Source organism: Pseudoalteromonas sp. S1650, assembly GCF_005887195.1.
GTDB classification, from domain to species: domain Bacteria; phylum Pseudomonadota; class Gammaproteobacteria; order Enterobacterales; family Alteromonadaceae; genus Pseudoalteromonas; species Pseudoalteromonas simplex.
Genome location: NZ_PNDF01000016.1, coordinates 57672 through 115342 on the forward strand (window position 1 = coordinate 57672; position 57671 = coordinate 115342).

48 protein-coding genes and 2 riboswitches (2 of these 50 cut by a window edge) are annotated in these 57671 nt (G+C 39.8%); of the genes, 21 read left to right on the top strand and 27 right to left on the bottom strand.

The window, feature by feature from the left end:
- The 4 genes from carB to CWB80_RS04480 form a co-directional block, all read left to right on the top strand.
- Positions 1-1042 carry the final stretch of a carbamoyl-phosphate synthase large subunit gene (carB, locus tag CWB80_RS04465; protein WP_138600477.1) on the top strand. Its footprint begins 2177 nt before the window's first position, so 1042 of the gene's 3219 nt are visible here — the last part of the coding sequence; its start codon lies beyond the left edge, outside the window; its stop codon occupies positions 1040-1042.
- Positions 1043-1093: 51 nt separating this feature from the next.
- Entirely contained in the window at positions 1094-1570 is a 477-nt protein-coding gene (greA, locus tag CWB80_RS04470; RefSeq protein WP_054551507.1) for a transcription elongation factor GreA, read from the top strand.
- Positions 1571-1687: 117 nt separating this feature from the next.
- Positions 1688-2731 carry a S66 family peptidase gene (locus tag CWB80_RS04475; protein WP_138600478.1) on the top strand — a complete coding sequence of 348 codons (1044 nt, stop codon included), beginning with the start codon at positions 1688-1690 and terminating at the stop codon, positions 2729-2731.
- 57 nt (positions 2732-2788) lie between these two features.
- Positions 2789-3190, top strand: a complete 402-nt coding sequence (locus CWB80_RS04480; protein WP_138600480.1) for a hypothetical protein — start codon at positions 2789-2791, stop codon at positions 3188-3190.
- 72 nt (positions 3191-3262) lie between these two features.
- Here CWB80_RS04480 and CWB80_RS04485 read toward each other — a convergent pair whose 3' ends face one another.
- On the bottom strand, positions 3263-3919 hold the full coding sequence (locus CWB80_RS04485) for a nitroreductase family protein (protein WP_138600482.1): 657 nt from the start codon (positions 3917-3919) through the stop codon (positions 3263-3265).
- A gap of 102 nt (positions 3920-4021) precedes the next feature.
- Here CWB80_RS04485 and CWB80_RS04490 point away from each other — a divergent pair, with 102 nt between their 5' ends.
- The gene (locus tag CWB80_RS04490) at positions 4022-4960 is read left to right on the top strand and encodes a LysR family transcriptional regulator (RefSeq protein WP_138600484.1); all 939 of its coding nucleotides are present in this window, start codon (positions 4022-4024) and stop codon (positions 4958-4960) included.
- Positions 4961-5007: 47 nt separating this feature from the next.
- Positions 5008-5155, top strand: a riboswitch (FMN riboswitch).
- Between the two features lie 106 nt (positions 5156-5261).
- The gene (gene ribB, locus CWB80_RS04495; protein WP_138600706.1) at positions 5262-5915 is read left to right on the top strand and encodes a 3,4-dihydroxy-2-butanone-4-phosphate synthase; all 654 of its coding nucleotides are present in this window, start codon (positions 5262-5264) and stop codon (positions 5913-5915) included.
- 49 nt (positions 5916-5964) lie between these two features.
- Here ribB and CWB80_RS04500 read toward each other — a convergent pair whose 3' ends face one another.
- The 6 genes from CWB80_RS04500 to CWB80_RS04525 form a co-directional block, all read right to left on the bottom strand.
- Positions 5965-7407, bottom strand: a complete 1443-nt coding sequence (locus CWB80_RS04500) for a serine hydrolase domain-containing protein (protein WP_138600487.1) — start codon at positions 7405-7407, stop codon at positions 5965-5967.
- Positions 7408-7429: 22 nt separating this feature from the next.
- Complete coding sequence (locus tag CWB80_RS04505; protein WP_138600489.1) at positions 7430-8431, bottom strand: alpha/beta hydrolase family protein; 1002 nt, start codon at positions 8429-8431, stop codon at positions 7430-7432.
- A 70-nt stretch (positions 8432-8501) separates the two neighbouring features.
- Positions 8502-9365, bottom strand: a complete 864-nt coding sequence (locus CWB80_RS04510; RefSeq protein WP_138600491.1) for a D-Ala-D-Ala carboxypeptidase family metallohydrolase — start codon at positions 9363-9365, stop codon at positions 8502-8504.
- Positions 9366-9373: 8 nt separating this feature from the next.
- Positions 9374-10990, bottom strand: coding sequence for a L,D-transpeptidase family protein (locus CWB80_RS04515; RefSeq protein ID WP_138600493.1), 1617 nt, complete (start codon positions 10988-10990; stop codon positions 9374-9376).
- A gap of 158 nt (positions 10991-11148) precedes the next feature.
- A complete protein-coding gene (locus tag CWB80_RS04520) occupies positions 11149-14301 on the bottom strand; it encodes an efflux RND transporter permease subunit (protein ID WP_138600495.1) in 3153 nt (1050 codons plus the stop codon).
- 3 nt (positions 14302-14304) lie between these two features.
- Positions 14305-15477: an efflux RND transporter periplasmic adaptor subunit gene (locus tag CWB80_RS04525; RefSeq protein ID WP_138600497.1), complete on the bottom strand. Its 1173-nt coding sequence runs from the start codon at positions 15475-15477 to the stop codon at positions 14305-14307.
- A 158-nt stretch (positions 15478-15635) separates the two neighbouring features.
- Here CWB80_RS04525 and CWB80_RS04530 point away from each other — a divergent pair, with 158 nt between their 5' ends.
- Entirely contained in the window at positions 15636-15884 is a 249-nt protein-coding gene (locus CWB80_RS04530; RefSeq protein ID WP_054562006.1) for a YkgJ family cysteine cluster protein, read from the top strand.
- A gap of 170 nt (positions 15885-16054) precedes the next feature.
- Here the strand turns inward: CWB80_RS04530 and CWB80_RS04535 are convergent, their stop codons facing one another.
- The 6 genes from CWB80_RS04535 to CWB80_RS04560 all read right to left on the bottom strand — a co-directional run bounded on the left by CWB80_RS04535 (position 16055) and on the right by CWB80_RS04560 (position 23815).
- On the bottom strand, positions 16055-17893 hold the full coding sequence (locus CWB80_RS04535; protein WP_138600499.1) for a TonB-dependent receptor: 1839 nt from the start codon (positions 17891-17893) through the stop codon (positions 16055-16057).
- Positions 17894-18085: 192 nt separating this feature from the next.
- On the bottom strand, positions 18086-18397 hold the full coding sequence (locus CWB80_RS04540; RefSeq protein ID WP_138600501.1) for a hypothetical protein: 312 nt from the start codon (positions 18395-18397) through the stop codon (positions 18086-18088).
- Positions 18398-18535: 138 nt separating this feature from the next.
- Complete coding sequence (locus CWB80_RS04545) at positions 18536-19084, bottom strand: DUF4136 domain-containing protein (protein ID WP_138600503.1); 549 nt, start codon at positions 19082-19084, stop codon at positions 18536-18538.
- A 122-nt stretch (positions 19085-19206) separates the two neighbouring features.
- Positions 19207-21993, bottom strand: a complete 2787-nt coding sequence (locus CWB80_RS04550; RefSeq protein WP_138600505.1) for an Mks condensin complex protein MksF — start codon at positions 21991-21993, stop codon at positions 19207-19209.
- Positions 21993-22538 (bottom strand): condensin complex protein MksE, encoded by a 546-nt coding sequence (locus tag CWB80_RS04555; protein ID WP_062564547.1) that lies wholly within the window; start codon positions 22536-22538, stop codon positions 21993-21995. The genes CWB80_RS04550 and CWB80_RS04555 overlap by 1 nt, the downstream gene beginning before the upstream one ends.
- A 2-nt stretch (positions 22539-22540) precedes the next feature.
- Entirely contained in the window at positions 22541-23815 is a 1275-nt protein-coding gene (locus CWB80_RS04560; RefSeq protein WP_138600507.1) for an MksB family condensin complex protein, read from the bottom strand.
- A 148-nt stretch (positions 23816-23963) separates the two neighbouring features.
- Between CWB80_RS04560 and nhaD the strand changes: the two genes are divergently transcribed.
- Both nhaD and lysC read left to right on the top strand, forming a co-directional pair.
- Positions 23964-25214, top strand: a complete 1251-nt coding sequence (nhaD, locus tag CWB80_RS04565) for a sodium:proton antiporter NhaD (protein WP_054551492.1) — start codon at positions 23964-23966, stop codon at positions 25212-25214.
- Between the two features lie 88 nt (positions 25215-25302).
- A riboswitch (Lysine riboswitch) is annotated at positions 25303-25475 on the top strand.
- An 81-nt stretch (positions 25476-25556) separates the two neighbouring features.
- The gene (lysC, locus tag CWB80_RS04570; RefSeq protein ID WP_138600509.1) at positions 25557-26936 is read left to right on the top strand and encodes a lysine-sensitive aspartokinase 3; all 1380 of its coding nucleotides are present in this window, start codon (positions 25557-25559) and stop codon (positions 26934-26936) included.
- Here lysC and CWB80_RS04575 read toward each other — a convergent pair.
- The gene (locus tag CWB80_RS04575; RefSeq protein ID WP_138600511.1) at positions 26913-27650 is read right to left on the bottom strand and encodes a 4'-phosphopantetheinyl transferase family protein; all 738 of its coding nucleotides are present in this window, start codon (positions 27648-27650) and stop codon (positions 26913-26915) included. The genes lysC and CWB80_RS04575 overlap by 24 nt on opposite strands.
- A 147-nt stretch (positions 27651-27797) precedes the next feature.
- Between CWB80_RS04575 and CWB80_RS04580 the strand changes: the two genes are divergently transcribed.
- The 3 genes from CWB80_RS04580 to CWB80_RS04590 all read left to right on the top strand — a co-directional run bounded on the left by CWB80_RS04580 (position 27798) and on the right by CWB80_RS04590 (position 30311).
- Positions 27798-29123 carry a sodium-dependent transporter gene (locus CWB80_RS04580; protein WP_138600513.1) on the top strand — a complete coding sequence of 442 codons (1326 nt, stop codon included), beginning with the start codon at positions 27798-27800 and terminating at the stop codon, positions 29121-29123.
- Between the two features lie 67 nt (positions 29124-29190).
- Complete coding sequence (locus tag CWB80_RS04585; protein ID WP_138600515.1) at positions 29191-29790, top strand: SMI1/KNR4 family protein; 600 nt, start codon at positions 29191-29193, stop codon at positions 29788-29790.
- Between the two features lie 59 nt (positions 29791-29849).
- A complete protein-coding gene (locus tag CWB80_RS04590) occupies positions 29850-30311 on the top strand; it encodes a hypothetical protein (protein ID WP_054551487.1) in 462 nt (153 codons plus the stop codon).
- A gap of 38 nt (positions 30312-30349) precedes the next feature.
- Here CWB80_RS04590 and CWB80_RS04595 read toward each other — a convergent pair whose 3' ends face one another.
- A complete protein-coding gene (locus tag CWB80_RS04595; protein ID WP_138600708.1) occupies positions 30350-31333 on the bottom strand; it encodes a 2-hydroxyacid dehydrogenase in 984 nt (327 codons plus the stop codon).
- Complete coding sequence (locus CWB80_RS04600; protein WP_054551485.1) at positions 31299-31814, bottom strand: glutathione peroxidase; 516 nt, start codon at positions 31812-31814, stop codon at positions 31299-31301. Before CWB80_RS04600 ends, CWB80_RS04595 begins: the two co-directional genes overlap by 35 nt.
- 114 nt (positions 31815-31928) lie before the next feature.
- Here CWB80_RS04600 and CWB80_RS04605 point away from each other — a divergent pair, with 114 nt between their 5' ends.
- Entirely contained in the window at positions 31929-32810 is an 882-nt protein-coding gene (locus CWB80_RS04605; protein ID WP_054551484.1) for an NAD(P)-dependent oxidoreductase, read from the top strand.
- Between the two features lie 39 nt (positions 32811-32849).
- On the opposite strand, the gene sbcB is transcribed toward CWB80_RS04605, so the two are convergent.
- Entirely contained in the window at positions 32850-34295 is a 1446-nt protein-coding gene (gene sbcB, locus CWB80_RS04610) for an exodeoxyribonuclease I (protein ID WP_054551483.1), read from the bottom strand.
- Positions 34296-34559: 264 nt separating this feature from the next.
- Between sbcB and CWB80_RS04615 the strand changes: the two genes are divergently transcribed.
- The 3 genes from CWB80_RS04615 (at position 34560) to CWB80_RS04625 (ending at position 35903) form a co-directional block, all read left to right on the top strand.
- On the top strand, positions 34560-34742 hold the full coding sequence (locus CWB80_RS04615) for a hypothetical protein (protein ID WP_062564539.1): 183 nt from the start codon (positions 34560-34562) through the stop codon (positions 34740-34742).
- 83 nt (positions 34743-34825) lie between these two features.
- Complete coding sequence (locus CWB80_RS04620) at positions 34826-35410, top strand: hypothetical protein (RefSeq protein ID WP_138600517.1); 585 nt, start codon at positions 34826-34828, stop codon at positions 35408-35410.
- A gap of 112 nt (positions 35411-35522) precedes the next feature.
- Positions 35523-35903, top strand: a complete 381-nt coding sequence (locus CWB80_RS04625) for a hypothetical protein (RefSeq protein ID WP_138600519.1) — start codon at positions 35523-35525, stop codon at positions 35901-35903.
- 12 nt (positions 35904-35915) lie between these two features.
- Here CWB80_RS04625 and CWB80_RS04630 read toward each other — a convergent pair whose 3' ends face one another.
- Both CWB80_RS04630 and CWB80_RS04635 read right to left on the bottom strand, forming a co-directional pair.
- Entirely contained in the window at positions 35916-36335 is a 420-nt protein-coding gene (locus tag CWB80_RS04630) for a hypothetical protein (protein WP_138600521.1), read from the bottom strand.
- 83 nt (positions 36336-36418) lie between these two features.
- On the bottom strand, positions 36419-37360 hold the full coding sequence (locus tag CWB80_RS04635) for a sodium-dependent bicarbonate transport family permease (RefSeq protein WP_054551478.1): 942 nt from the start codon (positions 37358-37360) through the stop codon (positions 36419-36421).
- Positions 37361-37470: 110 nt separating this feature from the next.
- Between CWB80_RS04635 and CWB80_RS04640 the strand changes: the two genes are divergently transcribed.
- Positions 37471-38421: a LysR family transcriptional regulator gene (locus CWB80_RS04640; protein ID WP_054551477.1), complete on the top strand. Its 951-nt coding sequence runs from the start codon at positions 37471-37473 to the stop codon at positions 38419-38421.
- Positions 38422-38439: 18 nt separating this feature from the next.
- Here the strand turns inward: CWB80_RS04640 and CWB80_RS04645 are convergent, their stop codons facing one another.
- The 3 genes from CWB80_RS04645 to CWB80_RS04655 all read right to left on the bottom strand — a co-directional run bounded on the left by CWB80_RS04645 (position 38440) and on the right by CWB80_RS04655 (position 41944).
- Positions 38440-39582, bottom strand: a complete 1143-nt coding sequence (locus CWB80_RS04645) for a GGDEF domain-containing protein (RefSeq protein WP_138600523.1) — start codon at positions 39580-39582, stop codon at positions 38440-38442.
- Positions 39583-39663: 81 nt separating this feature from the next.
- On the bottom strand, positions 39664-40557 hold the full coding sequence (locus CWB80_RS04650) for a TIGR01777 family oxidoreductase (protein WP_138600525.1): 894 nt from the start codon (positions 40555-40557) through the stop codon (positions 39664-39666).
- A gap of 97 nt (positions 40558-40654) precedes the next feature.
- Positions 40655-41944, bottom strand: coding sequence for a diguanylate cyclase domain-containing protein (locus tag CWB80_RS04655; protein ID WP_138600527.1), 1290 nt, complete (start codon positions 41942-41944; stop codon positions 40655-40657).
- A gap of 203 nt (positions 41945-42147) precedes the next feature.
- Here CWB80_RS04655 and CWB80_RS04660 point away from each other — a divergent pair, with 203 nt between their 5' ends.
- On the top strand, positions 42148-48462 hold the full coding sequence (locus tag CWB80_RS04660; protein ID WP_138600529.1) for a M4 family metallopeptidase: 6315 nt from the start codon (positions 42148-42150) through the stop codon (positions 48460-48462).
- 159 nt (positions 48463-48621) lie between these two features.
- Complete coding sequence (locus tag CWB80_RS04665; protein ID WP_138600531.1) at positions 48622-50640, top strand: ATP-binding protein; 2019 nt, start codon at positions 48622-48624, stop codon at positions 50638-50640.
- 98 nt (positions 50641-50738) lie between these two features.
- Here the strand turns inward: CWB80_RS04665 and CWB80_RS04670 are convergent, their stop codons facing one another.
- Positions 50739-52961, bottom strand: coding sequence for an NADP-dependent isocitrate dehydrogenase (locus CWB80_RS04670; protein WP_138600533.1), 2223 nt, complete (start codon positions 52959-52961; stop codon positions 50739-50741).
- Positions 52962-53394: 433 nt separating this feature from the next.
- Positions 53395-53610, bottom strand: coding sequence for a cold shock domain-containing protein CspD (gene cspD / locus CWB80_RS04675; RefSeq protein WP_036968098.1), 216 nt, complete (start codon positions 53608-53610; stop codon positions 53395-53397).
- Between the two features lie 209 nt (positions 53611-53819).
- On the opposite strand from cspD, the gene clpS reads away from it, so the two are divergent.
- A complete protein-coding gene (gene clpS, locus CWB80_RS04680; protein ID WP_161804337.1) occupies positions 53820-54128 on the top strand; it encodes an ATP-dependent Clp protease adapter ClpS in 309 nt (102 codons plus the stop codon).
- Between the two features lie 71 nt (positions 54129-54199).
- Entirely contained in the window at positions 54200-56464 is a 2265-nt protein-coding gene (gene clpA / locus CWB80_RS04685) for an ATP-dependent Clp protease ATP-binding subunit ClpA (RefSeq protein WP_054551469.1), read from the top strand.
- Positions 56465-56635: 171 nt separating this feature from the next.
- Here clpA and infA read toward each other — a convergent pair whose 3' ends face one another.
- The 3 genes from infA to aat all read right to left on the bottom strand — a co-directional run.
- Positions 56636-56854, bottom strand: coding sequence for a translation initiation factor IF-1 (gene infA, locus CWB80_RS04690; RefSeq protein ID WP_002962494.1), 219 nt, complete (start codon positions 56852-56854; stop codon positions 56636-56638).
- Between the two features lie 90 nt (positions 56855-56944).
- A complete protein-coding gene (locus CWB80_RS04695; protein ID WP_054551468.1) occupies positions 56945-57649 on the bottom strand; it encodes an arginyltransferase in 705 nt (234 codons plus the stop codon).
- A protein-coding gene (gene aat / locus CWB80_RS04700) for a leucyl/phenylalanyl-tRNA--protein transferase (RefSeq protein ID WP_138600535.1) crosses the window boundary here: on the bottom strand, positions 57642-57671 show its end. Its footprint extends 687 nt past the window's final position; only the last 30 of its 717 coding nucleotides appear in the window; its start codon lies beyond the right edge, outside the window; its stop codon occupies positions 57642-57644. The genes CWB80_RS04695 and aat overlap by 8 nt, the downstream gene beginning before the upstream one ends.

The following is a 57671-nucleotide window of genomic DNA, read 5'->3' on the forward strand; positions in this document are numbered from 1 at the left end:
GGTTTATGATGAAGACGATTTACGTCGTTACATGACTGAAGCAGTATCAGCGTCAAATGAAGCGCCAGTACTACTTGACCACTTCTTAGATAACGCAATCGAAGTTGACGTTGACGCTATCTGTGACGGTGAGCAAGTAATCATCGGTGGTATCATGGAGCACATTGAGCAAGCAGGTGTTCACTCAGGTGACTCAGCGTGTTCATTACCGGCTCACTCACTAACTGCTGAAGTACAAGACGTAATGCGTAAGCAAGTGACAGATATGGCACTAGAGCTTGGCGTAGTAGGTCTAATGAATACACAGTTTGCTGTGAAAGACGGTAAAGTTTACTTAATCGAAGTAAACCCACGTGCTGCGCGTACAGTACCGTTCGTTTCAAAAGCGACAGGTATCGCACTTGCTAAAGTAGCGGCACGTTGTATGGCAGGTCAGTCGCTAGCAAGCCAAGGTATTACAAAAGAAGTAATCCCTCCTTACTACAGCGTAAAAGAAGTGGTACTGCCATTTGCTAAGTTCCAAGGTGTTGACCCAATTCGTGGCCCAGAAATGCGCTCAACGGGTGAAGTTATGGGTGTTGGTGAAACTTTCGCCGAAGCATTCGCAAAAGCACAATTAGGTGCAAGCAACACTTTACCACGCGGTGGTCGCGCGTTACTATCGGTACGCAACAGTGACAAACCACGTATCGTTGAACTAGCTAAAACCATGACTGATCTTGGTTTTGAGCTAGATGCAACAGGTGGCACTGCAAAAGCACTTGAAGAAGCTGGTATTGCAGTTCGTCGCGTGAACAAAGTATACGAAGGTCGTCCTCATATTCTTGATAGAATTAAAAATGGTGAATACAGCTACATTGTAAACACTACTGAAGGCCGCCAAGCGATTGAAGATTCGAAGGTGTTACGTCGTGGTGCGTTACAGCATAAGACTAACTACACAACGACTCTGAACGCGGCATTTGCTAACTGTACTGCAAACCAAGCAGATGACCGTAGCAAGGTGACGTCAGTTCAGGAACTACACCAGCGAATGAACTAAGGAAATGTGCCAAGGGCGAGGCAATCGCTCTTGGGATTAAGTGAGAATAATATGCAATCAATTCCGATGACAGTTCGTGGTGCAGCATTACTGCGCGAAGAACTTAACGAATTAAAAACAGTTACCCGTCCAAAAATCGTTGCTGATATCGCTGAAGCACGTGAGCACGGTGATTTGAAAGAAAACGCTGAATACCACGCTGCTCGTGAGCAACAAGGTTTCTGCGAAGGCCGTATTCAAGAAATTGAAGCGAAGCTTTCAAATGTGCAAATCATTGATGTAACTAAAATGCCTAACACAGGTAAAGTTATTTTTGGCACAACGGTCACTATCGTTAATGTTGAAACCGATGCTGAAGTAAAATACCAAATCGTAGGCGATGACGAAGCAGATATCAAAAACAACCTGATCTCTGTTAACTCACCAATCGCGCGTGGTTTAATTGGTAAAGAGGTAGATGATGCCGTTATCATTAAAACGCCAAACGGTGAAGTAGAGTACGAAATCATTGAAGTTGAGTATATTTAGTAGCTTAACCAAGCATTGAGAAAAACCGCAGTTCACACTGCGGTTTTTTTATGCCTGTTTACAGGCGTGGATTTATTCGGTACGTTGGCTACAAACTGTTGCAATGAAGGAGTAATAATGGCGAAAATTCAGTATCCTAAACCACTTGTTCAAGGTGATAAAATAGCCATATGTGCTTTTTCATCAGGTGTTGATAAAGCCTTTCATGAGCGCTTAGACATAGTACTTAATGGCTTAACAGCCAAAGGTTTTATTGTTATTGAAGGTGCCTGCTTACGTCAGTCACACAATAGTGCAAAGCAACGTGCTGATGAGCTCATGCAGTATTTAACTGATGATTCAATCGCAGCCATCATGCCGCCATGGGGGGGCGATCTCACCATGGAAATTTTACCGCTTCTCGATTTTAATGCGATAAGTAAAGCAAAACCTAAATGGTTGGTTGGCTTTTCAGATATCAGCACGTTTGCATGTGCATTAACCACTCGTTGTGGCTGGGCAACCTTGCACGCTGCGAATTTAATGCAAATTCACCCTGACGATCCCGATGTTTATTTAGCAAATATATTCAGTGCCATGTCACTTGAAGAAAAACAGCAATTGCATCAAGTTGCTTCGCCTTTTTATCAGCAAAAGCAAATTGATTATAAAGCTAAGCCTGAGGCTCAATTTGACTATACTGCTCCTAGCCAATGGCGCTGTATTAACTATAAAGATAAACGCCAAATTGAAGTGTCTGGTCGCTTAATTGGCGGCTGTTTAGATACCTTAGGTCTGTTGTTACCCTCTAATTACTATGCATTGCATGAGTTTAAAAAACAGTATGCACCAGAGGGGTTAATTTTATACCTAGAAAATGCAGAGCTCAGTCCAATGGCCCTTGCACGTTGTTTGTTATCGTTAAAGTTGAATGATGTTTTTACTGATGTAAATGCGGTGGTATTCGGCCGCAGCCCTGCAATTAATAACGACTGCTACTTTGATGAATACCAAGCAATAGAGCTCGCATTTAAAGGCAATTTGTTCCCAGTTATTGTTGATGCCGACATTGGCCACGTAGCCCCTAATTTAGCATTAATTAATGGTGCTGTTGCCACAATAACTGCAGATTTGTGTGAAGGTATGGCGAGTAATGTGGTTGTGAAGACAATATGTAATTAAAGGAAGCTCTGATTGGCTAGAACTAGGTGACCAAGTTTGGTTTTGGGAGATATTAGTGTGAAAGTAAAATTATTATTGCTTGGCATGATATTACTTTTGTCCTGTTCAGCTGCGAAAAGTGCTCTTTATGTAAATTCTGAAAGTTGTTCAGTGAAGTTAAATAATACAGAAAAGAAACTGGGGTTAATTACTCCATGCAGTTTAGTGAAAGTTCATGATAATTTATTGAATTTTAAGAAATATTGTGAAACAGTGGTTTATATTATTTCTGGGGCACCATCACCGTTAGATAAACTGTCGAGATGGTCCGTAACAAAAGAAGATAATTGTTCACTAGAATATCAAGCAGTTATTGTTAACAATGAAAAGCTATCGTTGTCAAAGGTGAAGGATAAAACCTTGGTTTGTCCTAATTTAGGCTTGGATGAAAAAGTGTATAGGCAGTTTCTATCTGATTAAAAGCTTATAAGCTCATTTATAATAGCCATTCTAAGTTACGCCTACATTAATAGGCGTAACTATTAAGGTTTGTTAAACAATCTCAATCACCGCATCTTTATCTAAACGCGATTTTGGTAATGCAGCATTATAATCTTGCTCAGGCTCGTGATAACCAATAGCGAGTGCCACTTCACATACATAACCGCCTAATTCATCAGCAAAAAGCTCTCCGAGTAAGTCTTTATCGACACCTTCCATTGGTGTTGAATCTAAGCCTAAACGAGCCACTGTGTGCATAGTATTGCCTAAGGCAATGTAGGTCTGAGCTTTAGTCCAAGCGGCGTTAACACCTTGCTCGTCAGTATTTAAATCAACGAAGGCGAAGGCACCAAAAGCCTGCTCTTTGTTTTCAGCTTTTGTACGGCCATTAGCAATATCGGCATCAATTACTTTTTCATAATCAGCACGTTTATAGCTTGGGTTATAAGCAAATAAAATGGTGTGTGATGCCGCTTTTGCATGAACTTGGTTAAACTGAAACTTATTTGCAAAACTATCATGTAAACGTTGCTTCGCTTGCTCTGATTCAATTACCACAAACTTCCATGGTTGAGAATTAATAGACGATGGCGACAGGCGTAATGCTTCTAAAATTACAGCTAAGTCTGCTTGGCTAATGTGCTTTGAAGCGTCGTAACGCTTACTTGTGTAACGGCGTTGTAAGTCAGAAATGATTGGGTGTGTCATGATTTGCTCCCGCATGTATAACAATTAGGTGCAGTTTACGCCTTGCATACTTTGCGATAAAGCGCATAATCGAATAAACATTATCAAAAATTTTTAGTTAATATGCTGGTTGAAGATCTTAAATTAATCCTCAAGGTGGCTGAATTTCGCAGTATTACAACCGCGGCAGCCAAATTAGACATGCGAGCTGCTACCGCCAGTGCGGCAATTAAACGTGTTGAAGCAGCGCTGGGGGCTGAGTTATTTGTTAGAACTACTCGTCATTTGCGTTTATCTGCGGCAGGGGAGCGCTTTTTACCTCAGTGTCAGCAAGCAGTGCTCATGCTAGACCAAGCCACACTCGCGTTAAAAGGTGAGCATGATGAAATTGAAGGAGAACTAAGAGTCGCATTATCTTCAGATTTAGGCCGCAACATCATTATCCCATGGTTAGATGAGCTACTTGATGAGTATCCAAAGCTGAGTATGCGCCCGCATATTAGCGATAGTAATGTCGACTTTTACCGAGACTCCGTTGATTTTGCCCTTAGGTATGGCTCGCCATCCGACTCAAATTTGTATGGCTTTAAAATTTGTAATGTTCCGCGGCTGTTATGTGCAACCTCGGAGTACATTGCCGAACATGGCGCGCCGACACATCCCGATGAATTAAATCAGCATCAAGGCCTGTTTTATCAACTACAAGATATCATCAATAATGTCTGGGAATTTACCGATGGAACCGAGCGTTTTAAGGTGAAAATGCAAGGCCGCCGAGCATCTAATGATGGTGATTTGGTAAGGCGTTGGTGCGTGGCTGGTAAAGGCCTAGCGGTTAAATCATGTATTGATATCAGTGATGATTTACTAAGTGGGCGGGTAGTGCCCGTGATGCAAAATTATCCTCACTTATGTGCTGAGCTTTGGCTAATATGCCCAAGTCGACAGTCCATTACACCCGCGGTTCGTCTAGTGCGTGATATATGCCGAGAAAAAACCAAGGCGATCCTCAATCAACTGATTGAAAAAGGCATATTAGATAAGCGGGTACTCGATAACTAATTACTTTAGGTATAGAATAGCTTGGCTTATTCATCTTATTGATTAAGCAACATTCTCAGGGCGGGGTGAAATTCCCCACCGGCGGTATACTTTGAAATTATGTGAGCCCGCGAGCGCTTTAACTTCGGTTAAAGGTCAGCAGATCTGGTGAGAGGCCAGAGCCGACGGTGATAGTCCGGATGAAAGAGAATATAGTTTATCTATAAAACAGTAATTGGCTGCCTGCGGGTGGTCTTTTTTGCTGTGCCTTTCAATGTCCTGAATCTTTTCATATTTAATTTAATAGGTATTAAAAATGATGATTCAGTCTTCTTTACTTAGCCAATTTGGCGAACCACTTGAACGCGTTGAACGTGCTATTGCTGCCTTGCAGCAAGGTGAAGGCGTACTTGTAGTAGATGACGAAAACCGTGAAAATGAAGGTGATTTTGTGTATTCAGCACAGCACCTGACCACAGAGCAAATGGCCATGATGATCCGTGAAGGCAGCGGTATTGTGTGTCTTTGCATGGGCGATGAGCGTGTTAAACAGCTTGATTTACCACAAATGGTTGAGCATAACACCAGCCAGAACAAAACAGCGTATACAGTGACCATTGAAGCTAAAACGGGCGTGACAACCGGCGTTTCAGCAGCTGATCGTGTAACCACCATTAAAGCGGCAACAGCTGACAATGCAAAGCCTGAAGATTTGTCTCGTCCAGGACATGTGTTTGGGCTGCGAGCACAAACGGGTGGTGTATTAGTCCGCCGTGGCCATACCGAGGCATCCGTTGATTTAATGCAGTTAGCGGGTTTAACACCGTTTGGTGTTATTTGTGAATTAACGAATCCAGATGGTTCAATGGCTCGCTTGCCTGAAGTAAGCAAGTTTGCCAATGAGCACAACATGCCTGTTGTATCGATTGAAGATTTAGTTGCCTATATCCAAGCAACGCAAAAACAGGCTTGCTAAAAGCCTTAAGCCGTAAGTAAAAAAATAAGGCCACTCTTGTGGCCTTTATTTATTGTAATTTCTCAATAGCGTGTTTAGCACTTTCACTGTCAGGATTAAGTTTTAGCGCACTTTTGTAACTTGCTAATGCTTTTTGTTTATCACCAGCTGCTAAATATGCTTCACCTAAACTGTCAAACGTATTTGCTGAATCTGGATAAGATTGATTGTTGAGTTCAAACACCGTGATTGCGGCGTCTAGCTGATCCATCTGCATTAATTCATAGCCAAAGTAGTTTAGCGACCTTTCTCTAGGCGTATTACCCTCACTCACCATTTGCTGATAGCTATTCTTTAGTCCTGCAATACCTTCACGTTTAAATGCGTTATAAAGTTTACTATCTGCATGCTCTGTCGCTTTTTCGTAGGGTTTGCCATAGTAGATTGCAAGTAAGCCATTAGCCATGGGTGTGAGTGGCGCACCACCGGTGTTATTTAAAATAATAACCAGTAATTTGTCTTCGATTATTCTACTTATAAATGCATTAAAACCATTAATACCACCGCCATGTTGGATACGTGTTAGGGGTTTTCCGTAGGTGCTTTTATCAAGGTTTGTAACTTCCCAACCAAGCGCATAATTTCTTTGCTCAGAAACTTGATACATCTGTTTTTTATATTCGTTGTTCAATAACTTATCTGTGTAGAGAGCTTGATCCCATTTTAGTAAATCTCGTGCTGTTGAATACATTGACCCAGCAGCATACGGGATAGACATATCTAAATAATCAGTATTGCTATAACCTGCTAGGCCATTGTCGTAACCCGATACGCGAAATTTAATGATTTTATTGTGAGAATCATAGCCTGTATTCTTCATATCGAGTGGATCTAAAATATTCTTCTGCAATACGTCTTGATATTTTTGACCTGTTACCTTTTCGATTACCGCACCCAAAATAAAATAGCCAGAATTGCTATAACGAAACTCAGTGCCAGGCTCGAACACTAGATCATCACTACATAATAAGCGAATAAATTCATCAACACTGTAAGGGTTTCGGCTGTACTCATCACGAAACGATTTTGCTTGAGTATAATTACCAAGACCAGAGGTGTGATTAAGTATTTGCCGAATGGTAATTTTAGTGGCTATATCTTGTCTGTAATTAGGGAGGTATGTTGCAAGGTGATCATCGAGTTTGAGTTTACCATCTTGTGCCAATTGCAGAATTAACATGGCGGTAAACTGTTTGGTAATTGAACCAATTCTAAATTTACTTTTATTACTATGTTTTATATCCCATTCAAAGTTGGCATAGCCAACGCTTTGTTCAAACAGTACTTTTCCATCCTTTGCAACTAACACATTGCCATTAAACTGCTTAAAGTTATGAAAGCCATTAATAAAGTCAGCCATTTCTGCTTGCATGTTTTGGCTGTGTGCGAGGCTTGAAATTGCGACTAAATAAAAAACTACAAGTAGTCTTAATTTCTTAAAGAATATGTTCATTGCTTTCCTTGTTATTTGTTGGTTACATTAATCGATGTAAAACTTCATTGCGCATGGCTTGATTGATAAGGCTTACCATTCTGGTGTGGTCTAAATTACTGTAATGCACTATGGATACACTCTTATTTTGAAGTGCTTGCCAATAACTAGCGGGGCTTATTGGGTCAGCGTTACTGACATAGAGTGTGGTTCTATTAGCTGATTGTTTGCCGTTCAGTAGGGCGATTAAATCAAGCTGTGTTTCATCAATAGCACTGTTTTGAATTACATTTTTTGCTGCGTTTTTAAAATCATTATCTTTTATAAAGTAACTTAAGGTTGGGTGATAACTTTTAGCTACGGACATTAATGCGGTATCAAAATGCACCATTGGTGCAACCATTATCTGTTGCTTTACATTAGGCATTTGCTTTGCAAGTTGCATAGCAGCAATACTGCCCATTGAATAACTTAAAATATCAATTTGTTGGTATTGATTGGTATTTAAATAATGCTTTAATACATCAAGACTGTTTAGGCCAAATTTGAATTTACTATACTGATTGCTCGCAGGCATTAGGATGACATCTTTGCCGGTAAAATGGCTAAGCCAGCGGGCTTGAAAGCTATAAATCAAACTACTCACACCATATCCTGGGAATAGTATAATTGCTGAATCGTTTTTCTGTTTGGCACCATTTATAGAGGTCAAAGTTGTTTCAAATGTTTCCATTTCCTCTTTAGATTTAAGTTGAAAAGTTATGCCAAATTGTTCACCTTGCTCAAAATATTCGATTAAATCATTATGGGAAAATATTCTAACTGCTATACAGTTATGCATAGTGTTACATGTTTTGTGAGGTATACCTTCGTAAACGGTATTCAACATTGGGTCGTCAGGGCCACCGTAAGATATCTCTTCTACAGGTTGAGTGATTTGATAAGCAATAAAACTCTGACAACCACTGAGGACTGAAATATAAAAAATGCAGAGGATAAAGCGCATAATTCCCTTTGTTGTTATTGTAGTATTTCCATTAATCACAACAACTTACCAATCAAGCGGCAATAATGCAATCGGATAATATTTGAACAAGGGTTGTAAGAGGATTGTATTACCACCTAGCGGTAAATCCTCGGTTATCTATGTGAACAAAACCACCGTGATGGGAGGCAGGTTTATAGCGGCCAATACCGCCATTATAGCGACTGTGTTTTTGGAACTTTTCAAACACTTTATAAAGCACGTCAACATCAGCAATCGTTAGTTTGCCATCGCCATTTAAATCATCCATTCGGCCATCACCATCTTCATCTATATATAGGTCAAAGGCATCGCCGTATTGGTGTCGGCTGTGTTTGCCATTACCAATTGAGCGATTGTAGTGGGGTGTTCTATAGCCGCTGATAAAGGCAAATTTGCTGACTTTAATCCCTTCATTTTGTATAAACGAGAGCAGATCTTCGAGCATCATCAAGCCATCGTTGTTGACATAAAGGTATTTTGGAAAGCCACTCACTTGCTTACAAATTACATTTTTAACTTGCACATGAGGAGTCAGCTGGCGTGATAAGTCTTTCTCAAAAACTTCTATAAACCCGTTTGGCGCACTGTATTGTGTATAGCCTTTATAAGGCGCAGGGTAGAGGCCGATTTGGTAATTATTCAATTGCTTATTGTTAGCATTGAATGGTTTTTTCACTATAACGAGTAAGCGTTTGCTCGTTTTGTTGTTACTCAGTACTAGGCTATAAAACCCTGCATTTTCTGGGGCATAAACGGCAAGGCTATTTGGCCCTAATCGCTCTGTCTCAACATCTGAAACTGCAGTTGGAGTAAAATCAGCCGTGTTATCAAGTGTTAGCACTTGTTTTGCATCAAGTACAAGGCTGTGCAGCGAATCAATTAATTCAATGGCAGCAACAGAGCATGTAGTTAACGCTAAGCACACACTAAAAATAATACGGCTGAAATACATAGTGACCTCTAAATTGTATTGTTTGCTAATGGTGTGGTGAGTGCTTTTAATAACGCGCCATCACGATTATAAACGTCGGTATAAAATTGTAGGCCCTCGTCGTTACCCGCAACGGTCCAATACATTAAAAGTACATCCAGCGGTTTTGATAAGCTGACTTTTTTAGTTTCTTTTGCAGTAATGGCGTCATCAATTTCACTACGGCTCCAATTATCCGAGGTTTCTAATATTTTCTCAGCTAAGGTGAATGGGTCATCAACTCTTACACAGCCGTGGCTAAATGCACGTTGGTCTTGCTGGAATAAACTTTTTGCAGGGGTATCGTGCAAATAGATTGAGTATTTATTTGGGAACATAAACTTGATTTGCCCTAATGAATTATTCTCTGAAGGCTGTTGTACAAACCAATATGGGAAGTTTTTGCGGCTGGCATTCGGCCAATCTATACTCTCGCTATCAACTGGGTTACGGCGACTATCAACCACAACAAAGTCTTTCTCGTTTAAGTAGTTTGGGTTTTCTTTCATTTTTTTGATGATGCCACCTGAAATACTCCGCGGTACTGTCCACGTTGGATTCATCACGATATAACTCATTTGCCCTTTAAATATTGGGGTTTTGGTGTAGTTTCTGCCTACAACTACGTTGGTTTGCCATTTCAATTTGTTGTCTTCAAACAAATACAGCAAGTAGCCTGCGATATTTACCACTAAGAAGCGCTCTGTGAGCGTGTTATCAACCCAACGAATGCGCTCTAGGTTTACTAAAATATCATTAACGTACTCACTGTAATCTTTGTTGAGTAGTTTTAACGTCGCATTGCCAATCACACCATCATCAGCAACTTGATGGGCATTTTGAAAGCGTTTAACTGCTGTGACTAGCTCATCGTTATAATCAGTGGCATTACTGTTACTGCCGTCAAAATACTTTAGTCGTTTTAACTTTTGTCTTAAAAGCGGTACTGCTGGGTCTGATTGTCCGGGTTTTAATACCTTATTTTGCAGTGCGAAGTCAGGTAACTCGCCAGTGGCATCAAGCTCTCGATAAAACACAAGGGCGTCTTTTAAACGCTTATAATGAGGCAAAACAGGTTTTAGGTTTTCAAGTCCTTTATCAAGGCTTTTTGATTTTACATGTTTGAGTAATGAGGCCGCTGCGGCATCTGGGCTAACATCAAACTGTTCATAGTTCCATGTGGCAGCCAATTGTTTTGGGTTTACCTTTCCGCGTATTAGGTGTTTTGCATAGGTCATCACGGCATCTGTCATCAGTACATCAAACTGGGCTTCGACGGCATCTGCTCCGCGTTTCTCTATTTCGTTGGCCAGCGCCATTAATGTATCAAAGTGATAGTCGTTAGGAGATAGCCCTTCAAGTTCTGCTTGCGCAATTAAATTGAGCGCTTGTTTAGCATATTTGCTGTCATCCCATACTCGTTCAAAACTATTTGCTTTATAGGTGGCAACAGTCATTTCTGGGGAGTGGATTTGTTGTCCTTCTATATTGTGAGATTCACCAATCAGAATAGGTTCAAGCTGTTGTTGCAAGTATTGGTTCTCAGCAAGCACTGGCATACAAATTGATAAACAACTGAGCAAAGCTGTGTAGCGCAGAATTTTCATAGCTATGTCCTTATAACGTATTTAGTTATTTTTTGAATTGTTTCTTTTTTGCTCATTTAAGCTTAGCAAAACAACAGGATTTATAGGAACATATTTTTAAATAAAAAACGCTTGGCAAGTAAGCTTGCCAAGCGCTCGGTTGGGATTTTGAGAGGGGATTAATGACTGGTTGTTTGTAATTTTGCTTCTGGCTCTGCTTTTTTACCTCTTAGCTTGCCAATTAAGCGTTTGAAGTCTTCTAACGCGACGTACTGACAAGGGATTAAAATAAGCGTAATGACCGTTGCAAATAACACCCCGAATGCTAGAGATACAGCCATTGGGATAACGATTTTTGCTTGTAAGCTTGTTTCCATAATGATTGGTAATACACCAATAAAGGTTGTAATTGAGGTCAGTAATATTGCTCTAAAACGACGCGCACCGGCTTGCATTACCGCTTCTTTGATTGCAACACCTTCGGCGCGGGCTTTATTGACAAAGTCGACCATCACTAGCGAGTCGTTTACGACAACACCTGCAACAGCGATGATACCGAATACTGATAGGCTACTCATTGTCATACCTAAGATCATGTGGCCAAACATTGCACCAATGACACCGAATGGAATAACCGACATGATGATAAATGGCTGTGAGTACGAGCGTAGTGGAATAGCAAGTAACGCAAAGATAATCATCATTGATAAAGCAAAGTCACGTACTTGTTCTGCCACACTGTCCATTTCTTCTTGAATACGACCTGCCACATTACTTTCTACACCAGGGTAGCTTTTCAGTAGGCTAGGTAAGTATTCGTCACGAATTTCTTTTGCAATGGCAAATGGTTCAGCTTGGTCAGTATTAACCGCAGCCCAAACGTTTACAGTACGTTTAGCGTTCTCACGGCGAATACGGTTTACACCATCTACAATGTTAACTTTAGCAACTTCAGCAAGCGGTACTTCAACACCCGTTGGCGTGATGATACGCGCATCTGTGATGTCACTTACTGCGTTACGCGATTCACGAGGGTAGCGGATCATTACTTTGATCTCTTCACCGTCACGTAAAATACGTTGTGCTTCAAGGCCGTAATAGCTAAAACTAACTTGTGATGCCACATCTGAAAGGGTTAACCCTAAGCTGTAAGCAAGTGGTTTAAGTTCAAGTTGAACCTCGTCAGTTGCAGATTGTAGTGAGTCATTTACATCGCCTACGCCTTGCATGCTATTTAGCTTTTCTTTTAACTTAGCAGCCACTTCTTTGAGCTTATTGATATCTTTGCCTTCTAAGCGAAAGCTCACATCACCGTCATCACGACCACCGTTCATGATACTGTCTTCAATATTCAGCGTTTTCACACCTGGCAGTGGTGGCATTTGTTCGCGCCACATTGCACTTAATTGGAAGGTATCAATAGGGCGTAAGTCTGGTTCAACCAAAATCGCCATAATGCGTGCACTTGTTCGACCGCGTAAACTAACCGATAAATCGCGGATCATTGCTTGACCATATTGCTCTTCAAGTTGTTTATCGACATCTAAAATCAGCTTTTCAATTGTTTGCGCTGTCTCAAGGGTTGCTTGCTCAGAAGAAGATAAGTTCATTTCAACCGAGATACGTGGGAAATCATGTGGAATTTTAGGGTTCGCAACAAATTTCACTAAGCCACCAGCGAACATACCGCCACTAACAATAAGTACACAGATAAAGCCAACAATCACGGTGTAACGGTAATGAATACAGCGGCCAATAAATGGTGTGTAGTAATTATCAACAAAGTTCTTGAGGCCTTTATCCATACCTAAACGTAAGCGATGTAATGGATTTTTAGGGTTCGCAGGTTTATTTTTCATTGCCGCTAAGTGAGCCGGTAGAATCAGTTTTGACTCAATTAGTGAGAAAATTAAACATAGGATAATTACACCACCAATGGCTTTAGAAAACGCAGAGCCAGGGCCTGATGCCAGTGTTTGTGGTAAAAATGCGGCAATTGTAGTTAACACCCCAAAGGTTGCAGGAATAGCAACGCGTTTTACGCCGCGGACTACGTTATCTAGGCTATGACCGTGCTTTTCAATTTCAGCACTGGCAGACTCACCGACGACAATAGCATCATCAACGACTATCCCGAGCACCAGTATAAATGCGAATAAAGAAGCTAAGTTAACAGTGATATCAATAAAGCCAAGTGGCATCATTAAAAATGCACCTAGGAATGACACAGGTAAGCCCATCATTACCCAAAACGCTAAGCGTAGTGGTAAAAATAGCGCCAGTACCACCATCACTAAAATACCACCCCAAATCATGTTGTCGATCATCATGTTTAGACGACCTTCAAGGTAGTAAGTTAAATCAACAATCGGTGATAGTTTTACACCTGCTGGTAACTGTGGTGCTTTATCTGCTAGGTATTTTTTTAATACCGCAGCAACTTTAGTGATGTCTTGATCTTTCGAAGCATTTACTTCAAAAGTCAGTGAGTTTTTACCGTTGTACTTAGAGTATTGTAAGCCTTCTTCAAAGCCGTCGTTAATTGTTGCTACATCACCTAAGAAAACTTGAGCGCCATCTGGTAAGTGTAATAAAGGCAGATTTTCGAACTCTTTACCACGATATGCTTGATTCTCAACACGCATCGAAATATAGCCATTTTCAGAGCGAATTTGACCTGCAGACATATTGGCAGAAAAGCTGCGAACGGCTGTGGCAATATCACGGAAAGTTAAACCATACTCACGTAGCTTATCTGGGCTAATTTCGATGCCAATTTCGTAGTTTAAGCCACTGTAAAAGTTGACTAAGTTAATTTGTGGTAAAGCTTGTAGCTCATCTTTTATGTCGTTACCAAGTTCTTTGAGCTGGTAGTTACTCATATCGCCATACAGCGCGAGTATCATCACTTCTTGCTCAAACTTTTCGCGGCGAACAATTGGGCGTTCCATCTCAGCAGGGAAGGTATTGATTGAATCAACCTGCATCTTGATTTCATCGAGTACTTCTTGCGGGTCGTACTTTTCTTCGATTTCGATCCAAGCTTGTGAAAAACCACGGTTCGAATAGGTAATTAAACGTTTAATGCCTTCGAGGCCTTCTAAAGACTCTTCGACCTTAATGGTGATGCCTTCTTCTACCTCTTGCGGCGCAGCCCCTGGGTAGACAGCTTGAATACTGATCCAGTTACTCTCAAATTGTGGGAACATTTGCTTACGCACCGACATTGCCGTCAATAAGCCACCCACTAAAATGAAAATCATAAGTAAGTTTGCAGCAACTGGGTTGCGAGCAAACCAAGCAATAAGCCCTTTTTCTCTGTGCGTGGTCATGGCTTATTCCTCTTTTAACGCTAACTGCGTTGTTGGCACACTCAGTGTTGCGTCATCTAACTTGACCGCCATGCCTTCAGTTGGGTATTCGAGTGCCGAGGTAATCAGTTGCTCACCATTAGCAAGGCCATTATCGGCGATCACCATGCCATTTTGTTCGCGAACGATGTTAAGTGTTTTAAAAGTAAGCGTTTCGCCATCTTGTAAAACAGCGACTTTTTTATCTTTAACTAAATGGTGCGGAACAACAATCGCGTTGTCTAACGCTCGGCCTTCGATAGTGGCGTTAATGTATGAGCCAAAACGTAATGGCTGCTTTTGCTCATAAGGCGTTGCTACTTGTGCTACTAAGTAATTCATGCGGCTACGTTGGTCTACAACTCCTTCGCTACGTACGATAGTTGCTTGCCACGTTGTTTGTTTACCTGCAAATTCAGCATTAATTGATACGCTTGCACCAATTCCTTGGTTATTTAGGTATTGCAGATCTTTATCAGCAACAGGTAAACGAATTTCAGCCAGTGACGTTGAGCTCAGACTACCAAAGCTGTTACCTGGGTTTACCACACTACCTAGACTAATCAGGCGTTCGTCGATAATCGCATTGTAAGGCGCTTTAATATATGTGCGCTCAAGATTACGTTTTGCGCGTTTTACACTCGCTTGCGCAGCACGATAACTTGCAAGTTTTTCAGCAAGTTGTGGTTTACGTAAATAAAGCTCAGAAGGGATAACTTGGTTTGAGTCACCTTTGATGCGGTCCCACTCAGCTTGCGCAACTGACACCTGTGCACGTTCTATCTCAAGTGCAGAGCTTGCTTGGGCTAGTCCTGCCTCAGCTTCAATGAGTGCTGCTTCGTAATCATTTGGGTCAATACGTGCTAGAATGTCGCCTTGCTTAACAAATCCACCTTGTACGAATTGATCTGATAACGACACAACCTGACCACTTACTTGCGCAACAAGCTCAGTTTGGTTTTTAGGTTTAACGATACCGTATGATTTTACATCGAGGGTAATGGCGTCAAAGCTTAACGGTTTGATTGATACAAGCGGGCGCAGATCTTGTTCTGGTTTTTCTACTGGCGGTTGCTTCATTGAGGCAAATGCGAATGCCATTCCAAGTCCGCCGACTAATACGGCGATAGGGAGAATGATTTGTTTTTTACTAGCCACGGGATAGTCCCTCACGGTTGACGGTAATTAAAAATAAATTTGATAGGCTAAGCATACGCAATAAAGTGTTTACAAGGCGTTTGAAGATGTAACAAACCATTACACATATTACAAAGGCGCTACAAAGGTTCTATAAGAGGTACTCAATGACAGATAAAATGGCATGCAGATTAGGCTGTGGCGCCTGTTGTATTGCACCCAGTATTAGCTCACCGATCCCAGGAATGCCCAATGGGAAAGCAGCGGGAGAGCGCTGTATTCAGCTTGATGATAATAACCTATGTAAATTATTTGGTGATGAATCAAGGCCTAAGGTGTGTAGTGACTTTTCTGCTACCATCGATGTATGTGGCACCACTAACGAACAAGCACTGTATTTAATTACCGAGCTTGAGCAGATGACTTAAAAAAGATTAAACCTTTAACACTTTTTAACGGTTACTGGAATCAGTTGTGTTTTTTATAACCAAATTTTTATTCACAGCATTTAATATAATTTTGGTTATGGTTCGTGAGATGTCTAGGCGGTAGCGCGATAGAGGAATGCCAGTCAATTGACTGGCATTGTTGTTTTTGTTTACCACGTATAAGTAGCGCTGAGAGTATATTGCTCGCCGCGACCAGGGGTACCCGGGACTTCTTCGAAAGATTCATCCCAAATGTTGTCAGCTGCAAAGGTAACAAACACATTATCAAGCTGAGCTGGGGTGAATTTTAGCGTTAACTGCGTGAAGAAGGCTTCATCATCAGAGTTACGTAAGCGGTTACTATGTTGCTTACGCCATTCGTTATCGATACGTAGCTCAAGCACATCCATTGGTTGCCATACTGCACCCAGTGTTACACGGTGATCAGGGTAGTTAAGCGCATAAAAGCTCGCATCAATATCTGCCGCGCCATAGTCTTCTGACTTTTCTAAGTAGGTGTAGCTGGCAATCAACTCAGTGCTTTCAAACGATTTATTCGCTAAAAACTCAACGCCTAAGGTGTCTATATCAACCGGGTTTGCAAAACGAGCTGAGGTTGCATCAAAGCGATATGTCCAATCTGTCAGGTTTTTATCTTTACGGTAGAAAATAGCTGAATCTAAACGCCACGAAGACTGTTCAATCAGTAAACCTAGCTCAAGGTTATCGGTTGTTTCGCGCTCAAGGCTGTAGTTACTTCTGAATAATCCGCCCGTTTCGCTGCCGCCGATGGCGGTATAACCGGGAACTTGTGTTGCTTCTGCGTATGATGCATACCAAGTATGTTCACCGCCGTTATGATTAGCTACTTTAAGGCTGGCATCGGCAATCAATGAGGTAGCTGAGCTATCGTGGTTAGTATTATCAAATGCTGCACCAATACGTACAGTAAGCTCTTTGTTCGCTGTAAGGGCTGATTTGTACTCAGGCAAGATACTTAGCTTAGTGTAATTGCGTGACGTAAAGTTGTTTTCAAGAGACGTTGATTCAATTTCATCAGCAATAAATTGCCCAGCATAATTAATTGCATACTGGTTATTTAAACGGTGGCGTCCAGAGAGTCCCAATGACTTAACCGTGGTTTCGTGAAACGCTTCAAAAATAGCTGGGTTTTCACGAGACAAAACGTAATGGTCGTTATGTTTACGATAATAGCCAGTCACTTCAAAGGTATTGCTCTCACCATACACTTGCTTGTGGTTAAGCATGAAAAGCTTGGTTTCAAGATCTTCGGTTTCGTTAAAATTAAATGGCGTGTAAAGGTTTGGCCAACCAAAAAACTTCTCTTGGCGTCCGAACATTAAATCAGTTTGTGAGGTAGAGCTTGCAAGTTGAATACGCGCTGAAGCACGTTCAAAGTCGTGGTCGCCATTATCAATTGAGCCATCACTTTTTGAGTGCGAGTATTCACCCTCAAAACCTAATCGCCAATCTGGTTTACTATCCAGCTTTTGGCTATGGGCAGCATGAATGCTTTGTAAATTAAAGCCATTCGTACCTGTGCCAAGTGAAACGCTGCCAGTGTTTGTGATAGGGCGCCAGCCAAATGAAACTGTGCCAACCGAACTATTCATACCATAAAGGGCATTATCAGCCCCTGTAAGCACTGAAGGGCCTGTTAGCATTTGTGGCGCAATTGGAATTTCAGCAAAGTAGTGACCAGATTGCGGGTCGAATAATGTACTGCTACCAACACGAAAGCCAGTATTTTCAAAGATACCACCACGAATGGTGACATCAGCTTGTGCTTCAGCCATGTTACGTGATTGCAAATCGACACGTGGGTCATATTCTAAGTTTGATACCGGCGCATCAAAGGTACCAACAGGCTCTTTATTTGCGGTTGCTGAAACTTCAACGGTGATTTGTTCAATATTGTTGGTGTCTTCTGCTAGCACTGAGCAAGTGACGAATAATGCGGGAAGTGTAAGCTGTACTGCGCGTACCATCTAAAACTCTCTATTATTTTGATTAACTCGTTGCAGTGGCCGTTAAGAGCGCACTGGAAATTGCAGGTATTGTATCTGAATCACTGAGTTATACCACTCCAACCAGATTTCAGCAGGTAACAAAAAACCGCGCTAAGGCGCGGTTGTGCAATAAGAGCTGTGTCTATTTATTATTTAAAAAAGATGTGTGTTTCAGTTTGATTTTTTATTTTTAACTGCATCATATTTACCAAAGAAAGTAATGATGAGAGCAACAAAAATACCTATAAATCCAATGACCGAAAAAGCTAGGCTATATTCAGCTTTAATATTAAAAATATTAAGCAAGCTAGTTATTAACAATAGAAAAATACCGGAAATTTTTAAAATCGTCTGTGTTTTATTTAAGCAAAACCATGCTTGACAAGAAGGGCATTGATTTTCAATGAAGAGGCTGTTTGTATTAACCTTTTTTATATCTTTAGTCGCAATTATGGTTTTACAGTTTGGGCAAGTTAATTTCATTTTATTCCTTTTTGGATCTTTTCTCTAAGACCCCTAATTCCATTTAGAGTTATTTAAGTTAAAGCATCATAGCAAACTTTGATCTTCACAAACAAAAAAGCCCACAATTTGTGAGCTTTTCAAAATTATGTAAAAGGCTTATTGCTGAGGTTTTGGTGGGAAGTTACTTAGAATGTTGGCAACAGTCTCTTTGATAACTTCAGTGCGCTTTTCAGGTGATTGGTTCTTTTGCAAACGACCTTCTTTCGCACCACGCCAAACTAATTGGTTAGAAGCACGGTCTACCACGTCTAAAATTAACGTACCCACTTCGTATTCGCGAGCAGTTGTTTGCGTGTTGTAACCCATACCCCAGTAATTCCAGCGTGCGCCGTAACCCACGTTAAAGGTATCTACATCAATTTTAGTATCAACAGATGCGTGATAGTTAATTAGTACATCTGCTTGAGCTAAATCAACTAGCTTCATACCGCTTTTTTCAAGTTCAGCATTTACAGCGTCACGAACCCGTTTTTCCATTAAAGGGCTAATTTGGTAGTTCGCTACGTTTTTAGTCAAGCTGGCATTCGGTACCCAAGAGAAGGTTTTATAATTACTAAAATCGGCTGATTTGTCGTAATCCCAATCAGGCGTTTTAGCACAGGCTGCTAAAAATAGTACAGCCGTCGCGATTAATAAGTTCTTCATATTGTTTGCTCCTTGGCAAAATTTCCACTACTTGATTGATAACATAACACAAAAAATACTCAACTGAATGATTATTTAAAAACTATGGCACATTTACAAAAAAGTACTGTAATAGTTTGTAATTAAGCATTGTGTTCCACTTCTATCCAGTCTTTTTCATCGACCCAGTTTTGTGCGCCATCTTTAACAGTGCGAATAGGGACGATGTAATCACAGCTAACTTGTGGTTTAACTGAGGCAAAAATCGGCACAAAGCCAAAGCTAAGCGCTGTTTCGATAATTGCTTTTTGGTTTTGTGGGTCGATATCGGCTGCTTCATCGATATAAATCGGAATACGATACAAGTTTTGTTCTTGGTCGCTTAATAAGTAACGAATAAACAGCATACCGCAAAGTAACTTAATGGTAATACGCGTACCGTTAGAACCGGCTGAATCGATTTTTTCGAAGTGCTCAGTTTCACCAGCACGGTTCACGACTTCAAAACGAATATCGAATAAGTCGGTCAGTGTTAAACCGGCTTTTTCTGAGGCAAGCTTAATCAAATGATCTTTCGCTTCGTTTACTGCAGATTCGCTATAAGGCTCTTGGCTTAATAGGTCTAGGGTATCGCCTTGCTCAAACTGATTTGAGGTACTAATAATAGTATCAATGCTATCAACTAACATCTTGCGCGGAATAACATTAATTTTAAATGCTTGAAGGTTAGAGATACGGTGCTGACTAATCCCTTTATTAAAGCTGTTCATTTCACGGCGTAAGCGATCTAAGTCTTCACGCAAGCCTTTAATGGTGGCGGCTACTTCAGTTAAAGCAACTCGGCCTTGACGCTCAACCGCATCGCGCTCGTTATCAATGTTATGAAACGCGCTAATAAGCTTTTCGTATTTAGTAAACTCATCGTTTTCGTTATCAAATTTAGTAATACCTGCATTGTAAATATGCAGGTAGGTGTTACGTACGTTGATATCAAAGTTACGTAACTCTTGGCAGTCTTTATTGAAGTGGTGAATGAGGTCACTTAAGTTATCAAAATCAATACTGATTTCAATCATGTACGGAGTGACTTTTCCTGAGTAAAAATCAAGCGTGTGATCGATACGTTCAGATTTAACTTGGCGTAAACGGTCAGCTTGGCGCGCAAGCAAATCTTTTTTCGACTTGATAATTGAGCGACGATCGCTGATTGAGCCACTATTCTTTTGAATATCTTGCAGGTAGTCGTCAACTTGTTCGCGCTCTGCATTTAATTGCTCTTTTAGCAGGGTTTGTGCATCAACAGATTGCTGCATCACTTCAAATTGTTCAAAGCGTTTTAACGCTTCTTCTGAAGCCATTAGTTCATCATACAAGGCATCTTTTTCTTTTTGCTTTTCGGCGACATTAGCAGCGACTTCGCGCTGTTGTTTAAACTCTTTCAGTGAGTTTTCAAGGGCAGCAAGTTGCGCGGTTAATTGCTCTTTATTTTCGCCCGTTTGCATTTGCACTGGGCTTAGCTTTTTAAGTTTAATCGTTGCGCCCGGAAGAGTTAGTACACCACCTTTTACGTTAGCCGATAATTGTTCTAAGAACTCACCAAAGGCATCTTCGTCTGTGATCTCAACATCACCATTGCTGGTGGTGGCAAACGATAAAATATCTGGGTTTAGAATACGCGAAATTTCTTCAACTTCTTTTAAAGACAAATCTTCACGCATGCGAGTGAATAAATTGAACTCGAGGTTCTTTAACTGCAGTTTTAAGCTCTTAATTTGCTTTTGTGTTTCGCTGATACGGTAATCTAGCGTGTGCAAGCTTTGCCCTTGAGCACTGCTTAATGAATGCGATAGCGATTCATAATCTTGTTTAAGCTGAGTAAGGCTTACTTTTAAAGTGGCTTTATTAACTAGTTCAAACTCAGATTTAAGCGCTCGATAGTCTAAAAACCATTGTTCAATTTGTGTTTGCTTACGTTCAATATCACGGGATTGCTGAATATACAGCTGCTGCTTTTGGTCGAACTCATGCTTTTCGTGTTCGATATCCTCAAGGGCAATATTTAGCTCAGTGAGTTGGTCTTGTTGATAGGTTTCAAAGTCAATCAGTGCTTGGTCAATTTTTGGCGCATAGGCAGCAAGTTTGCCTTTTAAAACCGTTTGGTTTTCAAGCATAGATTCAAGGGCTGCGATTGGCTCTTGCATTGACTCAAGGGCTTTTAATTCACGTTTAGCGCGATTCACTTTATCGAATGAACGTCGCCATACTTCATAAAAATCAACCCGTGAGTTCGACATATGGCGCTCAAATACGCGTAACATAAAGCGCTTAACATCACTGGCACCTAACTTATGCAAGTTAAGGATACGGCGGAAAATTTCTTTGTAAATTGCTGAATCTTGCACGTTATTGAGGGGGATCATCTTTAAGTTGATATCGCCATCAAATGGGGTTGCGCCACCAGTGAGTAGGGCGTTTAGCTCCTGCGCTTTTAATTCAATTGGATTAAAACCTTGCTCTTTTAAGTGATTAAAAAGCTTGGTGAATTTTACAATGGTTTTGCCTTGAGTGTAGTGTTCAAGGTTTAACTTACCTTGGTAGCAAAAAAACTGATGCGCGTAACCGGCAATTTTACCAAGGCCGGCAACACCAATCACCACAGGGCCATTAGGTAGGTCAGCTTCGAGTAAAATATAGGATTGGTCTGACGAAAAGTAGAATTTTCGGGTTTCGTCTAAATCGTGGCCATCCCATTCTGTTAGACGTAAATCATTAATCAGTGGAAATTGCAGGGCATTAATTACCGAGCTTTTACCGGTATTATTAGGTGCACAAATAGAACTACTTTTATCCAGCGGGATCACGCATTTTGCATAGCAAGCGGTATTTAAAAGCGCAAGTTTGCTGAGTCCGTATAGGCTTTGGCTTTGCATTATTCGTCATCTCCTAAGTAGGTTTCTTCGTTTACTTCCATCAATGCATCGATATAACGATAAATAGGTGCTTGCAGCATAAAGCCGTTTTCTACTTCGCGAGCAAGACCTAAACGCACCATACGTAGGTAGACGTCTTTGCGTAAATCTGAGCCAGAGAATATTTCTAATTGATCAAACAGGTGCTTGTTGATTTGCACTAAGGTTTGCATCAGTTCAAGGTCGTTTACTTCGTCAAACAAGGCACGCATTGGATCTTTACCGGTATTGGCATAGTGCTCAATTAAGATGTAGATAGTCAGTGCGATGGCACGCGAAATTTTACCCATATTTGGGGTGCTTTCATCACTGCCAAAATAGTAATAGCCACGGCTATCATGTTGTAGGTCATGGCCTAGGGCGTTAAATAACGCGCGATAAGCATCAATGTGTTGGTCAAGCTCTTGCCACATCAGCGTGTCTTGTTCGCTAATGTGGTAGCCTGATGTGAGCTTTTTATTAATAGCTTGCAGATGCGTTAAATCATCTAAATTAATATCTGTCATGGTTATTGCTCTGTTGCTTTTTTATCGTCAGCAATCGATGAGTTAAATGGGTAAAGAGAGAAGTGTTGCTGGGCAATTTTTATTTTTACTTTCTCTTGGCTTTGGCTAATTTCAAGGTCGCCATCGCTAATTAATTTTTGATATAAGAACAGCATTTCGTCAGCCTCTAGATCTGGATAGCTTTCATCTAAGAAATTAAGCAGCGGCTGAGCTTTTTTGCTGGCTTTTTTAAAGCGTTTTCTAAATTGTGTTTTAACGTCGTTGTAATCAGGAATATGTGGGCTTTGATAGGCGGGCACATCATCATGTTCAGGAAGCTGATATTCATCGTGCTCAAAGTCAACTAAGCCTGCCATGTAGGCCACAATATGACGTTGCTGACCTAGTGAAAAACGTTGTGCGTCTGAAACAAAGTTAGGCTGTACTGCACTTAACATGTTATCGACGCCATTTTTACGCACTAAACCAAGCACTTTAGCCGCTTGGCGAGTAATTAAGTTGTTGCGGCGTAACTCTTCACGTAACGGCATCAGCATATCGGCGCTTTTACGTAAACTTTCACGGCCAACTAAATGCATTTCTAGAATACGAGTACGTAATTGTTCAAGCATGCGCTTGTCTTGATATGATTTACCAAGGCGGTCAATTTGCTCTATTTGCGAGCTAATTTGCGCTTCGATGGTATTAAAGCAAGCGTGGAAGTCACCTCGAATATCAACCATTTCCAGCATAGGCTCGATGTATTCATCGAACGCTTCAATTACAGCCTGATAGCGTTTTTGCAGTGATTGCACCGCGTTGTCTGCTTTTGCTTGCTCAACAATATTTAAAATTGCGTTTTCATTGTGGGCAAACAATTTCATTATTTTGCGTACCCGATCATCCATAATGCGGCTAAAGCGGCGAAGCTCGTCGTAATCTTCAATTTCACCCGCTTTAGCAAGGCGATTGCCAAGGCGAGCTAAGTCATCAACGAGCACGCTAATCTCTTGAGCAAGACCTAAGTGCTCTTCTTGTAGCAAGAAAGTCGCAAAATCGGCGATCGCGCGGTTTATTTCTAACTGTGATGATTTTGCCAGTGGAATGATAATATCTTGATTCAATAAACGATTTGTTTCTTTATAAATGCGTTCGTTTGACCATGAGGGCTGCTTTTGTTTTATCGCATTTTGTACGTCTTTCAAGCTGAAATCAGCCATCTTAAAACGTTTAAATAGCAGTTCTAACACCCCCCAATGTTCAGTAAGGGTATTTAATAACTTTTTAGCTGGGATCATAAGGCTCCAGTAAATTCAGACTTTGGTGTTGGCGATTAGTAGTAAATTATGTAATTGAGAATAGTTTTATGCTTTCTATGCTGCTAGAATCCGCGCCGAAACACTCGACTTACAATTTTTACATTATTATAAAGGTTGTTCAAACACCATGGTAACCCCACTTATCCTAACCCTGATAGCGGTGGCATTTTTGCTTATCGTTATAGAGGATATTATCCATGTAAACAAGGCCAAAACGACGCTTTTTTTTGGCACTTTATGCTGGATTATCTTATTTATCTCTCCAATTCATGGGCAAAGCCCAGAAACCATACAACATCAACTGGATCACAACATATTAGAAATCGCGACTTTGTGGCTGTTTTTAATGGCTGCGATGACCTTTGTAGCGTATTTAAACTCTAAAGGTTTTATCCAGAATATTGTTCATAAAATTATGCCAAATCAAATCAGTGAACGAAAGCTGATGTTTCTGATTGGTGGTTTTGCGTTTTTATTTTCATCTATTTCAGACAACATAACGGCAACTTTAATCTCGCTTGCGGTGGTGATGTCACTTAAGTTAGATCCTAAAAAATTAATAAAATATGCGACCTTAATTGTATTTAGTGTTAACTCGGGTGGGGTGTCGTTGATCACCGGTGATGTGACAACCTTGATGATTTTCTTAGACGAAAAAGTCACCATTGCTAATCTACTATTATTAATTGCCCCTGCACTGACAAGTGTTGCACTGCTCGCGGCAATGTTGTCGGTGGGTATGTCGGGTAATGTTGTGTTTGAAAAACAAGCTGCCCGTCGTATCGAAAAAACAGATATTACCATTGCGGTTATCTTCTTCTCGACGATTATTGCCACGTTAACTTTGAGTGTGCTTTATAGTGTGCCGCCGCTGTTAACCTTTTTATTTGGTTTATCACTTATGTTTTTGGTTGCGCAATTTTTAATGCGCAAAAAAGACGTAAACAAAAAAATCATCGATTATATTCGTGAAATTGAATACGACACCTTATTGTTCTTCGTCGGGGTATTATTACTCGTTGGTGCATTAAAAGAAGTCGGTATGCTTGCTAAATTTACTCATCTTTATGAATTGATGGCACCAGAATACGCCAACTATTTAATGGGGCTATTATCAGCGGCGGTAGATAACGTACCTCTAACTGCAGCACTTTTAAAAGCTGATATTGTGATGAGCCCTCAGCAATGGTTGTCGTTTACTTACGCAACTGGGGTAGGTGGCTCAATGCTTATAATCGGCTCTGCGGCAGGTATTATTGCCATGAGTAAGGTAAAAGCACTAACCTTTATGAGCTATCTTAAAATGTCGGTTTATTTATTAATTGCTTATACCGTTGGTTATTACGGTTCGCACTTAGCGGGCAGTTTAATTTCATAAAACAACTTGACAGCTAGACGTCTAAACGTTAACTTTCAAAGCCTGCTTTTAACAGCAGGCTTTGTTATTTTAACCAGGTGTTAACTTAACATTCAGAAGAGGTGCGATACTTAGGTAATTAATGTGAGGTGACGAACGCCGATGACCATTAATGAGGGAAGTACTCGCCGAGAAAATTAACCGGACGTCACGGTTATTTTTCGGTTTATGGGGCTGAATCCTCAAAACTGTCACCAAACTAGGTGGAGAGCTTCTGGCATGGACTACTCTTTATTTTCAAAGCACCCCCTTGCCGAGTTCTTCTTGAATTACTGTGGATAGTTTTCCACAAAAGGAGACGACATGAATACCCAATTAGCCGCCAACAGAAAATCAGATTACGTTGTTGCAAAATTTGGTGGCACCAGTGTAGCTAACTTTGATGCTATGAGCCGCTGCGCTGAAATCATTTGTGCTGATAATCAAGTACGTATAGTTGCTGTGAGTGCCAGTGCGGGCGTGACAAACCATTTAGTTGCATTGTGTAAAGCTGATTTGAGTGCGGCTGAACGTGATGAGCACATTACTGGCGTTGTCGCCATTCAAGAAGCAATCTTGGCAGAGCTGTCACTGGACGCTGATTTAGCACATGGCTTTAATGAAACGCTTAAGGCTTTTCAAAAGCTAGCATCAGACGGGGCTAAGTCAGTAGCAGATCAAGATGAACTATTGAGCTTTGGCGAGCGTTTGTCATCGTATTTATTTACTCAAGTATTACGCGGTCAAGGTCTTGATGCGGTGCGTTTTGATGTACGTAAAGTGCTAAAAACAGATAGCCAATTTGCTAAAGCTACCCCAAATGTTGCAGCAACCGCTGCGGCTGCTAAAGAGCATTTAGTGCCGCTACTTGATGACCATGTTGTGGTAACTCAAGGTTTTATTGGTAGCAATGAACATAATCAAACGACCACTTTAGGCCGTGGTGGTTCAGATTACAGTGCTGCATTACTCGCTGAAGCAATTAACGCAAAAAGCGTGCATATTTGGACCGATGTTGTGGGTATTTTCAGTACTGATCCGCGTTTATGCGCTAAAGCAAGCCCAATTGCACGCTTAAGCTTTGATGAAGCGGCAGAAATGGCAACGTTTGGTGCGAAAGTACTGCACCCTGCAACCATTTTACCTGCAAGCCGTAGCCATATTAGTGTGTTTGTTGGTTCAAGCCGTGAACCACAGTTAGGTGGTACATGGATTGAAAAAGAAAAATCTCAGCAACCAGGTATTCGTGCCGTAACACAGCGTAAAAATCAAATTCTGTTAACGGTTAAAAGCCCAGAAATGCTCCTTGCGAGTGGTTTCTTAGCTCGTGTATTCACCATTTTAAGTGAGTTTAATATTTCGGTTGATTTGGTTACTACCTCAGAGATCAGTGTTGCAATCACTTTAGATAACGCACCAAATGCATCACGCCCTGAGCTTGATCAAGCTTGTTTAGATAAGCTTTCTGAGTTTTGTCATGTGTCGGTTGAGAATAACTTAACGCTGGTGGCTTTAATTGGTTCTGAAATTCAATTACGTCAGCAAGAAATGAACTTAATGCAGGTATTGAGTGATTTTAATATTCGTTTAATTTGCCACGGTGCAAGTAAACATAATCTGTGCTTCTTAGTTGAGCAAAGTGAGTCAGATGAAGTCGTGCAGGCTATTCACAGCCGACTATTAGAAAGCCAAGTCGCGGCGTAAGTCGTTAAAATTAATAAAAGAGCACTGCCAGTCAGTGCTTTTTTGTGCCACAACACTTATATCAAACCCTTCAATAGAGTTACTGCTCGCGCTGAAATTATGTTTGCTCAATTCTTCGAATACATTAGGAGCAAGTAGTTTTGCAATCGGCTGAGCACTTGCTTTTGCAAGCGCTTCTTTTAATGTCCAAATTCTAAAAAAGCACTGTGCCTGTTCATCGGGAGCGTCAAAACGGCTAATTAAGTCAACTTCATCTTGATGATAAAAATGCTTTGCGAGTTTGATAAAAGGGCGAGGTTTACTGCTTTGTTCAATATCAAAACCAAATAGCTGCTGTTCGGGGTTAAGGGCTGCGCCAATCAAGCCATTTGAATGTGATAAACAAGCCCACACAGGTTCTCTTCGTTTTGTATGTAATTTGAGCTTGCTGTCTTTGTCATCAAACTGGCTTGATATTTCACTGAGCGCTAAATCGTCATGAGGGTAAGCATGTTGATACAAATACTTTAACGTTAGGCGAGTTGCTAAGTACTCTTGCTTGGCACTAGGCACTTTGCGTTTTTCAAGTACGCTTAATTCAAACTCACTGAGTAATTTATCAAGGGGTAAACTTGCAACATCAATACATGTTGCATCCATAAGCATGATTTTCTTGGCCGTTGTTTGGCGTTGTTGCTCGATGATAAGAGTGTTCGAAAAGTAGTGACTGCTCATGGTTTAACGCTTACACGGGGCTTGAATTTAGTTTTGTTTATTTTTACAGCAAATGCACTTTTATAGGCATGAACAAACGCAAATAGTTTACGCAGTTGACTGTAATTATGGTTTAATGAGGAAAAATAATAACAGATTTGTAGATGTATGGCACAAGTTCGTGACGGCTTTCAAAGCCGATTAGGTTTCGTTTTAGCAGCTTCTGGTGCGGCGGTAGGTTTAGGTAATATTTGGGGCTTTCCAACACAAGCGGCAAACCATGGCGGCGGTGCATTTTTACTAGTTTACTTCATTGTTATCTTCTTATTAGCGCTTCCAGCTCTTTATACTGAGCTGTATTTAGGCCACCAAGCGCAAGCGAATCCAGTAAAAGCATTATCTAATGCATGGCAAGACACAGCGCCTAAAGTGGGCGCTGCAGCAGGCTATATTGGCCTCTTTGGTGCGGTTGTGATGCTTAGCTTTTATTCGATAGTTGCAGGGTGGATGCTCGCTTATGCGCTTGAGCCAGTCGCAAGCTTCTTTGGTTTTACTGAGTTAAGTAACTTTTTACACAGTGACTCTATGGCACGTAATTTTGTGTTTACGCCACTGATGCTTATTCTTACAGCGAGTATTATTTTAAAAGGCGTTAAATCAGGTATCGAGACTTGGTCACGTCGCTTAATGCCATTATTGCTAGTGTTATTAGTGGCATTAATTGCTTATATCGCGACCCTAGATGGTGCGATGGATGGTTTTGCAGCCTATTTAGTGCCAGATTTTACTCAAATTCTTGATGCAAACTTAATTATTGCGGCAATGGGACAAGCGTTCTTTTCATTGTCGTTAGGTGTTGGTTGTATGATGGTTTACGGCTCTTATTTAAAACCAGATGCCAACCTACCTAAATTAACTGGCACTGTGGCATTGCTTGATACTGGTGTAGCCTTTTTAGCGGGTTTATTGATTATTCCGGCTATTTTTGTTGCTCAACATAACGGTGTAGAGGTATTTAGCGGCGGTAAATTGGTGGGTGAAGGGCAGTTAATTTTTGCGATTTTACCTGAACTGTTTAGCACGATGGGCCAAGTGGGCTTACTCGTTGGCTTATTATTTTTTGTATTAATGTCGATTGCCTCAGTGACGTCAACTATTTCATCGACCGAAATTCCAGTGGCATTTTTAGTTGAGAATCACAGTATTGAGCGCAAAAAAGCGACCTTATTTGTAACGCTGATCGTGTTTATTGCCTCATCACTGATTATCTTAAACTTTGACTGGTTATTTGGTTTAGTCATTATGGTACTTACACAGTACCAATTACCTTTAATGGGACTGTTCTATTTCATTACTGTTGGTTGGTTATGGCAGCGTGGTAATAAATTGCATCAAGTATCGAGCGGCCCTCATTATTGGTTTGCCCAGTACATTCGCTTTGTCTGTCCGTTATTAATGACGGCGGTATTTGTGAACGTGGCGTTGTTGAAATAAAAAACTAATACTCACATTTACTCAATCAGACCATCTTAAGTAAAGTCATTTAAAATAAGGATATATTATGAACGAATGGGTTGTTTTAAGAGAAAAAATAGAATCAAAGTTTCCAGCTCTGATAGATGTTATTAATAATGAGTCGAATGTTGAGTCATTAAATAAAATTGCAGATTTGGTTGGAAATACTTTACCTCAATCTTTTGTATCAATATATGCAAATTGTAATGGTCAATTCCGCACTAAGGCTGGTTTCGTTTTTGGCCTTTCATTATTAAGTACAGAAAAAATTATTCATGAGTTAAATGTTTGGCGAGAGATTATTGACCAAGGATTAGAAGGGTTAAATGAGAGTTGTTCATCCCTAACACCTAGCGCTATAAAAATTGAATATGCGAATACTAAATGGTTACCTCTACTTGGAGATGGAGGAGGTAATTTTATAGGGGTGGACTTTGATCCAGGCCCGACAGGAACGAAAGGTCAAATTATCAATTTTGGCCGAGACGAAGATGATAAGTGTGTTTTTGCAAAGTCACTTGATGATTTCTTAGTGCTCCTCACTGAATTACTAAATAGCCCTTCGCTTGTTGAAGAGGAAGATGGCAGTTATTCATACAACCATACACACTTCATAGATGCACTCAAAGAGTTATCTCAAAAGTAATGAAACATAATTTTATTAAAATGTCATAAAATCAATAAGTTAATAAAGGATGGTTAGCTTTGCAAGTGTTTAGAAGAAAAAGGAAGAAGGTTAGCTTTAAATTGCTCAACAGCTTTTTATACAGATTGTTATTTGGTGGTATGTTTGCTTATTATTTAACTGAATTTGCAGAAAAACCATTTTTTATGCAGCTCGGCTTTATAGTTGTATGTTGCATCATTTCTATCATTGTAGACTATTGGATGATAGAGCCAAAAAATTCAGTTGAGGTGTCAATAGACGGTGAAAAGTTACTATTATTAGGTGTTAAAATAGATATTTCCGAAGTAACTGAAATTCTTTACTCACAAACTAAAAGGTTCGAACATACAGTGAGGTTTAGTTATAAAAACCTAACTTACCAAGATTTCGAGCTAGCATCTTCCGATCTAATTGAAGATTTACGATTTTACGACTTTTTGGTTGATCACCAATTACCAGTAAAAATGCTCGATAATAATGAAAGGTTAAACGAGCATTGATGAGCTTAACGCCTGATGAGAAGTATCAAGGCCATTTCTTAAATAACTTCGTTAGTTAATGCTAAGCCTTGGCTTATTTCATTGGCACTTTGTAATGTGGTGCAGGCTATTTCGCTCAGTGCTTCCTGGGTGAAGAAGCCTTGGTGGCCTGTCACTAACACATTTGGAAAACTAATAAGGCGTGAAAAAATATCGTCTTGCATGATTTCTTCACGGTGATCCTTGAAGAATAACTCTGACTCTTGTTCGTACACATCTAGGCCTAGGTGTCCAAGCTTTTTAGACTTAAGCGCCTGAATACATGCTTGGCTATCAAGAAGTGCACCACGAGAGGTGTTAATCAGCATGACACCGTCTTTCATTTTCTCAAATGCGCTAGCATCAATTAAATGATGAGTATGCTCGTTGAGCGGGCAGTGCAATGAGATGACATCACTTTGGGTAAGCAATGTGTCTAAATCGCATAGGGTATAAGGGCCTTCACCAGCCATAGGATCGCACACGAGTACCTTAGCTCCAAAGCCATTTAATATATTTACCAGCGCTAAACCGATTTTGCCGCAGCCTATAATCCCAATAGTTTTTTTAAACAGATTAAAACCAAGTAAACCGTTTAAATCAAAGTTGCCTTCACGTACTCGGTTAAAGGCTTTATGGGTTTTTCGGTTGAGCGTTAGCATGAGTGCAATACAATGCTCTGCTACTGCTTCTGGGCTATATGCAGGGACGCGGCAAACCTTGATGTTATGCTCTTTGGCAGCATCAAGGTCTACATTATTGAAGCCCGCACAACGCAATAAGATTGCTTTAATGCCAACAGCCGCCATATCTGCAATGACGTGTTTGTCGACCGTATCGTTTACAAACACGCACACTGCATCGAAACCTTGGCAGAGGGGCGTGGTATTGCTGTTTAAGGATTGCTCAAAATAACTGAGCGAAACAGACTCAGCGTATTCAGTTAGATTCCTTTCAAAAAACGGTTGCTCATACTTTTGCGCACTGAATAAGGCCAGTTTCATCATTTAAATTACTCTCTATCACCATTTTGAGGGTTTCGGGCTTGGTGCGCGGGGCATATCGCGCAACGAGTTGACCTTCTGAGTTTATAAGAAATTTGGTGAAATTCCATTTAATTGCACGGTTTTGTGCAATTCCACGGGTATGACACTTTAAATAATTAAATAACGGGTGGGCGTCTGGGCCGTTGACTAACACCTTGTTAAAAATAGGAAAGCTGACATCAAAGTGTTGCTGATAAAAGGCTTTAAGTTCATTGCCATCTAGAGGTTCATTGTGGCCAAATTGATTACAGGCAAAACCGAGTACGGTAAATCCTTGCTGTTTATATTCTTGATAGAGTTTTTCAAGGCTTGCCATTTGCACTGAAAAATTACATTTGCTGGCAATATTGACGATAAGCGCTGTTTTACCTTGTAGCGATTCAAGGCTGAAGTTTTCACCAGATGCAAGCTGGGCATTGAAACGATATATACTATCCATGTTTTACCTGTGTGTTTTTAAACGGTTTAAATGAACTTTTTTTCATTCGCTTTTTAGTTATTCGGTTGAGATAATGAAATTGTTACTAATTTATCACTCAAATAGGTCAGTTTTATGTCAATGAAAGTCGCCTTCATCGGATTAGGTGTAATGGGTTATCCAATGGCGGGTCACCTTGCCAACGCAGGTCACAACGTGACAGTTTACAACCGCACAACGGCTAAAGCGCAAAAGTGGGTTTCTGAGTATCAAGGTGAATACGCTGAAACACCAAGTGAAGCAGCAAAAGGGGCTGATATCGTTTTCATGTGCGTAGGTAATGATGATGATTTACGTTCAGTTGTTTATGGCGAACAGGGTGTGCTGGCAAGCATGCATGAGGGCAGCTATTTAGTTGACCACACTACAACGTCAGCTGAAGTGGCACGTGAAGTGGCTGCTCAAGCGAAACTACAAGGCATCGCATTTTTAGATGCGCCGGTTTCTGGCGGTCAAGCTGGGGCAGAAAATGGTGTATTAACCGTGATGGTTGGTGGCGACGAAGCTGATTTTAATGTTGTTCAACCTGTTATGGCTGCTTTTAGCCGTTTTAGCCAATTATTAGGTGAAGTAGGCTCTGGTCAACTGTGTAAAATGGTAAATCAAATTTGTATTGCGGGTGTGGTACAAGGCTTGGCTGAGGGGTTACACTTTGCAAAACAAGCTGGCCTTGATGGTGAAAAAGTAATTGAAACCATCTCTAAAGGCGCTGCAGGTTCATGGCAGATGGAAAACCGCTACAAAACAATGTGGGCTGGCGAATACGAATTTGGTTTTGCTGTTGATTGGATGCGTAAAGATTTAGGCATCGCTTTGGATGAGGCAAAGGCAAACGGCGCAACTTTGCCGATGACGGCAACAGTTGATCAATATTATGCCGATGTACAAGCGTTAGGCGGCGGCCGCTATGACACATCTAGTTTATTAGCGCGTATCGAAGCGTTACATAAAAAGTAATATCCATAAAAAACGCGACAATGATTGTCGCGTTTTTTATTACATGCTTTGTGCGTAATTGTACAACGCTTTTAATATATGCAGATTTTTCTCGTTATCATCATTTTCATGAGCCAGATTTTCAAGAGTGATCATGAAATCTTGGCCACTGATCGACGGGCTATCTTCACCGTGCATTAGCTTGTTTTGGCAATACTGGCGCCATTTTGCTAATTCATCTTGGCTTAGTGTATGTGGCCAGTTTCGAGCGCGATATCTAAATAACAAGGTAGCAAACTTTTTATCATCAAAATCTAGCTGCATTGTGGCTAATTGCTCAGGGCTTGCATCTCGAATAATGGCAAATTTAGCTTTATCTGCATGGCTGGTAAAACCATCATAAAGTTGATAGTCAGGGTTGGTGGTTTCGCCGTAATCACGCTGCTCGTTAAACACTTCGGTTACTTTGTCGCGAAGCTCAGTGTTGGCTTTTAAAATAGCGAGATTTTGTAAGCATTTTTCGCGGTCAATACCCAAACGGGCTGCGTTCTCAGGTAACAAGGTTTTTGCTGGTGCGAGAATAGGGCACTTATTTAAATGCACGAGTTTTAAGCCTACCGGTGCTTCGTCTTCGCCAAGGTCGCTGTGTTTTGTGTAAAGACGCGTGCGTAGCTCTTCAACAGATAAATCTAATAGCACTTGCGGATCTTCAGTTAAATTAAAGCAAATAATGGCGTTTTTATTGACTGGGTGAAAGCTCATTGGTGCAATCCAGCTGGTGCAGCCTTGGCTTGCCGGAATTCGTGACGAGGTGTGCACAAGTGGTGTCATATTAAATACATCAACTAAATCAGCCAGTGCTTTTTTAGCGCGTAAGCTAAAGAAAAATTGATACAACTTAGGTTGTTTTTCTTTTATTAATTTTGCCAACGCTATGGTTGCCGTTACATCACTTAAAGCATCGTGAGCAGCAGCGTGTTCAATGCCATTGGCAACGGTTAAGTGCTCGAGCTTAAAGCTCGGTGTACCGTCTTCTTTGAGCGGCCATTCAATACCTTCTGGGCGCAGTGCATAACAGGCACGCACTAAATCAATAATATCCCAGCGGCTATTATTGTTTTTATATTCTCGCTCGTAAGGGTCATAAAAATTACGGTATAAGCTGTAACGTGTGACTTCATCATCAAAACGGATACTGTTATAGCCCGCAACACAGGTGTTAGGTTGGCTAAATTCAGCATGGATCTTTGCCATAAACTCAGCTTCAACTAAGCCTTTTTGCATTGCAACTTGCGGGGTAATACCCGTTATTAAACACGCCTCAGGGTGCGGCAAGTAATCGGCTGCAGGCTTGCAATATTCAATTAACGGCTCACCAATAATATTCAAATCGAGATCGGTACGAATACCTGCAAATTGACTTGGGCGGTCCTTTTGCGGGCTTGCGCCAAATGTTTCGTAGTCGTGCCAATAAATTGTTGGTTGCTGTTGTTCTGGATATGCCATGCATTAAACCTTGCTAAGCGTAGGGCCGCTTTGACTTATTTTTGAATTGACAGAATTATGGCATAGAGACTTGTTAGTTTATAGAGTTAAAGGTGTTGATGCTGTTTAGTGGTCGTTTTATATACCTGTGCGGTATAAAAAATAGCCTAACGGCTAGGTTTTATGCTTATATAGGGTCTAGTCGTTAGTTTTTACCTAAATTTTTATTGTAGTGGCTCGGTATTTGCTAACGAAAGCTATCTTTAACAATGAAGGAACAAAAAAATGACTTTATCAGCTTTATTACTATCTACTTTAGCATTCGACGCAGCACCAGCTCCTAGCTTTGATACAACAAAACTTCAAGGTACTGGTGGAATCATTATTCTAAACCCGAAAAAGAAAAATCAAGAATTGCAGGGAACTGGTGGGATAATCATTCTTAACCCAAAGAAAAAAGAAAATTAATATAAAGTAAAGAAAACCAGCCAAGAGCTGGTTTTTTTTATGCTATAAGATTATGATTATGAACATCTTTAGTAGGATGATTCATGCAATATTTAGTCGAATTATACAATGAGTTGCTTGTAGCAACAGCTGTTCATAAAGTGTTTTCAGTGCAGGTAATCATTGCAATAAGTTATGCAGTTGCTTTAGTCCTATCATTTTATAGAGCCCTACGAAATAGAGAGCTTTTCAGTGATTTCTTATCAATAGCCGTGGTTGTGTTTAAATATCAGCTTACATCTCTACTTATGGAAAAAGTACTTATATACGTTCAAGAAACCGGTGAAAGTGGAATTGCTCAAAATGTTTATCTGAGTGTGGCTGGGATAAACCTCTTAAGTTTATATATCCTATACAAATTACATCAGCGATTCAGCTATAAGTATGGAGAGCTGTTTTTAAGTGTATTCAAGCTCACGATCGTAGTGACAATCGCACATTTAATTGTCTGGGTTAAGTTTGTTGTCTTAAACATTCAAGAAGAACACGCCTACATACACTACATGTATAGTTTTATTGTGCTCTACATTAGTATTGTCCTTGCTGTTGTAATGTTGTTTCCGGGTCTTTTGAAAACCAAATTAAAACTATTACTTAGTCCAAGCTGGCCGTTTGGAACAAAAAGTTAACATGAATTTATGATGTTTTTCAGTCCTATAACTTCATTTATAATGCTTTTTCCTGATGTATTGCGAACCAAGTTTGGGTGTATAGTAACATTTAGTTTACCGAGGGATCGTAATGCTTGAACTAATTTACATAGCCATTGTCGTTTTAGCCATCTTGCTTGTTGCAAGTACATGGTTGATTGCGCGCAAAAATATCTTTGAAGATCAAATCAGGTCTAAGTCTGTTGAGGTGGTTTGGTGCACGTTACAAGCTGAGCATGAAACAGATATCAGCAAAGCAATTAAACTATTTAATAAAGCTGAACAGTTAAAGAGTGAAATTGCCACCTTAATGGGTAATTCACCGCAAGCTGCAGACTTTAAGTTAGCAGAGCCTGTTGGGCTTGATAGTAATGAAATAAAAGAGTTATCGCTTGGGGAGCTGCAGCGCTACTACGATAAACAAAATAATATATCCGATATCTACGATAAAATGTACAAAGGTAAGAATTAGTAAAAAGCCAGGTTATTTAACCTGGCTTTGTATTTTGAGCTCATTTTTTATTTGTTTTAGCTGAATATCTGCAAGCTGACTAAGGGCTTCATGAGTGTGATTATCACCTTTAATTAGCCCTGCCATAGAAAGCTTTTTTATACTCTTAATAATACCGTTACTTACTGCTTGTAGTAACGCCCCATCAAGTGTCACTGTGGTTTGTTCGCTACCATTAAGTAGTGAATCAAAGCTAACTTCAGAAGCTTTAGCCACGTTATCAATTAGTTCATAAGGCACTGCAGCAATTTCAATACTTTGCTCGCAAAAACCTGATGTTAACGATAAGTGCCTTTCTAATTCAGCATAGTTTTGCACCTTACAAAGCGTACATATGCGCTTAAAAATATCACTCACATGCTGTTGCTCGGTGCTGAGCGTTTGATTAAACATAGCATGTCCTTGCGCTGCTTTTTTGTTTATATTAAACGACTTTTCAGAAGATCTCATTAATAAAGTTAAGGTGTGACCGTTTTTTAGCCCATAAATAATGCTATTTGATGATATAAGCCAATTCCTACTAATACATTGAAAGGAAAGGTAATGCCCAAAGAACATAACATAGCTAAACCAATGTCTGCATCGGGTATGGCTGCTTTAATCGCGGCAGGGGCTGCTATGTAAGAGGCACTTGCAACTAGGCTTGCTAGTATTACCACAGAGCCTAACTCTAGTTGTAATGCAGTACCAACGCAGACCCCGATTGCACCTAATAAATTTGGTGTTATAAGAGCAAATAATGCTAATCGCCATTGATGCCATGGAATAGGGCGCAGAGTTTGTGCAGCCATTAAACCCATTTCAAGTAGGAATAGTGCCAGCACAACTTTAAAGCTGTTCGTTAAGAGACTCGTTACTTGGCTCCCTTGTTGCGTCCCGTACATCATGCCAATAATTACACCACCAACTAGCAGAATGACACTTTTGTTAGTAAGTGTTTCATGCCAAAGTGCTTTTAGAGAAAGGTTTTGTCCAGAACCATTACCAAGGCGGCGATAGAGTAACAATCCAACAATAATCGCAGGTAACTCAAGCATTACTAAATACAGAGTGACTTCAGCACCTACATTAAGTGAATTCGATTCAGCATAGGCTAAAGCAACTGCAAATGTACCTGCGCTTACTGAGCCGTAATGGGCAGCAATACTTGCGCTATTAGCAACAGAGAGGTTTAGCAGTTTGTTTAAAATAGGAAACAGCATCAATGGTATTAAGCCACCAAGTAGTAATACAGCGCCCATTTCTGGTAGAAGTTGCCAATGCAAATTGCCATGCAGCACCATACCTCCTTTTAAGCCAATGGTGAGCATTAACAATAGGCTAAGAGTTTCATAGGTCGCTTGCGGAATTTTTAGGTCAGAGCGAAGTAATCCGGCAGTGAGTCCTAAAACAAAAAACATTACAACAATATCAGGCACTTTGTTCTCCTCTTGATTAAAAAGCGCCGCTATTCTAGATAAAAAATCACATAGTAAATAATAAAATAAATGATAATATCCTATAGGTTTTTATCTATGGGTTTGATTTTATGGATTTAAGGCATATTTCTTTTCGTTTACTCGAGGTATTCATGTGCGTTGTAAAAACACGCTCAATTAGTGAAACAGCAAGGCAATTACATTTAACGCAACCAACGGTATCGCAGCAAATTAAGCGCCTGCAAGAAACAGTCAATGAGCCATTAGTGATGGTTAATCAGCAGCGAATTCATGTTACTGAAGCGGGTTTTGCATTGTTTCAAACATGTCAGCAGGTGTTTGGTCACTTTGATGACTATCAAGATTATCTTGCTGAGCTTAGAGGTGGTGAGAGAGGGCGCTGTAAAATAGCCATGGTTAACACCGCGCAATATATCTTGCCTAAGTTACTTGGTCCGTATAGTAATTTACACCCTCATGTTGAGTTACCCCTTGAAATAGGTAACCGGGCTGAAGTGCTAGCCCGTTTTGAAAGAGGCGAAGACGATATTTATGTCTTTAGTCATCCACCTTCATTAGAACATGCAAAAGCAGGACGGTTTTTACAAAACCCATTAGTGTTTATTGCACCAACCAACCATGCGCTCGCGAGTCAGACTCAGGTCACATTACAAGACTTAGTATCTGAACGTTTTTTGCTTCGAGAGCCTGGTTCTGCCACACGAATGCTGTTTGAAAGTGAACTGCAAAGCAGAGGCTTTGTATTAAGCAACACAGTACAAATGGCAAGTAACGAAGCTATTCGGGTTGCGGTTGGTTCAGGAATGGGGCTAGGTGTTGTTTCTCGCCATGTATTGCCACCCCATGATACAAGTTTTTGTATGTTAGATGTAAAAGATGTCAATTTAGCTAGTCATTGGTATTTCGTGGTACGCACCGATCGCCATTTATCTCATGCGGCGCGTAGCTTTTTAAAATTTGCTCAATTGAATTTAGAACAATGTTTAAATAAACAGTGGGTCACTAATGAGCTAAACCTACTCAATGAAAGCTTAAATTAAAGATTCTAACTACCGCATTTAAAATGCCATAGTTACAACTTGATTTCGGCCATTTGACTTGGCTTTGTACAAACCTTTATCGGCTTCTGCGAGCAACTCATTGACATTATTGGTGCCCGATTTATGTGTAATAATACCGACACTGATCGTAAGCTTTAGAGCTTGGTTTTGATAAAAGAAACGATCGTTGTGTATCGCTAAACGAATTCGTTCAGATAGGCTTTCGCCTTGAGTTTGAGTGGTGCTAGGTAGTATGACTGCAAATTCTTCACCACCGATTCTGGCCACCAAATCGTGTTCACGTAGTTGGCTTTTAATCTTTTTTGCAACCCATTTGAGTGCTTCATCTCCTGTTTCGTGTCCATATTGGTCATTTACTTTTTTAAAGAAATCGATATCAATCATCAAAGCGCAGAGTTCAGTCAGGTTATGATTAGCTTGTTCTAAGTAGCTGTTACTAATTGTTATAAATGATCTACGGTTTAATAATCCAGTAAGTGGATCTCGATTTGCTAGATCGTTTAGTACTTGCTCTGATTCTAAAAACATCATTAATGGCCAGATCATGGCGGTTAGAGTGGTAATTATAATATGGCTTATCAGAATGACCGCGAGAATGTGAGTTAAATCAGTATCAATAATGTCTTGATAATCCGAAACTAAAAGCGAAAACTGTAAAAGCATAATTAACGCATGAATTACAAAGCATAGTTTTAGCAAAGCAAGATGCATGATGCGCTCAACCTGTAGTTTTCTGAGGGCAAAAGCAGCGTAGCTAAAGCATATGGCGATAATGGCCGTGGTGATTATTTGGTTTAACGGGGAGTCATGCACTGGCAGCAATATCAGCATGGATAGAGTCACTACAAATGCACAGGCTTTATGATATTTTTTATCTGACTGACTGAACGCATGGATCCCTAAAATTGCAGCTAAAGGCGCTGAAATAATGAGTAAATCAGCCAAGTAATGGGTAATTAAGGGGAAGTCGATAAAAACACGCAGAGATGCGGTGATCTGCGCAAATACGAAAAGTAAACACGAACTACCCAAATATAAATAGCTTGCTTGTTGTCTCAAGAAATATAAAGACAGTAGAAACGCCCCAATAATCACATTCAATAAAATTGAAATGCTGATTATGGTGGGTAAATGCATCATGATTTTCCCTGGATAATCACTCGACTAAAATCAAGTTAATTATTATGTATTAGTTGAATCTTATCAACCAGTACATTGTAACTATAATTTCAGACTTTCTAATGCGGGCTTCAATGTTGGGTAATGGAAGCGGAAATTGTGATTAAGTAATTTATTGGGAAGCACAAATTGACCATGAAGTAGAAGATCTGACATCTCTCCCATCATCAATTTGAGAACCCAACTAGGCATACGCAACATGGCAGGACGCGAAATTACATTCGCAAGTGTTTGACTAAATTCATTATTATCAACGGGGTTTGGCGCGGTGGCATTAATTGGTCCTTGAATTTCTTGATGTGAAAGCACAAAAAGAATGAGTTGGATCATGTCGTCAATATGGATCCACGACATCCCTTGACGACCATGACCTAAAGGGCCACCAAAACCAAACTTGAAAGCTGGCAACATTTTACCTAAAGCTCCCCCTTGTTTTGCTAAAACGATGCCTGTACGCAGCAAGCAAACGCGAGTTTGATCACCGTGCGCTTTCGTTGCGGCATGCTCCCAATCACGACAAAGGACATGGCTAAATTCAGGGTATATATCATTAAAGCTTTCATCGATTGGCTGGTTTTCTTGACGGCCATAAAAACCAATGGCACTGCCAGAAATGAATGTGTGAGGAGGGGACTCACTGCGGCTAATCGCTTTTGAGATTTGTTGGGTAAGATTAATCCGGCTATTAAGTAAAGTGCGCTTTTGCGATTCACTCCAACGTTTATTGACGATTGGCTCTCCTGCAAGATTAATGACAGCATCAATCTCTTCAAAATTGACTTCATCTAACGACTTAACTGTGTGTACCTGATGAGTTAGTATCACAGCAGCTTGTATCGGATTGCGTGTTAGCACAGTAACCTTGTGGTGATTAAGTAAGAAAGGGCACAAATGTCTACCAATGAGGCCTGTTCCACCTGTTAATAAAATATGCATAGTGCTACCTTAATTAAAATCTGTGTGTATTTTTTATACATACTGATGGGGCTTTTTGCAAATTTATACGTATAAAGCAGTAATTTAGATTAGTCTTCTAGCCGCGATTGTTGTGTATGTGATAACTATTCTTTGACTCATGCTTAGCGTGATACATTGCTTGGTCAGCGAGTTTAAGTAGATGTTGATGATTTAGGCTGTGATCAGGAGCGAGGGCTACTCCAATACTTAATGAAATATTTAATGTCAGCTGTTCGAGTACAAAAGGATTGTCAAAACGTGCTAATAAATGAGTGATCATCGCATTAACGTATCTGTATTTGGCAATATTATGTGTAATTATGACAAATTCATCTCCTCCATAACGATATACATCATCATCAGCTCTAACAGATGACGTAATTCGTTTTGCGGTTTCAATGAGAATTTGGTCACCAATTAAATGACCATACTCATCATTCAGTTTTTTGAATTTATTGATATCTATAAATATAACGGCCAGCTTACTGTCTTTAGAGCAAGTAGAAATGGCTTGCTTTAATGCAGGCTTTAGCTCTGTTCTATTTAAAACACCTGTAAGATGATCATGACTAGCTTGAAAATTTAACTTGCTCGTTCGTTTATAAACAATGTCACTCATGCGTGCAAAACGTTTTAACACAAAGCCAATTTCATCGTTGTAATTAATCGTCAACATTTTAGGTCTTTCGCCTTTTTCTAGTTGTTCAGTGTTTTGAATTAACAACTTAAGAGGTTTAAAAAGCCTTGAATTAATATAAAAAGCACAAAAAACTAACAAGGTCACTATTAGTGGTATTTGCAAAGTAACAAACCGAGTTATGAATAGTCTGTTTCTTTGGTAGTCAGCATTTTGCTGTTCTAGCTTGGCACGTTCAATATTTTGAAACAGTAAAATATGCTTGCGGATTTGGTCCATATACTGTTTCCCCTCATTCGTCAAAACAATCGCTTTTGCTTCTTCGATTGCATATGGCGTGTTTTGCATTACAAGTGTGACAGTTAACGCTAACTCCGCTAACTTTTTGTCGACTAGCTCATCTATTACTGCAAGTGTATTTTGTTGTTCGGGGTTACTTAGCGTTAGTCTATTGATGGCTAAAAAATGTTGTTTAACTTGTTCAAGTGCCGCGTAGTAGGGTTCTAAATAGTTCAGATCCTGCGTTAATAAATAACCACGTTGCCCGGTTTCTGCGTTCGTTATTTGATTGTAGAGCTTTTCTGATTCATCGAGCACATCATGAGTATGGATCACTGCCTCAAGCTTAGCCTGACCTTGTTTATCTAATACATAGATAATGAAGGTATTGGCTACCACCACTAAAAAAATGGTAGATAGCAAAAAGATGAATTTAATTCTCAGCGACATTGAAATAGCGACAGCCTAAAATTACTAACCTTTAATGATAAAGTATTGACTGAGATTGAGTATTTTACCAGTTTGAGTTTTGATATATGGATTCGAAATTTTAGCTAATTCATTAATGTGAGCTTAACAAATTGGTGCAGATTGTGTTTATTTTTGGTATTTTGGTCCCGATAATAAGTAAAAAATGTATTTAAGGAACTATTATGCATAAGGGATTAATTGCAGGTGCTGCAGTTTTTAGTATGTTCAGTGCATACTCTCTTCAAGCTGCAACAGTCGAAAGGGTAAGTCCATCTAACAAGCCTCAACTTCAAAACCTGTTGTTAATGAATCAGACTCTTCAAAAAAGCCAAATAAAAGGCTCTTATTTTGAAGAAATTACTTCTACTCACCAACACTCTAATAGTGTGTTAAGAAAAAGCTCATCAAATAAAATTCTGCAGCAGTATTACTCTGGTATTCCTATTTGGGGTCAGCAAATTCGTGTTCAAGAGAAGTCACAGCACATGAGTGGCTTTTTTGCGACCGGCATCAATGATGCGCAATTACAATTAAGAGCGAACAATCAATTTGATTTAGATACTGCAGTTAACGCAGTACTTGAAGCTGCTAAATTGTCATTAGACTTGCCATATAAGCTTATAAAATCAGAACGTTATATTTATGTTAAGGATGATAAAGCTCATTACGCATATTTAATTGAACTTGAAATTTTAAATGCCGAACATGAGTCAAAGCCTTCAGCTATCATCAGTGAAAATACTTATGAAGTGTATAAAGCGTGGAATAATATTAAGCACACACAGGCGATGGGTCCTGGGGGGAATGAGAAAGTTGGCCGTTATGAATATGGCGAAGATTATCCTGCCTTTGCAGTTTCTCAAGTAGGAGAAACGTGCTTTTTAGAGAATGATAAAGTGAAAACTGTTTCGATGGAGTCAGGCAGTGAGCCATCATCTGCGTTTTCATTCCCGTGTGATCGAAATACTCACAAAGAGGTCAATGGTGCCTATTCGCCTTTAAACGATGCGCATGCATTTGGTACCTCAGTGTTTGATATGTATGAGCAATGGTACAACACGGCGCCCCTGACCTTTAAATTATTACTGCGTGTTCACCAAGGAGATGGATGGGAAAACGCCACCTGGAATGGCTCTGCGATGAGTTTTGGTGATGGTGCTGATAGCTTTTACCCACTAGTATCTTTGGATATTGTATCGCACGAGGTAAGTCATGGTGTAACAGAACAAAATTCTAATTTATTTTATTTTGACCAATCAGGCGGGATAAATGAATCTTTTTCAGACATGGCTGGTGAAACTGCTGAATACTTTGTCAGAGGCACTACAGATTGGTTGTCGGGTGCCGACATCACAAAAAATAGAACTGCATTGCGTTATTTTGAAACACCGTCAAATGATGGTATTTCAATAGACCATGCATCAGAGTTTTATTCTGGCATTGATGTCCATTACAGTAGTGGTGTATTTAACAGAGCATTTTATTTACTTGCAAATAAGCCTGAGTGGGATCCGCGAAAAGCTTTTCAAATTATGCTTTACGCAAACCAAAATTATTGGGTTAATTCAACTGACTTTATTGATGGAGCATGTGGGGCAATAAACAGCGCCATAGATTTAGGTTATGCAGCAAATGATGTTGTTGATGTATTCAATACGGTAGGCGTTGTATGTAATAACATCCAATTTATTGATAATGATAACGATGAAATGGATGACAACTGGGAGCTGTTATATTCACTCGACTCATCAGACCCTACAGATGCAGCAGGTGATCTTGATGAAGATGGATTGAGCAACCTAGAAGAATACAGATTAAATTCGTTGCCTAATAATTCTGATACAGATGACGATGGCCTAACGGACTATCAAGAACATCATGAATATCAAACGAGCTTAACTAATCCAGATTCTGATAACGACAAAATGACAGATGGTTGGGAAGTCAATTTTACGTTAGATCCACTAGACAGTGCAGATGCACAAAGTGACTTAGATCAAGATAGCTTCACTAACCTAATTGAATTTTTATTAGGTTCAGACCCAACGGATGCTGATTCTACGCCTTCAATTCCTGCAACAATCTCTTTTAACTTTAACGATAATCTTGTTCCTGAAAGTTTTAATTTTACAGATCCTTCTACGCCATGGGTAACGTCACAAATAGATGAAAGCTATAGCTTCTCTTTGGCTAATAATGATATTGACGATAGTCAAGCAACTAGTTTTGAATACAGCTTTGTAACAGACCAGACTAAGTATTTAACTTTCATTTATAAACTTTCTACAGAAGCAGGTTTTGACCATTTTTATGTATACCTAAACGAGCAATTAATTGTTATTGATTCTGGTATTACCGATTGGCGCTCTTTCGAGCAGGTCATTCCTGTAGGCTTAAATACACTTAAATTCGCATATATTAAAGATGGTTCTGTATCATCAGGTTTAGATACTGTCTTCATTGATAACATTTATATCAGTAATGAGTTTGCTGATAATGATGGTGACTCAATACCTGACTCTTGGGAAGTTGTGCACGGCTTAGATCCTTCAAATCCAGATGATGCATTACTAGATAATGATAATGACGGTTTGAGTAATCTAAATGAGTTTTTAAATCAGGGAGACCCCAATAACCTTGATACAGATGGAGACCAAATTCCAGACGGCTGGGAATATGAGTATGGTCTAAATTTAACAGACTCTACTGATGCAATGCTTGATAGTGATAATGATGGATTTAGCAACTTTACCGAGTTTCAGTTACAAACTGATCCGCAGGATGCAGAGTCATTTCCAGAGCAATTGAATCTAACTAGTTCATTTGAAGATTCTAGACTACCTCAATGGTTTAACCATTCATCAGAGAACAACGCAGATTGGTACATTGATAATAGTTTTGCTACCGATGGTTCGCATAGCATTCGCTCTGGTAAAATCTCAGATAGTCAGATGAGCTCATTCAGTGCTACAGGTGTCTTCGTAGAAGCATACCTTGTATTTGACTATAAAATAGAATCTGAAGAATGTTGCGATTCTTTTGCGCTGAGAATTAATGGTTCAAATAGTGATATTGAGTGGATCGCTGGAACAAAGGAAGGGTCGGTAACTGTTAAAATCCCTGAAGGTATTAACGTTATTGAGTTTTCATATTCAAAAGATGGTTCAATATCTACAGGAGAGGATGCTGTTTGGCTAGATAATTTTAAGTTTATTTCTAAAACGAGCGATGCTGATACAGATAGTGATGGGCTGCCAGATTTTTGGGAAGTTGAAAATGGGCTTAATTTAACTGATGCTAATGATGCATCTTCTGACTACGATAATGACGCATTAACAGCTCTGCAAGAGTATGGTATTGGAACAGATCCTAGGCTTTCGGATAGTGATGGAGATGAACTTCCTGACGGTTACGAAGTAAATGTACTTATGACCTCACCGATTAATGCAAATGTTACTGGTGCTGATTTGGATGAAGATGGTTATACAGACGTACAAGAGTATTATGCACAAAGCTCGCCTTCAGAATACGCTTCAACGCCTTCAGCAATTAATAACCTTTTCGAAAGCTTTGAAAGTGCAGGATTACCTAACCGCTTTACGGTGTTAGCAGCAAATAATGTTGACTGGATTTCAAGTGATACTTGGTCTTCTAACGGAGTGAATAGCCTTTCTTTCAATCCTAAGTTTGATGGCGAAAATTATACAGAAGTAAATGCAGGTTTTGCTATTGCTGGCTTGTTTGAGCAGGGTTTTATCACAATTGACTATAGAGTTAACAAATATGACCGCTTTAATGTTCAACTAAACAACGAAAACATTCACGTTCAATATAATGAGTCTCGTTTACTAATACCTGTCACTGATGGCTTCAACGTCATTAAATTTAATCTAGTTGATGCTGATTTTTACCGCTATGACCCATTCTTTATTGATAGAGTTATGTGGGTTTCAGAGGTTGACACTCGTTTAGACAGCGACAATGACGGCATTCCAGATTTCTGGGAGTATCAATTTGGCTTAAATGTCCTCGACTCATTCGATGCAAGTCAAGATTTAGACAGAGATGGTTTGGCTAACATAACTGAATTTGAAATAGGGTCAAACCCAACAGCTGAAGATACTGATTCAGATGGTGTGGTTGATAGTGAGGATAGTCATCCAGATGATCCAAATTTAGGAGAAAATTTACCACCTGTTTTCTCTGATTTGACAGCTGTGACAATTGAAGGTGTCTATGAAAACACATCTATTCCTAGAAGTCTTTATCCTGAGGTTACTGATAACAATAGAGCAGCAGTTGAGGTATACCCTTTATCTAGAACGCTAGTTTATGGCGAGAATCAAGTAACTTGGGTCGCTGAAGATATTGCAGGGAATAGCGCAAGAGCTGTGCAAACATTCTTTGTTACTGATACGACGGCTCCAACCATCCGAAACGATGTCGTCGCTATGAACGGCGAATTTACTGAAGAGCAATTGTTTGAAACCTTGCTAGAGCAGTTTATTGTTTTTGATAGGGTATCAGGCATTAAAGAAATAACTGTCGGATCAGGGCTAGATATAGAATTTGAATCAGGGCGTTACTCTTTAGATATTACGGCAAGCGATAATGCAGGTAATACAGCCTCAGGCACAATAAACCTACATATAAATCCTCGTATTGATATTCAGCCTTATACCTATGCTTATCGAAATGCTCTGCCCGTCGTTGCGCTTAATGTAAGAGGTAAACCGTTAAATGGCTACTTGGGCTTGAATTTAACTGCTGGCAATTATAGCCACTATTTTAGTGACTACAGTATCGAAGGGATCAAGAATGTAGTATTAGGAAATACGCTTGACTCGTCAGTTGATTCAATTGAACTTGAAGTATATGACGGCGGTTATACAGGTGAGTTTAGTAAATCTGAAATAATTCATTTAGATGAAGATGCTCCACGTACTATCAGTGCCACTTATAAACAAAATGGTAAGAAAATGGCAAGTTTGGTCAAAGGGAATAGCGCCGAACTTTATATACAAGTATATGGCTTTTCAAATTATGAAAGTTTAGAGCTAAAAGTAACATTATTATCTGCTGAACAAGTCATCAATGAAGTTGACGTGTATATGTATGACACATCAATTTGGAGTGGCTATTTTGGTATTGAAGATGCTTGGCAAGGAGACATTACCTTACAGTATGACATTTTACAAAATGGAGAGTCGGTTCTGACGAAAACTGAGACTGTGCCATTGATTAATCATGTTACCTTTGATGATGAAAGCGTCGACACCGATGGTGATAATATCCCTGATAGCATAGAGTGGATAGGCGACAGTGATGGTGATGGGATTGTTGATTTCTTAGATAATTCAGCAAACACCTCGAAAGGGGTACTCGCATCTGACTCTTATGTATATACGAACAATGTTTTCCATATCATCAGAGCAGGTGACGTTATTCGCACTCACAGTGAGCACTTCATAGAAAATATGAATGTCTCTGAGGGCCAACTGCTTGATGCCTTCACCGAGATGAGGGTTGAAGATCCTCATTTCCAATTGAAGAGTGACATGATAAACATCAATGTTGAGCTCGCTCAGCGTACAGAATCAGTAGACCTTGCTTTACCAATGCTCGAAAACGCTTTATTAAGCGATGAGCTACAAGCACGCGTACTAACGTTAAATGGTTGGAAATCGGTAGAGATAATTGAAAACAGCGAGTTTAGTGCTGAGTGCAGCAATTGTTCAGTGATTAGGATTGAAGATGGTAGTGAGTTTGACTTAGACGGCGAGAAAAATGGTTTTGTTGAGGTTGTCGCAAAACTTGCCCAAGAAAGTCTTAATAGCGCACCGACATTGTCTCTTATTATTCCTGAAACGATAGAAGAGCTGCATACTTTCGTTTTAGATGCGTCAGGCACGTCAGATAGCGACGCAGATGAGCTAACGTATCACTGGTCTATTTCAATACCTGAAGTTACTATCGAAAACCAAAATGAAAGTATAGCAATCTTAAAAGTGTCAGAGCTAATAGAGTCAAAGCAAGGGACAATTTCTTTAACCATTAACGATGGTTATGAGGAATTTGTTCATGAACAATCTGTTCTATTCGTGCATGTAAACCAATTGCCAACTCTTGAACTTGCTAGTAGTTATACAGTTAATGAGAATGCAGACGGTGTAATTACCGTTTCTGCGACAGATAAGGAATCACAGTCGTTAACTTACAATTGGACGCAAACGCAAGGTCTTCAAGCTGATATTCTTCAATCGAATTCGGCAACGTTAAAATTCAAATCTCCAGCTGTTTCAGAGGATTCATTGCTCAAATTCAAAGTAGCAGTTTCGGATGGGGAAGGAACTACAGAACAATCGATAGATGTTACTGTTAAAAATGTACCTACTACTAGCAATAGTGATAAAGCTGAATCTAGTAGCGGTGGCGTTTTTGTATTTCTCATTGCTTTGTTACCTTTTGTTTATAGAAGGCGACTATACAGAGATTAAAATAGCGAAAAAAGCCCCTTTTAAGGGGCTTTTTTAATAGGAGCAAGTCATTATAAATAATTTAAATACAGTCATAAATTATGATTACTACTGTTGTTATTTGAAATTCTTGGTATGCTTATTAAAGCAAAATAAAATTCGTGTAACTAGGGAGCTAGGTTGAACTTTCTGCGCCAATTTCACAACATCGTATCTGATCAAAATACTGACTTCTCAGAGAAAATAACTGAGTTACTAAAATTTGGTCTAGATGTATTTAATCTTGATTTTGCGATAATTAGTCGTGTAGAAAATAATGTTTACACGGTCATACACGTAATTGCTCCAGATGATGCAATTGCTGTTGGTACTCAGTTTGAACTATCGGGTACGTATTGCACCCATACGCTCACAGCGAATAAAGCGATATCTTTTCATCAAGCCTCTAAAAGTACTATTGCAGAGCATCCGTGTTATCTGAATTTCAAACTTGAATCTTATATTGGCGCACCTATTTTTGTAGGTAATAAAGTCTTTGGTACTCTTAACTTTTCTGCACCGCAAGCTTCACCGCCTTTTAATGATGATGCCCATGATTATGTTGAGCTTTTTGCGCAATGGCTTGGAAATGAGTTTGCACGAAATTCAGCATCAAAAAAATTAATAAAAAAGAACTCTATGCTTGCTCAAGTTGAGAAAGTTGCGAAGATTGGTTCATGGGAGTTAGATCTTGCATCAAATCGCCTTTATTGGAGTAAACAAACAAAAGCGATCCATGAGGTGCCAGAAGATTTTACTCCCTTACTTGATAATGCCATAGAATATTACAAAAAAGGGCCAAGTAGGGATGCCATTGAGCTTGCTGTGAAAGAAGCTATTGAAGATGGAAAACAGTGGAATATCGAAATTGAATTGATCACAGCGAAAGGTAAACCTATATGGGTATCCACTTTTGGTGAACCTGAATTCAAAAACGGAAAGTGCGTAAGATTAATAGGTACATTTCAAGATATTACTAAATCGGTATTATTGCGAGAAGAACTTAAAAAGCAAAAGGCAGACGCAGAACGCACCTTAGAGGATCGTAGTATTTTACTTGCAAAAATAAGTCATGAATTACGTACTCCGTTGAATGGTATAACTGGCATGTTGACGACTTTGCTTTATGAGAAATCTGAGCAAAAGCGTGAAGAGAAGTTGAAAGTTGCGCTTCGTAGCGCCGATATATTGCTTAATATTATTAATGAAGTTCTCGATTTTTCGAAAATTAACCATGGAGAGCTGAAACTAGAGCCATGTCATTTCTTGTTAAAGACAATTTTTGTTGACCTTGCTTCGTTATATTTACCGCTATACCAAGAAAAGAACTTAAATTTTGAAGTTGATATTGATATCAGTGATAAGTGCTGGACTTACTGTGATAACACGCGGATCACCCAAATAGTGTCTAACTTGTTAAGCAACGCATTAAAATTTACTGAGCAAGGTGATATTAAATTGCGCGCTGTCGCACAGCAACAAGGTGATGATGTGCTTCTAAATCTGCGGGTAAGTGATAGTGGTGTCGGCATGTCAAAATCTTTTATGAAGTCACTATTCTCTCCCTTTACACAAGAAGTAAACAAAGAGCGTAAAAAAGGTGGTACAGGGCTTGGCCTTGCAATAGTTAAGGAACTTATTGACTACATGGGCGGCTCTATTAAAGTTACTAGCGAATACGGCAAAGGAAGTTGTTTTGATATTCAATTAACTTTAAAAAGGGGAGTAGCTCAGACGTCTGACCTTATTACTGCCGCAAATATTGACTTTTCAACCTTGCCATTGTCGATACTTGTTGTTGATGATAATCAAATTAATCGTTTTGTTCTAAAAGCCCATTTAGAAAAGTTAGGTTTAACTGCCGATTATGCATGCGATGGTATTGATGCGATAAATAAGTGCAAACAAAATAACTACAATCTAATATTTATGGATTGTGTAATGCCTGAAATGGATGGTATTGAAGCAACTAGTATTTTAAGAGAAGAACTAATTTGCCCGGTACATAAAACTTACATAGTTGCTTTGACAGCTAATACTTCAGCCGATGATAAGGCTGCATGTAAGCGAGCTGGTATGGACTTGTTTGTTTCTAAACCTGTTAAAAATACAGCCATAGAACAAGCTATTATTTCAGCAAAAGAGCACTTATTTATGTAATGTTTTTTCTAATTAACCTCACTAAATGGCTCCCGATCAGAGTCCAATAAAAAAGGGTTATCAAATTGATAACCCTTTTTCGTAAGCTTAGTTTGAGATTAAACTAACTTTGCTAATATATCATTAAATGTAGAGCTTGGGCGCATCGCTTTGAATGCTAACTCATCATTTGGTTGGAAGTAACCACCAACACTCATAGCAGGACCTTGTGCATCGTTTAATTCAGCAACGATTTGGTCTTTTTGAGACTCAAGATCAGCAGCAATTTGCGTGAACTGTGCTTTTAATTCCGCGTCATCATTTTGTGCAGCAAGTTCTTGTGCCCAGAATAATGAAAGGAAGAAGTGCGAACCACGGTTATCAATCTCTTTCACTTTACGTGAAGGTGATTTGTTTTCCGCTAGGAAAGTACCTGTCGCTTTATCAAGCGTATCAGCAAGTACTTGCGCTTTCTTATTACCAGCATTAACTGCTAAGTGCTCTAAAGAAGCTGCTAGTGCTAAGAATTCACCTAATGAATCCCAACGTAAGTGGTTTTCTTTTTCGAATTGTTGAACGTGCTTAGGCGCAGAACCACCGGCACCTGTTTCGAATAAACCACCACCATTCATAAGTGGTACGATTGAAAGCATTTTAGCACTTGTACCAAGCTCAAGGATTGGGAATAAGTCAGTTAGGTAGTCACGTAGTACGTTACCAGTTACTGAAATAGTGTCTTTACCTTCTTTGATACGCTCTAAAGAGAATTTAGTTGCTTCAACAGGTGCTAAAATGTGGATTTCAAGACCATCAGTATCGTGGTTTGGCAGATACGCGTTAACTTTTTTGATTAACTCAGCATCGTGTGCACGGTTTTCGTCTAACCAGAAAACTGCTGGCGTGCCCGTTGCGCGAGCGCGGTTAACAGCAAGTTTAACCCAATCTTGAATTGGTGCATCTTTAACCTGACACATACGCCAGATATCGCCTTGCTCAACAGCATGCTCAAGTAAAGTTGTACCAGCTGTGTCTACAACACGGATTGTACCAGCTGCTGCTACTTCGAACGTTTTGTCGTGTGAACCATACTCTTCAGCTTTTTGAGCCATAAGACCAACGTTAGGTACGCTACCCATAGTAGTTGGATCGAATGCACCGTTTTCTTTACAGAAATCGATAGTTGCTTGGTAAACACCTGAGTAACAACGATCTGGAATGACAAAGCTCGTGTCTTGTAATTTACCTTCGCTATTCCACATTTGGCCGCTAGAACGGATTGCAGCAGGCATTGATGCATCGATGATCACATCACTTGGTACGTGAAGGTTCGTGATACCACGGTCAGAATCAACCATTGCAATAGCAGGGTTGTTGTCGTATACCGCTTGGATATCCGCTTCGATTTCAGCTTTTTTAGCTGCATCTAGGCTTTCAATTTTTGAGAATACATCACCAAAGCCGTTGTTTACGTCAACATCTAGCTCTTTGAAAAGATCAGCGTGTTTTGTGAAAACGTCTTTGAAGAAAACTTTTACAGCGTGACCGAAGATGATTGGGTCAGACACTTTCATCATCGTTGCTTTCATATGTAATGAGAACAACACGCCTTTGTCTTTTGCTGCTTGAATTTCTTTTGCAAGGAAAGCTTGAAGCTTAGCAGCACTCATACGCGAAGCGTCAATTACTTCACCTGCTAGTAATGGTGTGCTTGCTTTAAGAGCTGTGATGTCACCATTTTCAGCAACATGCTCGATACGTACGTCAGTTGCTTGTGCAACAGTGACTGATTGCTCTGAACCGAAAAAGTCACCGTCTTCCATGCTAGCAACGTAAGACTTTGAATCTTTGCTCCATGCACCCATTGAGTGTGGATTGTTACGCGCATATTCTTTTACTGAACCAGGAGCACGACGGTCAGAGTTACCTTCACGAAGTACAGGGTTTACAGCAGAACCTTTGATTTTGTCGTAAGTTGCTTTAACTTTCTTTTCTTCATCAGTTTTTGGCTCTGAAGGGTAGTCAGGTAATGCGTAACCTTTTTCTTGTAACTCTTTGATTACTGCACGTAGCTGAGGGATAGAAGCACTGATATTAGGTAGTTTGATAATGTTAGCTTCAGGTGTTTTAGCCATTTCACCTAATTCTGCAAGTGCATCATCAATACGTTGATCTTCAGTTAAGTACTCAGGGAAGTTTGCAATTACACGACCCGCTAATGAAATATCGCGAGTTTCAACTTCAACACCAGCAGCGTTTGTATACGCTTGGATGATTGGTAACAATGAATACGTCGCAAGAGCTGGCGCTTCATCTGTTTTAGTATAGATAATTTTTGATGTCATCATCATTCCTAGATAGTTGGCGTAATGTTTGGTAATGACTGCTAACAGTAACCCTTAATTAGCCATATTCAACAATGCAATAGATAGCTTTGAATTACCAAGCTTTAGGTGCCTTGATAAAACAACAGCAAGCAGTCTGTTAGCTGTTGCCACTCAATACAAAGTATTAAAATAACCACAGCTGACAGACTGTAAAATTCTTATAGCTCAAATAAGCAAATCATGAAATTAGCCAAAAGCCTTACGTCAAAATGACGAAAAAGCTAAATTTAAGCAACAAGAGTGTAACAAGCTTGGCTCTAAAGGGCTAATAACAATTAATCAATTGGGGTAAACAAATGGAATTTCAAGGTAAGTGTAAGGATAAATTTTAGTGGAAGAGTAAGCGAGGAACTTAACAAGGTCGCTCGCTTGATACTCGCATAGGTTTTACCTAAGAGATTTCATCGTTAGGCGCAATATTCGTTGCGTGTAACCCTTTTGGACCTTGTTGCAATTCGAATGTTACATCTTGACCAGCTTTAAGTGTTTTATAACCGTCCATTACAATCGTTGAGTAATGAGCGAAGATATCAGTCTCGCTGCCGTCTTCTACGATGAAGCCAAAACCTTTGGCATTGTTGAACCATTTGACTTTTCCACAAGCCATACTTCTACATCCTTCTATAAGTTGACTAATTTAGTTATTCTAAACCGTGTAATTTGCTAGACTGACTAATGATTAATCAATCTATATTTGACTGTAGTTTATTTAGCCAGTCAGTCAAGTGTTTTAGACTATTTTTTAACAATTTATTTATTTTTTTATTCAAGTTTGCTTGAGTTCTAAAGACAAGACTATATTTAATTATGAGTGGCATGAAAGATTCTGGTGTTATTGAAACGGTTCGCGATAGTGAAAAGCAAAAATTGCAACCACCGCGAAAATATAAGGTCATTTTAAATAATGATGATTACACGCCTATGGACTTTGTGATAGAAGTACTAATGACGTTTTTTAATATGGATAGCGATAGAGCAACAGATGTGATGCTTCAAGTTCATCATAATGGTAAAGCGATATGCGGTGTTTACAGCGCCGATGTAGCTCATACCAAAGCTGAACAAGTTAATCGTTACGCACGAGACAACGAGCATCCACTGCTATGTAGTTGTGAGCAGGAATAAATACCAAGGTAGGGTGAACTAATTAGCCCGTCACAACGGTATATAAATATTATCTCAGTAAGGGGTTGCCAATGCTAAACAAAGACTTAGAACTAACCTTAAATGCGGCGTTTCGCGAAGCGAGAACACGTCGTCATGAATTTATGACCGTCGAGCATCTTTTACTTGCACTGCTCGATAACCCTTCTGCTGGGGAAGCGCTTAACGCCTGCGGCGTAGATATGGGCGCATTAAAAGTCGAATTATCAGATTTTATTGACGAAACAACGCCGGTTATTCCTGATCTTGAGGAAGACAGGGAAACACAACCGACGTTAGGTTTTCAGCGCGTTTTGCAGCGCGCTGTATTTCATGTGCAATCATCTGGCAAGAACGAAGTAACTGGCGTTAATGTGCTAGTGGCAATTTTTTCTGAGCAAGAAAGCCAAGCTGTTTATTTACTTAAAAAATCAGATGTTAATCGTTTAGATATTGTTAACTTCATTTCGCATGGCATTTCTAAAACAGATGATGATATCGGCGGTGAAGATCACGATGACATTCATGAAGAAGTGCAAGAAGTGCAAGGTGAAGAGCCGACTAAGCTTGAAAACTTTACGACTAACCTGAATCAGCAAGCGATTGATGGCAATATTGACCCATTAGTGGGTCGCGACAACGAAGTTGAACGCACTGTACAAGTGTTATGTCGTCGTAAGAAAAATAACCCGCTCTTGGTTGGTGAAGCCGGTGTGGGTAAAACAGCCATTGCTGAAGGCCTAGCTTATCGTATTGTAAATAAAGAAGTGCCTGAAGTGATTGCCGATGCAGTTGTTTACTCACTAGACATGGGCGCATTATTAGCGGGTACCAAATACCGTGGTGATTTTGAAAAACGTTTTAAATCGCTGCTTAAAGAGTTACAAGCTAAACCAGGTTCAATTTTATTTATTGATGAAATTCATACCATCATTGGTGCCGGTGCAGCATCGGGTGGCGTAATGGATGCATCGAACCTAATTAAACCGCTACTTTCAAGCGGTAAGCTACGCTGCATGGGCTCAACTACTTATAACGAGTTCAAGAATATCTTTGAAAAAGACCGTGCGTTAGTGCGTCGTTTCCAAAAAATTGATGTGCTTGAGCCAAGTGTTGCCGATACCACGAAAATACTTAACGGTTTAAAAGAGCGTTACGAAGAGCATCATGGTATTCGTTATACACAAAAGGCATTGAAAGCAGCAGCAGAACTTAGTGCTAAATACATTAATGAACGTCACTTACCAGACAAGGCTATTGATGTTATTGATGAGGCTGGTGCTAATCAACGTTTACAGCCAGTTTCTAAACGTAAGAAAACAATTGGCGTGGCTGATATCGAGCTAATTGTATCTAAGATGGCGCGTATCCCTCAGCAAAGCGTTTCATCAAGCGATAAAGAAACACTTAAAAACCTTGATCGTAACCTGAAGATGCTAGTGTTTGGTCAAGACCAATCAATCGATGCGTTGACTTCAGCAATTCGCTTATCACGCTCAGGTCTTGCTAACGAAGATAAACCAGTGGGTTCGTTCTTATTTGCAGGCCCAACAGGAGTTGGTAAAACAGAAGTTACTAAGCAGCTTGCTAAGTGTATGGGTGTTGAGTTTATTCGTTTTGATATGTCTGAATATGTTGAACGTCATGCGGTCAGTCGTCTAATTGGTGCACCTCCTGGCTATGTAGGTTTTGAGCAAGGTGGTTTATTAACTGAAGCGGTAATTAAAAATCCGCATGCAGTTGTACTACTAGACGAAATTGAAAAAGCACATTCAGATATTTACAACATTCTACTGCAAGTAATGGATCACGGTACACTTACTGATAATAACGGTCGTAAAGCCGATTTCAGAAATGTAGTATTGGTGATGACGACGAATGCGGGTGTTCAAGAGACTGTACGTAAGTCAATTGGCTTTACTGAGCAAGATCATTCTCATGATGCGATGAGTGAAATCAACAAAGTGTTTTCACCTGAGTTTAGAAACCGTTTAGATAATATCATTTGGTTTAATCACCTTGAGAAAGAGATTATCTTGCAAGTGGTTGATAAGTTCATTGTTGAGTTACAAGCGCAACTTGATAAGAAGTCGGTTAATCTTGAGCTTACATCCAAAGCAAGAGAGTGGTTGGCAGATAAAGGCTACGATAAAGCAATGGGCGCACGTCCGATGGCACGTGTTATCCAAGATGAGCTTAAAAAGCCGCTGGCAAATGCAATCTTGTTTGGTGAGCTAGCCGATGGTGGTTCAGTCAAGGTTTCGATTAAGGACAAGAAAATCCACTTTGATTTTGAGACTAGCTTAGAAACGGCTTAATTTATCAAGCTGAAACAAAAAGCCCAGCAATTGCTGGGCTTTTTGTTTATTAAATGGAATTAAAACTAAGTTAGTTTGAACACCATTTAACAAACGCTTTTAGCTCTTTGTAATAAACACACCTGCTCATTCAAAGCAGCAAAAAGCTAAATCTCTCGTTAACGCACTAACTTAGCGAGCACGGAATACGATGCGACCTTTCGATAAATCGTAAGGAGTCATTTCTACGGTTACTTTGTCACCAGTTAAGATGCGGATGTAGTTTTTGCGCATTTTACCAGAGATATGAGCCACAACAACGTGACCATTTTCTAGCTCAACTCGGAACATTGTATTTGGTAAAGTATCAAGGACCGTACCTTGCATTTCGATTACGTCTTCTTTCGCCATGTTTAGCGTAACACCTCTTTAATAGTTAAACGCTGCAGATTTTGCCGAAAATACTGCAATAAGTAAAGCTACAGGGCTCAATTTTGTAAATTAAATCGCCAACCACTCGTCGCCAATGTGCTTTTGTGCAGGCAAAAATTGGGTTTTATATTTCATTTTAGTGCATTCGTCGATTTGGTAGCCTAAATAGACAAATTGTTTTGCTTGTTGTTTTGCAAATTTAATTTGTTCCATGATCATGATGCTACCAATACTGTATTGCTCATAGTCGGGATCAAAAAAGGTATAAATCGCTGATAGGGCATTGGTCATACAGTCGGTTACCGCAACGGCAACTAACTTATCGCCATCTCTTAACTCTATAAATGTAACGGGTAGCCACTGGCAAAACAAAAAGCTTTCGTACTGACTTTGGTCAGGCGGAAACATTGAACCATCTTGATGTCTTTGCGTGATGTATTTGCAATATAACGGGTAGTATTCTGCGCGTTCGTACTCACTATAACTGACCGTGAAAACCTTATTTGCTTTATTTAATTTGCGCTTTTGCGATTTTGAAGGAGTAAATTGTTGGGCTAAAACGCGCACTGAATTACAGGCATTACAAATAGGGCAATGTGGACGATAGATTTGGTCGCCACTGCGTCTAAAGCCTAATGCTAATAATTGTTCAAATTTATCAGGGCAATAACAACTCGGATCAAGTATAACAAGTAGTTGTTCCTGACGGTCGGGTAAATAACTGCAATCAAATTGCTGGCTTAAACCAAGCCTAGCGGGTAAGTGCTCAGTCATAAATATTAATCAACTCTTGCGG

What these genes read in the sequence shown, in the direction of transcription:
- greA (WP_054551507.1), top strand. Translation starts at nt 1,094, where the DNA reads ATGCAATCAATTCCGATGACAGTTCGTGGTGCAGCATTACTGCGCGAA.
- CWB80_RS04475 (WP_138600478.1), top strand. Translation starts at nt 1,688, where the DNA reads ATGGCGAAAATTCAGTATCCTAAACCACTTGTTCAAGGTGATAAAATA.
- CWB80_RS04485 (WP_138600482.1), bottom strand. Translation starts at nt 3,919, where the DNA reads ATGACACACCCAATCATTTCTGACTTACAACGCCGTTACACAAGTAAG.
- CWB80_RS04490 (WP_138600484.1), top strand. Translation starts at nt 4,022, where the DNA reads ATGCTGGTTGAAGATCTTAAATTAATCCTCAAGGTGGCTGAATTTCGC.
- CWB80_RS04500 (WP_138600487.1), bottom strand. Translation starts at nt 7,407, where the DNA reads ATGAACATATTCTTTAAGAAATTAAGACTACTTGTAGTTTTTTATTTA.
- CWB80_RS04510 (WP_138600491.1), bottom strand. Translation starts at nt 9,365, where the DNA reads ATGTATTTCAGCCGTATTATTTTTAGTGTGTGCTTAGCGTTAACTACA.
- CWB80_RS04515 (WP_138600493.1), bottom strand. Translation starts at nt 10,990, where the DNA reads ATGAAAATTCTGCGCTACACAGCTTTGCTCAGTTGTTTATCAATTTGT.
- CWB80_RS04520 (WP_138600495.1), bottom strand. Translation starts at nt 14,301, where the DNA reads ATGACCACGCACAGAGAAAAAGGGCTTATTGCTTGGTTTGCTCGCAAC.
- CWB80_RS04530 (WP_054562006.1), top strand. Translation starts at nt 15,636, where the DNA reads ATGGCATGCAGATTAGGCTGTGGCGCCTGTTGTATTGCACCCAGTATT.
- CWB80_RS04535 (WP_138600499.1), bottom strand. Translation starts at nt 17,893, where the DNA reads ATGGTACGCGCAGTACAGCTTACACTTCCCGCATTATTCGTCACTTGC.
- CWB80_RS04540 (WP_138600501.1), bottom strand. Translation starts at nt 18,397, where the DNA reads ATGAAATTAACTTGCCCAAACTGTAAAACCATAATTGCGACTAAAGAT.
- CWB80_RS04545 (WP_138600503.1), bottom strand. Translation starts at nt 19,084, where the DNA reads ATGAAGAACTTATTAATCGCGACGGCTGTACTATTTTTAGCAGCCTGT.
- CWB80_RS04550 (WP_138600505.1), bottom strand. Translation starts at nt 21,993, where the DNA reads ATGCAAAGCCAAAGCCTATACGGACTCAGCAAACTTGCGCTTTTAAAT.
- CWB80_RS04555 (WP_062564547.1), bottom strand. Translation starts at nt 22,538, where the DNA reads ATGACAGATATTAATTTAGATGATTTAACGCATCTGCAAGCTATTAAT.
- CWB80_RS04560 (WP_138600507.1), bottom strand. Translation starts at nt 23,815, where the DNA reads ATGATCCCAGCTAAAAAGTTATTAAATACCCTTACTGAACATTGGGGG.
- nhaD (WP_054551492.1), top strand. Translation starts at nt 23,964, where the DNA reads ATGGTAACCCCACTTATCCTAACCCTGATAGCGGTGGCATTTTTGCTT.
- lysC (WP_138600509.1), top strand. Translation starts at nt 25,557, where the DNA reads ATGAATACCCAATTAGCCGCCAACAGAAAATCAGATTACGTTGTTGCA.
- CWB80_RS04575 (WP_138600511.1), bottom strand. Translation starts at nt 27,650, where the DNA reads ATGAGCAGTCACTACTTTTCGAACACTCTTATCATCGAGCAACAACGC.
- CWB80_RS04580 (WP_138600513.1), top strand. Translation starts at nt 27,798, where the DNA reads ATGGCACAAGTTCGTGACGGCTTTCAAAGCCGATTAGGTTTCGTTTTA.
- CWB80_RS04585 (WP_138600515.1), top strand. Translation starts at nt 29,191, where the DNA reads ATGAACGAATGGGTTGTTTTAAGAGAAAAAATAGAATCAAAGTTTCCA.
- CWB80_RS04595 (WP_138600708.1), bottom strand. Translation starts at nt 31,333, where the DNA reads ATGAAACTGGCCTTATTCAGTGCGCAAAAGTATGAGCAACCGTTTTTT.
- CWB80_RS04600 (WP_054551485.1), bottom strand. Translation starts at nt 31,814, where the DNA reads ATGGATAGTATATATCGTTTCAATGCCCAGCTTGCATCTGGTGAAAAC.
- CWB80_RS04605 (WP_054551484.1), top strand. Translation starts at nt 31,929, where the DNA reads ATGTCAATGAAAGTCGCCTTCATCGGATTAGGTGTAATGGGTTATCCA.
- sbcB (WP_054551483.1), bottom strand. Translation starts at nt 34,295, where the DNA reads ATGGCATATCCAGAACAACAGCAACCAACAATTTATTGGCACGACTAC.
- CWB80_RS04615 (WP_062564539.1), top strand. Translation starts at nt 34,560, where the DNA reads ATGACTTTATCAGCTTTATTACTATCTACTTTAGCATTCGACGCAGCA.
- CWB80_RS04620 (WP_138600517.1), top strand. Translation starts at nt 34,826, where the DNA reads ATGCAATATTTAGTCGAATTATACAATGAGTTGCTTGTAGCAACAGCT.
- CWB80_RS04625 (WP_138600519.1), top strand. Translation starts at nt 35,523, where the DNA reads ATGCTTGAACTAATTTACATAGCCATTGTCGTTTTAGCCATCTTGCTT.
- CWB80_RS04630 (WP_138600521.1), bottom strand. Translation starts at nt 36,335, where the DNA reads ATGTTTAATCAAACGCTCAGCACCGAGCAACAGCATGTGAGTGATATT.
- CWB80_RS04640 (WP_054551477.1), top strand. Translation starts at nt 37,471, where the DNA reads ATGGATTTAAGGCATATTTCTTTTCGTTTACTCGAGGTATTCATGTGC.
- CWB80_RS04645 (WP_138600523.1), bottom strand. Translation starts at nt 39,582, where the DNA reads ATGATGCATTTACCCACCATAATCAGCATTTCAATTTTATTGAATGTG.
- CWB80_RS04650 (WP_138600525.1), bottom strand. Translation starts at nt 40,557, where the DNA reads ATGCATATTTTATTAACAGGTGGAACAGGCCTCATTGGTAGACATTTG.
- CWB80_RS04655 (WP_138600527.1), bottom strand. Translation starts at nt 41,944, where the DNA reads ATGTCGCTGAGAATTAAATTCATCTTTTTGCTATCTACCATTTTTTTA.
- CWB80_RS04660 (WP_138600529.1), top strand. Translation starts at nt 42,148, where the DNA reads ATGCATAAGGGATTAATTGCAGGTGCTGCAGTTTTTAGTATGTTCAGT.
- CWB80_RS04670 (WP_138600533.1), bottom strand. Translation starts at nt 52,961, where the DNA reads ATGACATCAAAAATTATCTATACTAAAACAGATGAAGCGCCAGCTCTT.
- cspD (WP_036968098.1), bottom strand. Translation starts at nt 53,610, where the DNA reads ATGGCTTGTGGAAAAGTCAAATGGTTCAACAATGCCAAAGGTTTTGGC.
- clpS (WP_161804337.1), top strand. Translation starts at nt 53,820, where the DNA reads ATGAAAGATTCTGGTGTTATTGAAACGGTTCGCGATAGTGAAAAGCAA.
- clpA (WP_054551469.1), top strand. Translation starts at nt 54,200, where the DNA reads ATGCTAAACAAAGACTTAGAACTAACCTTAAATGCGGCGTTTCGCGAA.
- infA (WP_002962494.1), bottom strand. Translation starts at nt 56,854, where the DNA reads ATGGCGAAAGAAGACGTAATCGAAATGCAAGGTACGGTCCTTGATACT.
- CWB80_RS04695 (WP_054551468.1), bottom strand. Translation starts at nt 57,649, where the DNA reads ATGACTGAGCACTTACCCGCTAGGCTTGGTTTAAGCCAGCAATTTGAT.